The 55,814-nt window shown below is 70.0% G+C and carries 58 protein-coding genes and 1 pseudogene; 36 read left to right on the plus strand and 23 right to left on the minus strand.

Features of this window, described 5'->3' with window-relative positions; genetic code table 11:
* A partial coding sequence (locus QMK34_RS19440; RefSeq protein WP_326415514.1) for an LCP family protein occupies positions 1 to 590 on the plus strand: 590 nt, incomplete at its 5' end.
* A gap of 134 nt (positions 591 to 724) precedes the next feature.
* Positions 725 to 874, plus strand: coding sequence for a hypothetical protein (locus QMK34_RS19445; RefSeq protein WP_326415515.1), 150 nt, complete (start codon positions 725 to 727; stop codon positions 872 to 874).
* 533 nt (positions 875 to 1,407) lie between these two features.
* Here QMK34_RS19445 and QMK34_RS19450 read toward each other — a convergent pair.
* From QMK34_RS19450 to QMK34_RS19505, 12 genes are all read right to left on the minus strand, one after another.
* Positions 1,408 to 2,616 (minus strand): acyl-CoA dehydrogenase family protein, encoded by a 1,209-nt coding sequence (locus tag QMK34_RS19450; protein ID WP_326415516.1) that lies wholly within the window; start codon positions 2,614 to 2,616, stop codon positions 1,408 to 1,410.
* Position 2,617: 1 nt separating this feature from the next.
* Complete coding sequence (locus QMK34_RS19455) at positions 2,618 to 3,598, minus strand: 3-hydroxyacyl-CoA dehydrogenase NAD-binding domain-containing protein (protein WP_326415518.1); 981 nt, start codon at positions 3,596 to 3,598, stop codon at positions 2,618 to 2,620.
* Positions 3,595 to 4,341, minus strand: coding sequence for an acetoacetate decarboxylase (locus QMK34_RS19460; protein ID WP_326415519.1), 747 nt, complete (start codon positions 4,339 to 4,341; stop codon positions 3,595 to 3,597). The genes QMK34_RS19455 and QMK34_RS19460 overlap by 4 nt, the downstream gene beginning before the upstream one ends.
* 4 nt (positions 4,342 to 4,345) lie before the next feature.
* Complete coding sequence (locus QMK34_RS19465; protein WP_326415520.1) at positions 4,346 to 5,113, minus strand: crotonase/enoyl-CoA hydratase family protein; 768 nt, start codon at positions 5,111 to 5,113, stop codon at positions 4,346 to 4,348.
* 93 nt (positions 5,114 to 5,206) lie between these two features.
* A complete protein-coding gene (locus tag QMK34_RS19470) occupies positions 5,207 to 6,364 on the minus strand; it encodes a CaiB/BaiF CoA transferase family protein (protein WP_326415521.1) in 1,158 nt (385 codons plus the stop codon).
* A gap of 149 nt (positions 6,365 to 6,513) precedes the next feature.
* Complete coding sequence (locus QMK34_RS19475) at positions 6,514 to 7,425, minus strand: LysR family transcriptional regulator (RefSeq protein WP_326415522.1); 912 nt, start codon at positions 7,423 to 7,425, stop codon at positions 6,514 to 6,516.
* A 136-nt stretch (positions 7,426 to 7,561) separates the two neighbouring features.
* Positions 7,562 to 8,932, minus strand: coding sequence for a sensor histidine kinase (locus QMK34_RS19480; protein ID WP_326415523.1), 1,371 nt, complete (start codon positions 8,930 to 8,932; stop codon positions 7,562 to 7,564).
* Positions 8,929 to 9,609 carry a response regulator transcription factor gene (locus QMK34_RS19485; protein WP_326415524.1) on the minus strand — a complete coding sequence of 227 codons (681 nt, stop codon included), beginning with the start codon at positions 9,607 to 9,609 and terminating at the stop codon, positions 8,929 to 8,931. Before QMK34_RS19485 ends, QMK34_RS19480 begins: the two co-directional genes overlap by 4 nt.
* A 90-nt stretch (positions 9,610 to 9,699) precedes the next feature.
* Positions 9,700 to 9,873 (minus strand): hypothetical protein, encoded by a 174-nt coding sequence (locus QMK34_RS19490; RefSeq protein WP_326415525.1) that lies wholly within the window; start codon positions 9,871 to 9,873, stop codon positions 9,700 to 9,702.
* Complete coding sequence (locus QMK34_RS19495; protein ID WP_326415526.1) at positions 9,870 to 10,289, minus strand: hypothetical protein; 420 nt, start codon at positions 10,287 to 10,289, stop codon at positions 9,870 to 9,872. Before QMK34_RS19495 ends, QMK34_RS19490 begins: the two co-directional genes overlap by 4 nt.
* A gap of 350 nt (positions 10,290 to 10,639) precedes the next feature.
* Positions 10,640 to 12,469, minus strand: a complete 1,830-nt coding sequence (locus QMK34_RS19500) for a CocE/NonD family hydrolase (protein ID WP_326415528.1) — start codon at positions 12,467 to 12,469, stop codon at positions 10,640 to 10,642.
* A gap of 41 nt (positions 12,470 to 12,510) precedes the next feature.
* Positions 12,511 to 13,080, minus strand: coding sequence for a TetR/AcrR family transcriptional regulator (locus QMK34_RS19505; RefSeq protein WP_326415529.1), 570 nt, complete (start codon positions 13,078 to 13,080; stop codon positions 12,511 to 12,513).
* 51 nt (positions 13,081 to 13,131) lie between these two features.
* Here QMK34_RS19505 and QMK34_RS19510 point away from each other — a divergent pair, with 51 nt between their 5' ends.
* Entirely contained in the window at positions 13,132 to 13,587 is a 456-nt protein-coding gene (locus tag QMK34_RS19510) for an SRPBCC family protein (RefSeq protein ID WP_326415530.1), read from the plus strand.
* 66 nt (positions 13,588 to 13,653) lie between these two features.
* Complete coding sequence (locus QMK34_RS19515) at positions 13,654 to 14,235, plus strand: TetR/AcrR family transcriptional regulator (protein WP_326415577.1); 582 nt, start codon at positions 13,654 to 13,656, stop codon at positions 14,233 to 14,235.
* 47 nt (positions 14,236 to 14,282) lie between these two features.
* On the opposite strand, the gene QMK34_RS19520 is transcribed toward QMK34_RS19515, so the two are convergent.
* The 3 genes from QMK34_RS19520 to QMK34_RS19530 all read right to left on the minus strand — a co-directional run bounded on the left by QMK34_RS19520 (position 14,283) and on the right by QMK34_RS19530 (position 17,902).
* Positions 14,283 to 15,548 (minus strand): MFS transporter, encoded by a 1,266-nt coding sequence (locus QMK34_RS19520; RefSeq protein ID WP_326415531.1) that lies wholly within the window; start codon positions 15,546 to 15,548, stop codon positions 14,283 to 14,285.
* A 493-nt stretch (positions 15,549 to 16,041) separates the two neighbouring features.
* Positions 16,042 to 16,692 carry a response regulator transcription factor gene (locus QMK34_RS19525; RefSeq protein ID WP_326415532.1) on the minus strand — a complete coding sequence of 217 codons (651 nt, stop codon included), beginning with the start codon at positions 16,690 to 16,692 and terminating at the stop codon, positions 16,042 to 16,044.
* Positions 16,667 to 17,902, minus strand: coding sequence for a sensor histidine kinase (locus QMK34_RS19530; RefSeq protein WP_326415578.1), 1,236 nt, complete (start codon positions 17,900 to 17,902; stop codon positions 16,667 to 16,669). The genes QMK34_RS19525 and QMK34_RS19530 overlap by 26 nt, the downstream gene beginning before the upstream one ends.
* Positions 17,903 to 18,100: 198 nt before the next feature.
* Between QMK34_RS19530 and QMK34_RS19535 the strand changes: the two genes are divergently transcribed.
* Both QMK34_RS19535 and QMK34_RS19540 read left to right on the plus strand, forming a co-directional pair.
* The gene (locus QMK34_RS19535) at positions 18,101 to 19,573 is read left to right on the plus strand and encodes an ArnT family glycosyltransferase (RefSeq protein ID WP_326415533.1); all 1,473 of its coding nucleotides are present in this window, start codon (positions 18,101 to 18,103) and stop codon (positions 19,571 to 19,573) included.
* Positions 19,574 to 19,587: 14 nt separating this feature from the next.
* Positions 19,588 to 20,244, plus strand: coding sequence for a GOLPH3/VPS74 family protein (locus QMK34_RS19540; RefSeq protein WP_326415534.1), 657 nt, complete (start codon positions 19,588 to 19,590; stop codon positions 20,242 to 20,244).
* A gap of 293 nt (positions 20,245 to 20,537) precedes the next feature.
* Here the strand turns inward: QMK34_RS19540 and QMK34_RS19545 are convergent, their stop codons facing one another.
* Positions 20,538 to 21,515 carry a hypothetical protein gene (locus QMK34_RS19545; RefSeq protein ID WP_326415535.1) on the minus strand — a complete coding sequence of 326 codons (978 nt, stop codon included), beginning with the start codon at positions 21,513 to 21,515 and terminating at the stop codon, positions 20,538 to 20,540.
* A gap of 182 nt (positions 21,516 to 21,697) precedes the next feature.
* On the opposite strand from QMK34_RS19545, the gene QMK34_RS19550 reads away from it, so the two are divergent.
* The 3 genes from QMK34_RS19550 to QMK34_RS19560 all read left to right on the plus strand — a co-directional run bounded on the left by QMK34_RS19550 (position 21,698) and on the right by QMK34_RS19560 (position 24,283).
* The gene (locus QMK34_RS19550) at positions 21,698 to 22,477 is read left to right on the plus strand and encodes an isocitrate lyase/PEP mutase family protein (RefSeq protein WP_326415536.1); all 780 of its coding nucleotides are present in this window, start codon (positions 21,698 to 21,700) and stop codon (positions 22,475 to 22,477) included.
* 80 nt (positions 22,478 to 22,557) lie between these two features.
* Complete coding sequence (locus QMK34_RS19555; protein ID WP_326415538.1) at positions 22,558 to 23,577, plus strand: aminotransferase class V-fold PLP-dependent enzyme; 1,020 nt, start codon at positions 22,558 to 22,560, stop codon at positions 23,575 to 23,577.
* A 109-nt stretch (positions 23,578 to 23,686) separates the two neighbouring features.
* Positions 23,687 to 24,283 (plus strand): hypothetical protein, encoded by a 597-nt coding sequence (locus tag QMK34_RS19560; RefSeq protein WP_326415539.1) that lies wholly within the window; start codon positions 23,687 to 23,689, stop codon positions 24,281 to 24,283.
* Positions 24,284 to 24,292: 9 nt separating this feature from the next.
* Here QMK34_RS19560 and QMK34_RS19565 read toward each other — a convergent pair whose 3' ends face one another.
* Positions 24,293 to 25,228, minus strand: coding sequence for a ferritin-like domain-containing protein (locus QMK34_RS19565; protein WP_326415540.1), 936 nt, complete (start codon positions 25,226 to 25,228; stop codon positions 24,293 to 24,295).
* Between the two features lie 136 nt (positions 25,229 to 25,364).
* On the opposite strand from QMK34_RS19565, the gene rimP reads away from it, so the two are divergent.
* From rimP to QMK34_RS19615, 10 genes are all read left to right on the plus strand, one after another.
* A complete protein-coding gene (gene rimP / locus QMK34_RS19570) occupies positions 25,365 to 25,889 on the plus strand; it encodes a ribosome maturation factor RimP (RefSeq protein ID WP_326415580.1) in 525 nt (174 codons plus the stop codon).
* Positions 25,886 to 26,947: a transcription termination factor NusA gene (nusA, locus tag QMK34_RS19575; protein ID WP_326415541.1), complete on the plus strand. Its 1,062-nt coding sequence runs from the start codon at positions 25,886 to 25,888 to the stop codon at positions 26,945 to 26,947. The genes rimP and nusA overlap by 4 nt, the downstream gene beginning before the upstream one ends.
* A 140-nt stretch (positions 26,948 to 27,087) precedes the next feature.
* Positions 27,088 to 27,363 (plus strand): YlxR family protein, encoded by a 276-nt coding sequence (locus QMK34_RS19580; RefSeq protein WP_326415581.1) that lies wholly within the window; start codon positions 27,088 to 27,090, stop codon positions 27,361 to 27,363.
* 75 nt (positions 27,364 to 27,438) lie between these two features.
* Positions 27,439 to 30,504 carry a translation initiation factor IF-2 gene (infB, locus tag QMK34_RS19585; RefSeq protein WP_326415542.1) on the plus strand — a complete coding sequence of 1,022 codons (3,066 nt, stop codon included), beginning with the start codon at positions 27,439 to 27,441 and terminating at the stop codon, positions 30,502 to 30,504.
* Positions 30,505 to 30,583: 79 nt separating this feature from the next.
* Positions 30,584 to 30,877: a DUF503 domain-containing protein gene (locus QMK34_RS19590; protein WP_326415543.1), complete on the plus strand. Its 294-nt coding sequence runs from the start codon at positions 30,584 to 30,586 to the stop codon at positions 30,875 to 30,877.
* A gap of 25 nt (positions 30,878 to 30,902) precedes the next feature.
* Positions 30,903 to 31,379, plus strand: a complete 477-nt coding sequence (rbfA, locus tag QMK34_RS19595) for a 30S ribosome-binding factor RbfA (RefSeq protein WP_326415544.1) — start codon at positions 30,903 to 30,905, stop codon at positions 31,377 to 31,379.
* A 3-nt stretch (positions 31,380 to 31,382) separates the two neighbouring features.
* Positions 31,383 to 32,222 (plus strand): alpha/beta hydrolase, encoded by an 840-nt coding sequence (locus QMK34_RS19600; RefSeq protein WP_326415545.1) that lies wholly within the window; start codon positions 31,383 to 31,385, stop codon positions 32,220 to 32,222.
* Between the two features lie 98 nt (positions 32,223 to 32,320).
* Positions 32,321 to 32,560: a hypothetical protein gene (locus QMK34_RS19605; protein WP_326415547.1), complete on the plus strand. Its 240-nt coding sequence runs from the start codon at positions 32,321 to 32,323 to the stop codon at positions 32,558 to 32,560.
* Positions 32,561 to 32,570: 10 nt separating this feature from the next.
* Positions 32,571 to 33,737, plus strand: coding sequence for an SPFH domain-containing protein (locus QMK34_RS19610; protein ID WP_326415548.1), 1,167 nt, complete (start codon positions 32,571 to 32,573; stop codon positions 33,735 to 33,737).
* A 270-nt stretch (positions 33,738 to 34,007) separates the two neighbouring features.
* Positions 34,008 to 35,144, plus strand: coding sequence for a hypothetical protein (locus QMK34_RS19615; RefSeq protein ID WP_326415550.1), 1,137 nt, complete (start codon positions 34,008 to 34,010; stop codon positions 35,142 to 35,144).
* Positions 35,145 to 35,303: 159 nt separating this feature from the next.
* On the opposite strand, the gene QMK34_RS19620 is transcribed toward QMK34_RS19615, so the two are convergent.
* Entirely contained in the window at positions 35,304 to 36,347 is a 1,044-nt protein-coding gene (locus tag QMK34_RS19620) for a TRM11 family SAM-dependent methyltransferase (protein WP_326415552.1), read from the minus strand.
* Positions 36,348 to 36,372: 25 nt separating this feature from the next.
* Here QMK34_RS19620 and QMK34_RS19625 point away from each other — a divergent pair, with 25 nt between their 5' ends.
* From QMK34_RS19625 to QMK34_RS19635, 3 genes are all read left to right on the plus strand, one after another.
* Positions 36,373 to 37,383: a DHH family phosphoesterase gene (locus tag QMK34_RS19625; RefSeq protein ID WP_326415553.1), complete on the plus strand. Its 1,011-nt coding sequence runs from the start codon at positions 36,373 to 36,375 to the stop codon at positions 37,381 to 37,383.
* A gap of 25 nt (positions 37,384 to 37,408) precedes the next feature.
* Positions 37,409 to 38,032 carry a GNAT family N-acetyltransferase gene (locus tag QMK34_RS19630; protein ID WP_326415554.1) on the plus strand — a complete coding sequence of 208 codons (624 nt, stop codon included), beginning with the start codon at positions 37,409 to 37,411 and terminating at the stop codon, positions 38,030 to 38,032.
* Between the two features lie 123 nt (positions 38,033 to 38,155).
* Positions 38,156 to 39,493, plus strand: coding sequence for an MATE family efflux transporter (locus tag QMK34_RS19635; protein ID WP_326415555.1), 1,338 nt, complete (start codon positions 38,156 to 38,158; stop codon positions 39,491 to 39,493).
* Between the two features lie 235 nt (positions 39,494 to 39,728).
* On the opposite strand, the gene QMK34_RS19640 is transcribed toward QMK34_RS19635, so the two are convergent.
* Entirely contained in the window at positions 39,729 to 39,902 is a 174-nt protein-coding gene (locus QMK34_RS19640; protein WP_326415556.1) for an SDR family NAD(P)-dependent oxidoreductase, read from the minus strand.
* 156 nt (positions 39,903 to 40,058) lie between these two features.
* Between QMK34_RS19640 and QMK34_RS19645 the strand changes: the two genes are divergently transcribed.
* The 10 genes from QMK34_RS19645 to QMK34_RS19690 all read left to right on the plus strand — a co-directional run bounded on the left by QMK34_RS19645 (position 40,059) and on the right by QMK34_RS19690 (position 50,019).
* Positions 40,059 to 41,387 (plus strand): MFS transporter, encoded by a 1,329-nt coding sequence (locus tag QMK34_RS19645; RefSeq protein ID WP_326415557.1) that lies wholly within the window; start codon positions 40,059 to 40,061, stop codon positions 41,385 to 41,387.
* A 42-nt stretch (positions 41,388 to 41,429) separates the two neighbouring features.
* A complete protein-coding gene (gene truB / locus QMK34_RS19650; RefSeq protein ID WP_326415558.1) occupies positions 41,430 to 42,356 on the plus strand; it encodes a tRNA pseudouridine(55) synthase TruB in 927 nt (308 codons plus the stop codon).
* Positions 42,357 to 42,393: 37 nt separating this feature from the next.
* Positions 42,394 to 43,362 (plus strand): bifunctional riboflavin kinase/FAD synthetase, encoded by a 969-nt coding sequence (locus QMK34_RS19655; protein ID WP_326415559.1) that lies wholly within the window; start codon positions 42,394 to 42,396, stop codon positions 43,360 to 43,362.
* A gap of 116 nt (positions 43,363 to 43,478) precedes the next feature.
* Complete coding sequence (locus QMK34_RS19660) at positions 43,479 to 43,958, plus strand: helix-turn-helix transcriptional regulator (protein WP_326415560.1); 480 nt, start codon at positions 43,479 to 43,481, stop codon at positions 43,956 to 43,958.
* A gap of 3 nt (positions 43,959 to 43,961) precedes the next feature.
* On the plus strand, positions 43,962 to 44,492 hold the full coding sequence (locus QMK34_RS19665; protein WP_326415561.1) for a 2'-5' RNA ligase family protein: 531 nt from the start codon (positions 43,962 to 43,964) through the stop codon (positions 44,490 to 44,492).
* Between the two features lie 118 nt (positions 44,493 to 44,610).
* Positions 44,611 to 44,880: a 30S ribosomal protein S15 gene (gene rpsO / locus QMK34_RS19670; protein WP_326415562.1), complete on the plus strand. Its 270-nt coding sequence runs from the start codon at positions 44,611 to 44,613 to the stop codon at positions 44,878 to 44,880.
* Between the two features lie 233 nt (positions 44,881 to 45,113).
* On the plus strand, positions 45,114 to 47,351 hold the full coding sequence (locus tag QMK34_RS19675) for a polyribonucleotide nucleotidyltransferase (RefSeq protein WP_326415563.1): 2,238 nt from the start codon (positions 45,114 to 45,116) through the stop codon (positions 47,349 to 47,351).
* A 98-nt stretch (positions 47,352 to 47,449) separates the two neighbouring features.
* A complete protein-coding gene (locus tag QMK34_RS19680) occupies positions 47,450 to 48,814 on the plus strand; it encodes a M16 family metallopeptidase (RefSeq protein WP_326415582.1) in 1,365 nt (454 codons plus the stop codon).
* Positions 48,811 to 49,566: a 4-hydroxy-tetrahydrodipicolinate reductase gene (gene dapB / locus QMK34_RS19685; protein ID WP_326415565.1), complete on the plus strand. Its 756-nt coding sequence runs from the start codon at positions 48,811 to 48,813 to the stop codon at positions 49,564 to 49,566. The genes QMK34_RS19680 and dapB overlap by 4 nt, the downstream gene beginning before the upstream one ends.
* A 6-nt stretch (positions 49,567 to 49,572) precedes the next feature.
* A complete protein-coding gene (locus tag QMK34_RS19690) occupies positions 49,573 to 50,019 on the plus strand; it encodes a hypothetical protein (RefSeq protein WP_326415566.1) in 447 nt (148 codons plus the stop codon).
* 125 nt (positions 50,020 to 50,144) lie between these two features.
* Here the strand turns inward: QMK34_RS19690 and QMK34_RS19695 are convergent, their stop codons facing one another.
* Positions 50,145 to 50,666, minus strand: a complete 522-nt coding sequence (locus QMK34_RS19695; RefSeq protein WP_326415568.1) for a hypothetical protein — start codon at positions 50,664 to 50,666, stop codon at positions 50,145 to 50,147.
* A 147-nt stretch (positions 50,667 to 50,813) separates the two neighbouring features.
* Here QMK34_RS19695 and QMK34_RS19700 point away from each other — a divergent pair, with 147 nt between their 5' ends.
* Entirely contained in the window at positions 50,814 to 51,308 is a 495-nt protein-coding gene (locus tag QMK34_RS19700) for a GtrA family protein (RefSeq protein WP_326415569.1), read from the plus strand.
* Here QMK34_RS19700 and QMK34_RS19705 read toward each other — a convergent pair.
* The gene (locus QMK34_RS19705; RefSeq protein WP_326415570.1) at positions 51,298 to 51,858 is read right to left on the minus strand and encodes a GNAT family N-acetyltransferase; all 561 of its coding nucleotides are present in this window, start codon (positions 51,856 to 51,858) and stop codon (positions 51,298 to 51,300) included. The two genes, QMK34_RS19700 and QMK34_RS19705, sit on opposite strands and share 11 nt — an antisense overlap.
* Positions 51,859 to 51,918: 60 nt before the next feature.
* On the opposite strand from QMK34_RS19705, the gene QMK34_RS19710 reads away from it, so the two are divergent.
* On the plus strand, positions 51,919 to 53,133 hold the full coding sequence (locus tag QMK34_RS19710; protein WP_326415572.1) for a winged helix-turn-helix domain-containing protein: 1,215 nt from the start codon (positions 51,919 to 51,921) through the stop codon (positions 53,131 to 53,133).
* A gap of 57 nt (positions 53,134 to 53,190) precedes the next feature.
* Here QMK34_RS19710 and QMK34_RS19715 read toward each other — a convergent pair whose 3' ends face one another.
* On the minus strand, positions 53,191 to 54,150 hold the full coding sequence (locus QMK34_RS19715) for a DUF4097 family beta strand repeat-containing protein (protein WP_326415573.1): 960 nt from the start codon (positions 54,148 to 54,150) through the stop codon (positions 53,191 to 53,193).
* Between the two features lie 10 nt (positions 54,151 to 54,160).
* Entirely contained in the window at positions 54,161 to 54,685 is a 525-nt protein-coding gene (locus QMK34_RS19720; protein ID WP_326415574.1) for a toxin-antitoxin system HicB family antitoxin, read from the minus strand.
* A gap of 133 nt (positions 54,686 to 54,818) precedes the next feature.
* On the opposite strand from QMK34_RS19720, the gene thyX reads away from it, so the two are divergent.
* Both thyX and QMK34_RS19730 read left to right on the plus strand, forming a co-directional pair.
* Positions 54,819 to 55,571: an FAD-dependent thymidylate synthase gene (thyX, locus tag QMK34_RS19725; protein WP_326415575.1), complete on the plus strand. Its 753-nt coding sequence runs from the start codon at positions 54,819 to 54,821 to the stop codon at positions 55,569 to 55,571.
* Positions 55,571 to 55,814: pseudogene (locus QMK34_RS19730) on the plus strand (ACT domain-containing protein); the annotation flags it as partial. The gene thyX and the pseudogene QMK34_RS19730, both read left to right, overlap by 1 nt.

Raw genomic sequence — 55,814 nt, forward strand, 5'->3', positions numbered from 1 at the left:
GCGGCGTGTCGGTCTGCCTCAAGGCACCGGTGCACGACACCTACTCGGGTGCGGACTTCGCGGCGGGCACGCAGACGCTTTCCGGCACGCAGGCCCTCGCGTTCGTGCGGCAGCGGCACGGCCTCCCGAACGGCGACCTCGACCGCATCGCCCGGCAGCAGGCGTTCATCTCCAGCATGGCGAAGACCGTGCTCGGCGCGGGCACGCTGACCGACCCGTCGAAGCTGTCGAACCTGGTCACCGCGGTGCAGGGCGCCGTGGTGCTCGACAAGGGCTGGGACATCCTGAGCTTCGCCGAGCAGGTCCGCGGCCTCAGCTCGGGCACGTTCGGCTTCGTCACCATCCCGATCCAGGCCCTTTCACTGAAGACGCCTTCGGACGGCGACGCCGTGAAGGTCGACCCGGCCCAGGTGCGCGACTTCGTGCGGAACGCGCTGGGCTCGTCGGTGTCCGCGGCCTCGTCGGGGACACCGAAGGGCAAGATCCGCCCGGTGGCGGAGACTTCGACCCCGGCTTCCGGCACTGCCACCCCGCCGCCGCCCACCTCGCCGGACCAGCCGGTCACCACCGCGTCGGGTTGCGTGAACTGAAAGCGGTTCCGGCCGGACCAGACTGGCTGTGGGGGCAAGATCATTGATCTTTCGCGACCGGCTTCGGAGTTCGTACTGGACTTTCCCGAGGAGCCTGACGAACGACTGTTTTGCGCAAGGCCGGTGTGGTTGGTTTGCTGGCCGCCACTTCCGCCGTCATCGCGGTGTCGGCGGCCGCGCTGGCACAGCAGGGGAAGCTGTACCGCTACGAATGCCTTCCGGTGGGTGCGGCCCCCGTTGGCACGCCACCCAACGACTACCAGCCGGTCTACTGGAGTTACTGAGTCCCCTTGTTTCCGGAGCGGAAACAAGGGGACTTCCCGACCTTGGACGTCGGGAAGTCCCCTTCAGCGCATTTCAGCGACTCAGAAGGCGTCCGGAAACTGATGTCATGTCGTCCAGTTTGGCGCCTAGGAGACTGCTGAATAACAGCGTTCGGATGATTGATCAAATATGAAAGCGCTGGTCAGGCGACTTCAATTGATCTTCAGATCGACTTATTCAGCGGTCTCCTAGGGCCGCGTGACTGACGGGGACTTTCATGCGGTCTGTTCTGGTGAAAGGGGACTTTTGCAAGGTTGAGTCGAGGGAAGGTCCCCTTCGGTCGCGACCCCAGGTTTGCCGTGTGCCCTGATGGGAGCCTTCACGGCGTTTAACGCTGTCATGGTGGCCTTCAGGGGCACGCATGAAACGGTCGTGGCGGTATGAAACGGGCGAATGGGTGGACTTTTCGTCCTTTGTGGAGGGTAGGCGGCTTCGAAGGCCAGGCGCCCGAGGCTTCGAGCGGCGGCTGCTGCGACAGTTCTCAGACGCGTTCTCAGACGAACGCGCTCTCGCCGGTGATCGCCTTGCCGACGATCAGGGTGTTCATCTCGCGGGTGCCTTCGAAGCTGTAGATCGCTTCGGCGTCGGCGAAGAACCGCGCGATGTCGTAGTCGAGGACGATCCCGTTGCCGCCGAAGATCTCGCGGCTCCAGGCCACGACCTCGCGCATCCGCGAAGTGACAAACGCCTTGGCCAGCGACGAGTGCTCGTCCTTGAAGATCCCGGCGTCCTGCAGCTTCGCCAGCTGGACCAGCATGCCCCACGACGCGGTGATGTTGCCGAGGCTCTTCACCAGCATGTCCTGCACCATCTGGAATCGCGCGATCGGGCGGCCGAACTGCTTGCGCTCCTTGGCGTAGTCCAGTGCGAGCTCGTAGGCGCCGATCATCACGCCCAGCGCCTGCCAGGCGACCCCGCCGCGGGTGGCGCGCAGGATCTCCGCGACGTCGCGGAAGGAGTTGATGTTCTGCAGGCGGTTGGCCTCCGGCACGCGGACGTCGGTCAGCGTGATCTCGGCGTTCTCCACGATCCGGAACGCGATCTTGTTCTCGATCTTGACCGGTGAGAAGCCCGCGGTGTCCTTCTCGACGACGAAACCCTTGACGTTGTTGTCATCGAGGTCCCGCGCCCACACCACGACGTAGTCGGCGAAGGTCGCGTTGCCGATCCAGCGCTTGGCACCGTTGAGGATCCAGGTGTCGCCGCCCCGCTCAGTAGATACACGCTGCGCGGTGGTGCGCATTCCGCCCGCCACGTCCGAACCGCCGAGCGGCTCGGTCATCGCGAAGGCGCCGATCTTGTCCATCGCGGCCATCGCCGGGAGCCAGCGGTCACGCTGCTCCTGGTTGCCACCGGTGTAGATGCTGTACATCGCGAGTCCGTTGTGGACACCGAAGAACGTTGCCACGGAAGCGTCCGTGCGGCTCATCTCCATGGCCATCATCCCGCTGAGCAGGTTGCTGGTCGCGGCGGTGTGCTCGCCGTAGCCCTCATACGGGAGACCGGCGAGGCCGCTCTCGCGGAACTTGCCGATGAGCTCCTTCGGGAACTCGCCCTTGGCCCAGTTCTCGTTCACCAGCGGCTTGACCTCGGTACGCATGAACGTCCGCGCCTGTACGAGCAGTTTGCGCTCTTCGTCAGTCAGCAGGGTCTCGTAGTCGTAGAAGTCGGCGACAAGCTGGTCTTCGAGTGTGGTGGTCATCTTAGTTCTCCTCCTTGGTGGCACTGTCCAAAGCGGACAGAACCGCGAGCTGCTTGCGGTCGCGCGTATCGGAAAGTTCCGTGTACGTGGAGGAGCCGTAAGCCTTTTCGACGGCTTGGATCAGCCGTTCTTGTTCTTCGGGGCCCTGCGAGGGCTGGCCGAGGCCCGCCCACATCTGCTTCATGCCCTTGCCGATGTGCTCGGCCATGTGCCGGTAGCCGCCGGGGCCACCACCCAGGTGCGAACCCAGGAACGGGCCGACCGTGGCCCAGCGCAGGCCCAGCGAATTCGTGATCACGGCGTCGAGGTCCTCCGGTGTGACGACGCCCTGCTCGACGAGGTAGATCGCCTCGCGGCTCAGCGCGTTCTGCAGCCGGTTGCCCACGAACCCTGGCATTTCCTTGCGCTCCACCACCGGGGTGCGGCCCACGAAGCGGTAGAACTCGACCGCGCGCTGCACGCTGTCCTCGCTGGTCCGCTCGCCGGGGACGACCTCGACCAGTGGCATCAGGTGCGGCGGGTTGAACGGGTGTCCGATAAGGACTCGGCTCGCGTCATCCAAATCGCCGGTGAAGGCGGTCGACGGGATGGCGGACGAGGAGCTCAGCAGCAGCGCGTGAGCCGGGGCTTCCTCCAGCAGCGTGGCGAACAGGTCCTTTTTGAACTCGACGCTCTCAGGACCGTTCTCCTGCACGATGTCCGCGTTACGGACGGCCTCGGTGACGTCACCGGCGAGGTGCACGCGGTCCGCCAGGCCGTCGACGTCCAGGCCCTGCTGGGCCAGGTGCGGTCCGAACTGTGTTGATGAGTTCTCGGCGGAGAAGAGTGCCTCGAACTTGGTGAGTGCGGTTTCGACGGCCTCGGCGAGGTCCGGACGAGGGTCCGAGACCCAGACGTCCATGCCGTGCCCGGCGAACAGGGCTGTCCAGGACAGTCCGATGGTGCCCGCGCCGATCACCGCTGCGGTGGTGAACTTGGTCATTTCTGGGCTCCCTTCAGGTAGTCGTAGACCGGCTTGACCGGAGCGAGCGTCAGGTCGGTGAGAATGTGGCTGGCGGAAACGACTTCCAGCACCGGCAGGTCGGCGAGCGGCGCCAGCACGTGCTGGAACAACTGGAGCCGGGCGGGGCCGGTCCAGGCCTCCTTGACCACCACGTCGGTGATCTCCGTGCGGACCAGTTCGGACACCCGGGGGCTGCCGTCGTAGTCCGGGATGATCTTCAGCATGAACGTCGGCACGGTGATCTGCGCCTCGGCCTCACGCTTGTCCAGCTGGTTGTGTTTGTAGCCCATGGTCGCGGTGGCGACCCGCAGCGTGCCGTAGTCCAGTGTCCCGACGAGCGCGCCGTGGTCGGCGTAGAGGCTCGGGGAGCCGATGGTCTTGGGGTACGCGCTGATCTCGCGGCCGGACGCGGTGGCGGGGAAGTTGTCCAGGTACATCGCGTGCAGGTACTCGCCGCGCTCGCCGTCGAAGCTGACCTGGATCGCCTGGCCGGACTCGACATAGGGCCCGTAGCCGCTGACGTCGCCCATCTTCATGACCTCGAAGCGCACGAGCGGTTCGTCGATCCGCAGCGGCTCCGGCACGACGGCGCGCAGGGCGGCGGCGTCGGTGCGGTAGACGATGTTGAGGTACTCGCGGTTGGTGAAGCGGGGCACGACCGGGGCGTAGGCGGGGTTCGCCAGCGGAGTGGTCACGTGCTGCAGGACTTCTTGCTCTTTCATGCTCTTACTTCCCTTGCCACACGGGGTCGCGGCGTTCGGCGAAGGCTTGCATGCCCTCGCGGACGTCCTGCGAACCCATCAGGTGGGCCAGTTCACGCTTCTGAGCGGTGAAGGCCTCGGCATCCGGCACGCCGTCGGCGGCCCGGACGATCTTCTTGACCGCGGCCAGCGCGAGAGGCGCGTTCGCCGCGATCTGCTCGGCGAGCTGGAGCGCCACCGCGGTGGTCTCGCCAGCGGGAACGACCCGGTTGACCAGGCCGAGCTCCCCGGCGCGACGGCCGTCGACCGGCTCGCCGGTCAGCAGCAACTCCATCGCCAGGTGGTGCGGGATCCGCTTCGGCAGCCGGATCACTCCGCCGCCCGCCGCGACCAGCCCGCGCTTGACCTCGGGAAGGCCGAAGCGCGCGTCTTCCGCGGCGACGATCAGGTCGCAGCCCAGCGCGAGTTCGAACCCGCCGCCCATGGCCCAGCCCTCGACCGCCGCGATCAGCGGCTTGGTCAGCTCGGCCTCGGTCAGCCCGCCGAACCCGCGTCCCTCTATCGAGGGAGATTCGCCGGTCAGGGCAGCCTTGAGGTCCATTCCGGCGCTGAACGTGCCGTCCGCTCCGGTGAGGATTCCGGCGCGCAGTTCGGGATCGGTCTCGAGCCGGTCGAGTGCTTCGGCGAGTCCAGCGGCGACTGCGGCGTTGACGGCGTTGCGGGCCTTCGGGCGGTCGATGGTGATGAGCAGCGACGAGCCGATCTTCTCGGTCCGCACTTCGGTGGTGCTCATGATGTGCGTCCTTCCTGTATTTTTCGCAACTCGTCGACGAGTTGTGGTCTCTTGGTTGCTGAGACACCACGATTCGTCGACGAATCGCGCTGCTTAGCGTGCGGCCAGTTCGCGGAGGACTTCTTCGGTGTCCTGGCCGGGCAGGGGGGCGAGGCGGCGGATCGCGCCGGGCGTCGCGGAGAACCTCACCGGGATGCCGACCGTGCGGATGCTGCCCTCGCTGGGGTGTTCGACGACGTCGAGCAGGTGACCGTCGCGGACGTACTCGTCGTCCTGGGCGTTGTCGAGTTCGAGCACCGGCGCCATCGGGATGCTGTACTTCGCGCAGACCTCGGCCCACTCCTCGGTGGTCAGCGTCGGGGCGCACTCGTCGATCAGCGCGGACAGCGCGTCGGTGTCGGCGTTGTCGATCGCGTCGCCGTTGACCCGCGGGTCCTCAGCGAGGTCGGCGCGGCCCGCCGCGGCGAAGAAGTCGCGGAAATTCTGCGGGTTGTAAGGGATCACGCAGGCCAGGCCGTCCTTGGTGTGCACGGCGTGGTGGCCCTTGGACATCGACAGCGGGAAACCGGTGGAACCCTCGGCGGGCTCGAACACGTGGCCGGACAGGTGCTCGACCAGGTTGAACGCGATCAGCGTGTCGGTCATCGGGATCTCGATCCGCTGGCCCTCGCCGGTCTTGTCGCGGTGCAGCAGCGCCGCGAGCACGGTGTAGGCGATGGTCAGCGACGAAACCTTGTCGCCGAGGATCGTCGGCAGGTAGACCGGGGTGCCCAGCGCGCGGTTGGCGATGTCGACCAGCCCGGACGCGGCCTGCACGGTCTCGTCGTAGGCGGCGTTGCCCGCGCGGTCCGAGTCGCTGCGGAAGCCCTGCGCGTGGGCGTAGACCAGGCGCGGGTTGCGGGCGGCGAGGTCGGCGTAGGTCATCCCGAGGCGGGCGAGCGCGCCCGGCCGCATGTTCGTGATCAGCACGTCCGCGGTGTCGATCAGGGCCAGTGCCTGGTCGCGCTGCGTCTCGTCCTTGAGGTTGAGGGCGACGCTGCGCTTGTTGCGGTTGACGTTCAGGTTGAGCGGCGTCATGCCGGGCGTGGTGCGGTACTTGCCGACGCGCACGGTGTCGGCGGGGGACTCGATCTTGATCACGTCGGCGCCGAGGTCGCCCATGATCTGCGCCGCGTACGGACCCATCACCACGGTCGAGAGGTCGATCACCCGCACGCCCTCGAGGGGACCGGTGCTGGTCGTGTCCGTCATCTCTTGTCCTTTCGCCACTTCTTTTTCGCTCTGTCACCAAAGCTAGTCGCGCGGACTGGATAACGGAATGTTCGAATAAAGCACAATGGTATGACCACAGTAGTCCTACCATTGTGCCCCCGATTGCCGGGTGAATTACCGCAGTGGTATCAGGCGGTGAGCGGGTCGCCGAAGACCTCGCGGGCCAGCTTCACCAGTTCGGCCAGGTCCCCGCCTTCGACCACGCGATCCTTGCGCCAGAGCAGGCCGGTTTCGAGTTCGGGCGTGAAGTCGCGGAAGGGCAGAATCGCCACATTGTCCAGTTTGTACAGCTGCATCGGGCTTTTCTCGTCCAGCATCGAAATAGAGAACGCCAATCCGCTCGACACGACTTCGGCAACGCCACCGTAACCGGCGTTCGTGAGCCGAATTCTTTTCTTGATGCCCGCCGCGGTCAGCCGGTGGTCCAGCTGTTCGAAATAGGTGGGTGTCGTTTCCGCCGGTGAGGGAATGTAGGACAGCGCGGCCAGGTCCGCCAGTTCGACGGAGTCCCGGCCGTCGAACTGGTCGGCGGGCACGACGGCGCCCAGTGTCTCCGACATCACCCCGAGGATCTCCAGCGCCGGATCGGTGACCGGCAGGCGGGCCAGCGCGAGTGCGAGTTTGCCCTCGTGGACCCCGGCGATCAGGTCCGTCGACGTGCCGGGCCAGCGTTTGAGCTCGAACCGGTCGCGGCAGCGGTCCTCCAGCTCCTTCACCCGGTCGCGCAGACCCGGGTGCACGCCCGCGGGCATGCCGATGAACACCGTGCTCCGCTGCGGCCGGGTCGCCTCCCGCAGCCGCCACGGGATCGAGTTCACCTGGTCGAGGATGTCGTTCGCGATCGGCACCAGCGCCGCGCCCGCCTCGGTGAGCGTCACGTGGTGGGTGCTGCGGTCGAACAGCTGCTGCCCGAGCTCGTGCTCGAGGTCCTTGATCCGCTGGCTCAGCGGCGAGGCCGCCATGTGCAGCTTGCGGGCGGCCTGGGAGAAGTTGAGTTCCTCGGCCACGGCCGCGAAGTAGCGCAGATGCAACATCTCCACGCCGTCAGCCTAACCGCCGATGCCGGTGCCCCGCCTGATCAGGTCGAGCAGCCGCGCCGCTTGCCCGGTGCCGTGCCCCCGTGCGTACTGGCCGATGGTGGTCTTCAGACGCCTTCGGACCACGTTTTCGGCGCCTTCAGGGGGAGACGAGGTTGAAGGACATGGTGAACGCCGCGCCGCCTTCGGGTGCTGGGCCCGCGGTGATCGAACCACCCATCCGGGTGACCAGTCCGTGGGCGAGCGCCAGGCCGATCCCGGAACCGACCGGACGGCGGTCGCGGTAGCGCGCGTTGAGCACGCCGCGGTCGAACGCCACCGGGTAGTCCTCGGCGGCGAGGCCGGGGCCGCCGTCCCGGACGGACAGGCGGGCGTAGCCGTCGGTCGTCAGCGCGAACACCATCGGCGCACCCGCCGTGGTCACCCGCAGGGCGTTCTCGGCCAGCCCGTCGATCACCTGCCGTAACCGCCGGGGATCCGCGGTCACCCGGACCGGCGCATCGGGCAGGTGAACGCGCAGCTCGACGTTCTCGCGGGCGCAGCGCAGCTGCCACACCTCGGCGCAGTCCCGCGCCAACGCGGTGAGATCCAGCTCGACGAGGTCGAGGCGGAACTCGTCCGCGCCCAGACGAGCGAGGTCGAGCAGGTCGCTGACCAGGCGCTCGAGCCGCTGGGCCTCGCGATGGATCGTCTGCCCGGCGCGGCGTGCGTCCTCGCCCTCGGCCACCCCGTCCGCCACCGCCTCGGCGAACCCGGTCACCGCGGTGAGCGGGGTGCGCAGCTCGTGCGACACCGAGAGCAGGAACTCCCGCTGCCGGCCTTCGCTGTGCTGGAGCGCGTCCGCCAGCTCGTTGACCGAAGTGGCGACCTCCGCGACCTCGGCCGGGCCCTCCACCGGGACTCGCAGGTCACGACGTCCCGCACGCATGCTCCCGGCCACCGACGCGGCGTGCCGCAGTGGCCGGGCCAGCAGCCTGCCCAGCACCAGCCCGGCGAGGGCGGCGACCAGCAGCCCGATGCCCAGTGCGAGCAGGACGTTGCGGATCAGCGACCGCTGGGTCCCCTCGGCCGTCTTGATGGGCTGGACCAGTGCGAACGCCGCGCCACGGGTGCCGATGGGCCGGACCTCGACCAGGAAGTCCACCGCCCCGATGGTGACCTTGGCGGACCGTGCGACCGGCTCGCCGAGGCCGCCCTTGACCGCCACGCGCACCGAAGCCGCGTCCCCGGTCTGCTCACCGCCCGGCCGCCGGACCACCACCGCGACGCCCTGGCCGCGGACCACTTCGGTGACCTTGCCGACGCCGAGCCGGTTGCCGATGCCGGTGTCGTCGAGCTGGCTGGCCAGCACGTTCGCCTGCGCGCTCAGCGACTGCTGCAGGACGTCGGTCGCCGTCCGGCTGACCAGCCGCGACCCGACCAGCCCGGCGACGACCACCGCCACTGCGGCCACCACCAGGCACACGCCCGTGATCCGGGCGGCCAGCGAGGTCCGCCTGGCCCCGCTCATCCGGCCTCCGCCGCGTACCCGGTGCCGCGGACCGTCCTGATCGGACTGTGCTCGCCCAGTTTCGCGCGCAGCTGCGCGACATGGACGTCGACAGTGCGTGTTCCCGCCGAAGCCGCGTAGCCCCAGACCGCGCTGAGCAGCTGTTCGCGGGCGAAGACCTGGCCCGGATGCCGCAGCAGGTAGGTGAGCAGGTCGAACTCCGTCGAGGTCAGCGCCACCTCGGCGTCGCCGGCCCAGGCGCGGCGGCGGGTGACGTCGACGCGCGTGGCACCGGCCGAGTAGGTTTCCGCGGCCGGTGCCTGCCCGGCCGCGCGCCGCAGCACCGTTCGCACCCTGGCAGCGAGCTCGCGGGGGCTGAACGGTTTGGTCAGGTAGTCATCGGCGCCTATTTCGAGGCCCAGCAAGCGATCCAGCTCGTCGTCGCGCGCGGTCACGAACAGCACCGGCGTCCAGTCGCCCGCTCCCCGCAGCGACCGGCAGATCTCGATACCGTCCATTCCGGACAGTCCGATGTCGAGCACGATGGCGACCGGCTTCACCCGCCGGATGGTCTCCAGTGCGGCTCCGCCGTCGGCTTCGACGTGCACCCCGAACCCGTCCCGCCGCAGGTACAGCGAGGCGAGTTCGGCGATCGCCGCGTCGTCCTCGACGACCAGCACCAGCCCGCGCTTGTCCACTTCACTCCCAGCCGATCCGGGGAAGAGCCCCCGACAGTGCCCTTCCCCGGATGCCCTTCCCCGGATGCTCTCCCCGGATCCTGCCACCCGCTACGGGTTCCCGTCGCCCGCCATGTCCGAGTCGATACCGTCCAGTGTCGACTGGATGCCGCTGAGCTCGGTCGAGACCTGCGCGGACCCGCCGGATGCCGAGTCGTCGTTGCAGGCCGCGCAGGACAGCGTCACCAGCCCCGCCGCCAGCACGGCCGTGACCGCCCGCCTCATTTGGTCGGCGCCGGGGCGGCGGGCTTGCAGTGCGCGCCGGTGAAGGCGTCGAGCTTCTGCTTCGCCGTCGCGAGGTCGGCCAGGCGGCCGGAACGCTTTTCGGCGCGTTTGGTGAGCCTGTCCGCGGCGTCGGCGTGGCCCTTCTTCTTCTGGTCCTCGGCCCTGGCCTTGAGGTTGGCCACCGAACCGGCCACCTCGGGACCGCCGTTGATCCGGTCGGTCAGCTTCGTCGCGCGGGTGGTGAGTTTGGGAACCCAGTCGCCGCAGACCTGCTGCGACTCCTCCGGGCTGAGAGTGATCGGGGCGACGGGGGTGCCGCTCGTCTCCGCTGCGGCCAAGGGCGCGGCGGCCAGCAGGATGACCGCGGTGCCGCAGCCGGCCAGCGCCAGGCGCCGGCGCCAGGTGGACAGTTCCATGGTTTCTCCCTGAGCTCGATCGGACCCGGCTCGACCGCCGGGTGCGTCAGCCACTTTCGCGTGACGCTGTTCGAGTGGTGTGGGCGCAGTGTTCGGGTTGTGTAAGAAGGCGTCCGGAAACTGATGTCATGTCGTCCAGTTTGGCGCCCAGGACCACCCCAGGCTTGCCGTATGCCCTGATGGGAGCCTTCACGGCGTTTAACGCTGTCATGGTGGCCTTCAGGGGCACGCATGAAACGGTCATGGCGGTATGAAACGGTCGAATGGGTAGACTTTTCGTCCTTTGTGGAGGGAGAGCGGCTTCGAGCGGCGGCTGCTGCGGCAGTTCTCAGACGCGTTCCAAGGGCTTCTCACCAGTGGACTACGGGGAGGGACACTGCCGTCCCTGCCAGGTCGAACGTGAGCCGGGGCCGGGTGTTCGGCAGCGCGGGATCGAAGCTGGGGACGTCCGTGCCGCCGAGGACGAGCGCGATCCGGTGCCCCGCGGGCACGACGTGGTCGAGTGTGCTGAGCCGCAGGGTCAGCGTGTATGGCTTGCCGGGGGTGAGGGGTTCGCCTCGCCACAGGGAGCGGTGGTGGCCGATATCGGCCCAGCCCGCCGCGAGGATCTGGTGGTCGACGTCGACCAGATCGGCTGCGGTGTCGAGGAAACAGGCGCTGTCGGCGGCGCCGCTCGCTCCCCAGCAGGAGCGGGTAGTGAGGTTCTTGACGCCCAGCGCGGGGAACGTGGTGTCGCGGACGGTCGCCGGTCCGTAGTCGACGAGAACGGCGCTGACGGTGGCCTTCGGCTGGTCCGACCGGACGGTCACGGTGACCGAGCCGGTCCCGGCGATCCGGGTGTCGGCGGGTGTCGGCGCGGTGCGGAACAGCACCCGTTCGGGGGACGGGAGCTCGGGATTCAGCACCCAGGTGTCTTCGCCGCTGCCGGGGGTGTCCGTCAGCGAGGCGGAGCCACGGCCTGGGCCGGTGGCCAGGGCGCCGAGGCCGGGCGTGGGCCCCGCGGCAGGACGGAAGGTCTCCTGGCGCGTCCCGGCGGGCGGCCAGCTCGGCTCGTCGGCCCACCGGTCCGGCGTGTGCTCGACGTGGATGGCGGGCTCGCGCTCGATGCCGTTGCGCACGCCGAGCAGCCAGCGGTCGAACCAGCGGTGCAGCGCCGAGACGAACTCGGGACGCTGCAGGTCGAACGGATCGAGGTGCGCGCCCTGGTGCAGCCATGCCTTGCGCGCCACGGCGGTGCGGTTCAGCGCGTCCCACCACTGGCCGAACTGGAGCGGGTTCACGTTGACGTCGTGGAAACCCTGCACGTCGAACACGCTCGCCCGCACGTTCGCGACCTTGTCGACGTAGTTTTGGCTCTGCCAATAGGGGTTGTAGTTCCCGTCGGTGCCGGCGCGGCGGGCATTGCCGTCCTCGAACGGCTGGCAGAGGACCTGTGCGCGCTCGTTGTACAGCCCGGGGCCGCCGCCTCCGTAGCCGAAGTACGCGCCGCCGGAGTTGTGGACCTCGTAGTACGAGCTGACCCCGGCGATCGGCACCACGGTCCGGAGGCCGTCGACCCCGGTCGACGCCATGCCGATCGCGGCGGCGCCGTCCTGGGACTTCCCGATCGCCCCGACGGCTCCGCTGGCCCATCGCGCCTTGACCTCGCCAGTGCCTTCCGGCGTGGTGAAGCCCTTGGCGCGGCCGTTGAGCCAATTCACGACGCCGACCCCGGACGCCACGTCGTCGAAACAGCCCGACGAGCGGTTGGTGCCGCCGACGTCCACGAGCACGACGGCGTAGCCACGCGGGACGAAGTAGTTGTCGTAAAACAGCGGGAACTGTGCGGGCGTCCCGTCGGGGGCGTACGTCTTCTTCTGCTGCTCGTTGCCGCGGCCGCAGCAGGCGAAGTACGGGCTCGTGTCCATGATCACCGGGATCCGCTGCCCGCGGGCGGCGGGCTCGGCGGGCCGGATGATGTCGGCCGCGACCCGGTCGACCCGGCCGTCCCGGTCGAGGTCCTGGCCGGTTTCCACCCAGGTCGTCTCCCGGAGGGCGTGCTCATAGGAGTACACCGGCTGGGTGACGCCGTCGCGCAGGGTGAACGCCGGGGGAGCCGCTCCGGCCGCGGGCGCCAGCACCGCGCTCGCGATCAGCGCGCCGGACAGGATTCGGGAAAAGAGTTGCCTGCGTCCACCCATCGGGTGAGTATCGCCGGTGCGGACGGCTGCCGGAATACCCATCAGACGGGTCGACTCTCGCGCTGTGCGTAGCCGGAGAGGAACTGCTCCATCGCGCTGTCGACCGCTTCGAGGTCGCCGGTGGTGAGCAGGTCCAGCAGCAGGCCCCTGGCGACGGCGAGGGCGAGCCGCGCGTGTGCCGGCCGCTCGGGCTCGGGGATGCCGAACCGAGCCAGTAGTTCGCCGACCGGGGCGAGCCAGGATTCGACGATCCCGTCGAGCAGGCCGGTGGTGCCCGGCCTGCCGAGCAGGGCCTGGCCGTACAGCTCGAAGAACAGCTTTTCGTTGTTGCGCAAGGATTCGTCGGTCAGCCTGCGCCAGAACAGCCGCGCCAGCTCCAGCGGGGACAGGTCTTCGCCGGTGCCCAGGCCGGTGAAGGCCGCGCGCTGCCGGGCCTCGACCTCCCGCACCACTTCGCTGAGCAGCCCTTCCTTCGAATCGAAGTGGTAGATGAGCATCCGGTGGCTGCTGCCCACCGCGCCCGCCAGCGCGCGCAGGCTCACGTCGACCGTGCCGTACTGGGCGACGTGCTCGATCACGGCTTCGAGCAGCTTTTCTCTTGCCTCACTCACGTACCACATGGTACATGTACCAGGTGGTACGTATTCAGGGGAGGTTCACCCATGGGCATTCAGCACATCTCGGCGAAGGGCTGGTCACCGGCCGCGCCCGCCGTCGTCTACGCGCTGCTGCGTGACGGCGCGTCCTGGCCGCACTGGTCGTCGTTCAGCACGTTCGAGCTGCTCGAAGAGGGGGAAGGCGGCGGGGAGGGGATGGGCGCGCTGCGCCGGTTCCGCACCGGGCCGACGCGCAGTTGCGAGGAGATCATCGCGCTCGAGCCGGACCGCCGGTTCGGCTACGCGTTGCGCAAGGGCCTGCCGTTGCGGGACTACGTGGGGTACGTCGACCTCGCGCCCGAACGGCACGGCACCGCGATCCACTGGCATTCCTCGTTCCGGGCGAGGATCCCGGGTACCGGCTGGTTCTACCGGCGGCTGCTCGGGTCGTTCATCAGGAGACTGGTCAAGGCGCTCGCCGCGGCGGCGGCCGTGAGCCAGCTGAAGGGGGCCGCCGCCTAGAGTGAGCACATGGCAGCACCACGACGAGGGCCGACCGGCCGCACCCAGGAAGAGCGCAGCGCGGCCATGCGCGTGCGCCTCCTCGACGCCACGATCGACTGTCTCGTCGAGTACGGCTACGCGGGCACGACCACGACCAGGGTCGCCGACCGGGCGGGGGTGACGCGCGGGGCGCAGGTGCACCACTTCCCCGCCAAGGCCGACCTGGTCACCTCGGCCATCCGGCACCTCGCGGCGAAACGCACCGAGGTGGCGATGGCCGAGCTCGACCGGCTGAAGGCCTCGGCCGATCCGGTGGGTGACGCGCTGCAGCTGATGTGGGAGATGCACCAGGGCCCGGTCTTCTCCGCGACCGTCGAGCTGTGGGTCGCCTCCCGGACCGATCCCGAGCTGCGCCGTCAGATGGCGCTGGTCGAGCCGATCGCCACCAGCAGTCTGGTCGAGTTCGGCAAGGCCCTGATGCCCGAGCACGCGCCGCATCCGGAGTTCCTGCACGCGGTGTACACGGCGATGGACGTCGTACGCGGCATCCTCATCGCCAGCTGGGCCACCCGCGACCAGGCAGAGCTGGAGGCCCGCTGGGAACGCGGCCGTGGTCACCTGCGGGTGCTGTTCGCCGCGCTGATGGAGTCCGCCCCGACTCGCTGACGTGCGTAACCTGCCCAGACCTCGTGGCCTCGTTCAGCTTGTGTCTGTCAGCGGACGGCTTTGATGGGCATGACGAAAGCGGCCGCGGCAAGACCGGTGACGACCATCGACAAGTACAGCGTGGTGAACCCGCCGAAGGAGTTGATCAGCAGTCCGCCCAGTGCCGAGCCGACTATGTAGGGCAGCACGTTCGCCAGCTGGATGACCCCCAAGTCCTTGCCGCGGTCCTCGGCGCGTGGCAGGACCTGGGTGATCAGGGCCTGATCGACCGAGAGGTAGCAGCTGAACCCGGTGCCGAGGATCGCCGCGGCGATCATCGCCGAGGGCAAGGTATGCCAGAACGCCATCGTGATGCCGGCGGCACCGCACAGGATCGAAGAGATGACGACCATGCGTTTGCGTTTGAGGGTGCGGTCGGAGATACGGCCACAGGGCACCGAGACCGCGCACGTCGCGGTGGTGTAGATCAGCGAAAGGATCAGCGTTCCGGTTTCCGGGTTCGTGCCGACCGCGTCGCGCAGGTACTGGTAGAGGAACAGCACGCCGAACGCGTTGGACAGCCCGATCATGCAGCGCTGTCCGAACGCCCAGGCGAAGTCGGCGTGCCGCAACGGAGCGATGATGCCGATCAGCGCCGTTTTGATCCGCAGCGGAGAGCGTTGTTCCCGGTCTAGCGGCACACCGCGGGTGCCCAAGGCGAACGGGATGGTCAGCAGGACCATGAAGATCGCCAACCCGACGTAGGCGTTGACGATCCCGGTCAGCACGAAACCGATCAGCGCCATCCCGGCCAGCGGGCCGATCGACTGGCCGAGTACGAGAAATCCCGACACGGTGGCGCGTTCGTTGACCGGCACTTCGTCCGGGATCGCGGCCAGCAGCGCGGTGAAAGCCGCGTTGTAGCCGACCTGGAAAACCATCCACATCCCCACCAGCCCCACCGCGCTGGTTTGGAGGCCCTGCAGGAGGAACGCCACCGCCGCCAGCCCGGCCCCGCCGATCACCCAGATCTGCCGCCGCCCACGGCTGTGCAGGGTCCGGTCGGACAGGGTCCCGACCAGTATCGACACGATGATCGCGACCACGGCGGCGGCCACTCCGGCGTAGCTGGTGATCGCGATCGCGACCGCGCTGTCACCTCCCGCGATGGCGTTGGCGTGGCGGGGCAGCAGGATCTGCTGGGTGGAGAAATACGCCAGGGAAATGCCGAACAGCGCGAAAGTCCATTTGGTGACCCAGCGCCTGCTGACCGGCCGGACGGGTTCGCTGAGCGCCGAGCTTCGCCGGCCGGGGGTGGTATCCATGGTCGCCATGGCGGGCTCCTCGCTGCCGGCGTCGCGAATCTTGGCGTACATGTCCGGCGAATGTCCAGAGTGTCCGTCAAGTGTGGACACCTGTCCAGGGGTGTCCGGGCCGAACGAGATACCTGCCCCGGTTGGCAATTCGCTAGCAGGCCGCGGCAATCAGAACGCCTCCCGGGCAACCGCTTCTGGCACCCGTCCACAGAAGACACGGGGCTTGGCGCAGCCGAGACTTCAGGCGTAGAGGTCCGTCAGAAGCGGGCGAAGCGCTTCGGGCTGCTGGAGCACGTTGTGGTCCTGGCCGTCGAGGGTGGCGCACCGGGCGTCCGGAATGGACTCGGCGACGGCCGTCACCGGTCCGCTCGAACGCGATCGTGGTGCCGTCGGCCGGGGTCACGGTTTCGAGGGGGCGGTCATCGGGTCCGCCAAGCCTCGGGAGTCGCCGCCGGACGCCCCCCGGTCGGAGCCGTTGCCCGGTTCTCGGCCCGGCCCCGCCGGGAATTTTCTAGTGGGTGACGAGCCCGGCTTCGTGGGCGAGCAGCCCGGCCTGGGTGCGGTTCGCGCACGCCAGCTTCACCAGCATCCGCGAGACGTAGCTCTTCACCGTCGCCTCGGCCAGGTGCAGCCGCGCCGCGATGTCCGCATTGGACAGTCCTTCGCCGAGACAGGCCAGCACGTCGGTCTCGCGCTCGGTGAGCCCGGAGGTGCGCTTGCGCGCGTCCTCACCCCGTTGCCGCCCGTCGGAGGACAGCGCCACCAGCCGTCGCGCGGCGTCCGGCGACAGCACCGTGTGCCCGTCGGCGGCGACCCGCACCAGGCCGATCAGGTCCTCCGGCGGGGTCGACTTGACCAGGAACCCGGCGGCGCCCGCGCGCAGCGCGCGGATGACGTAGGTGTCGGCGTCGAACGTCGTCAGCGCGACCACGTGCGGCGGGTCGGGCAGCGCGGCGATGCGCTCGATCGCGGTCAGCCCGTCGACCCCCGGCATCCGCAGGTCCATCAGCACCACGCCCGGCCGGTACCGGATCACCGCCTCGACCGCTTCGGCGCCGTCCTGGGCCTGGCCCACCACCTCGATGTCGTCGGCCGAGCCGAGGATCGTGCGCAGGTGCGCGCACACCATCGGCTCGTCATCGACGACGACCACCCGGATCACTGTGCGTGCCTTCCGTCGTCGGAACGTAGGCGGGCAGTATCGCATTGACCCGGTATCCGCCGCCGCTCAGCGGCGCCGCCTCGAGCCGCCCGCCGATGAGCTCCACCCGCTGCCGCAGCCCGGCCAGTCCCGCGCCGGAACCGCTGCCGGTCAGCGCCGGATCGCCCGGCCCGGTGGGCGCGGTGTTGCGCACTTCGACGTCGAGCCCGCCGGGGTGATAGCGCAACTCGACCGTCGCCGACGAGCCCGGCGCGTGCTTGCGCACGTTGGTCAGCGACTCCTGCACCACCCGGTACGCCGTGCGCGCGATCGTGGGGGAGATCAACGCCGGGTCCCCGCTCGCCGCCAGCTCGGTCGGGACGCCCACCGAAGCGGACTCCGCCACGAGCGTCGCCGGATCGCCCGCTTCTCCGGCCAGTAGCGTGCGCGTTTCGTTGTGCGCGCCGTTGCGCAGCACACCGACGAGGTCGCGCAGCTCGTCCAGCGCCAGTGCGCCCTCACGCCGGATGTCCTCGGCCGACGCGCGGACGGCCTCGTCGCGGGACACCACGGTGAGCGCCCCGGCGTGCAGCACCATCAGGCTCAGCCGGTGGGTGACGACGTCGTGCATCTCCCCGGCGAGCCGCCGCCGTTCCGCCGCCGTCGCCTGCTCGGCGAGCAGGTGCTGTTCCCGCTCCGCGCGCTCGGCGCGGTCCCGCAGCGAGCTCAGCAGCTGACGGCGGGCCTCGAAGTACAGCGCGATGGCCACCGGGAGCGCGGTGGCCAGCAGTCCGAACGGTGTGGTGCTCCAGCTCGCGTTCCACGGCCGGGTGGCGATCACCGCCAGCACCCCGGCCAGCGTCAGCAGGCGCCGTCGGTCGAGCACCCTGGCCAGCTGGCTCAGCAGCACGGGGGTGATCGTCGGCACGGTCATCAGGGTCAGCGGCCGGACGGGCACGAGCAGGCCGGGGGCGAGCAGGTCGGAGGCGAGCATCAGCACGGCCCCCGCGAGCACCAGGCTCGTCACGGTCCCGGGCAAGCGGAACAGCAGGATCAGCGTGAGGTCGAGCAGTACCTGCAGCACCGTCCCGGCCCACGGGCCCGCCCAGCCGGTGGTGCGGTTGCCAGCCAAGTCGATCGTGATGTTTCCCGCCGAGAAGACCAGCGCGACACCGATGAGCCAGGCGGCGTCGGTGCGGTTCGGCCACAGCCCCCAGCGGATTTCGGTCACGCTCACCGCTGCCACGGTAGTCAGCGCGCGCCGGGTCCGCGCGGGACCGGGCCTTTCGCCGGTGCCGGTACCGACGAAAGTTGCGGGCCGCCGGGATCCCGTCCACTTTCGTCGCCCGGATCGCCTCCCTTGCCCGCTTACCCCGCCACGCGGGTTCGCGGTGGACTGGGCGCACAGCGAAGAGAAGGGGGCCAACGGATGCACACCGTCCACACCGGACAGGAACGGCTCGCGGGGACCACCGGGGTACCGGCGTTCGCCCGGGTCCCGGTCCTGGTGATCGCGGGCCTCGTCCTGCTCGTGCTGCTGCTCACCAGTGGGCGGTACGCACACGGCTTCGACGAGCTCTACTTCCTGGTGGCCGGTCGAGATCATCTGGACTGGGGGTATTTCGACCAGCCACCGCTCATCCCGCTGCTGGCCGGGGGACTGGACAGCCTGTTCCCCGGCTCGCTGACGGCGCTGCGGCTGCCGATGACGCTGGCCGCCGCGGCCGGGGTCGTCGTCACCGCGCTCATCGCCAGGGAGTTCGGCGGCGGGTGCGGCGCGCAGGCGATGGCCGCGGGCGCCTACGCGACGTCAGGAGTGGTGATCGGCAGCCACTGGATCGGGACCTACATCCTCGACCCGTTCCTCTGGACCGTGCTCGCCTGGCTGGTGGTGCGGTGGGTCCGGACCCGGCGTGACGGCCTGCTGCTGTGGGCGGGCCTGGTCACCGCGATCTCGCTGGAGACCAAGTTCCTCGTCCCGGCGTTCTGGGCGCTGCTGCTGCTCAGCGCGCTCGTACTCGGTCCGCGTGACCTGCTCCGGCGGCCGAAACTGTGGCTGGGCGCGGCGATCGCGGTTCTGGTGACCGTGCCGACGCTGCTCTGGCAGGCCTGCAACGGCTGGCCGTACACCCACATGAGCGACGTCGTCAGCGCCGAATCACCAGGGGCGTGGGGGTTCCTGCGTGACGGGCTGCTCGGGGCGGGCATCGGCGCCGGGGTCCTGGCGTTCCTTTACGGCCTCTGGCGGCTGTTCCGCTCGCCTGAGCTCCGGCCGTACCGGTTCCTCGGCTTGGCGATCGTGGCGCTGATCGCCGCTTTCCTGCTCGCGCAGGGCCGGTCCTACTACCTGATGAGCGTGTACGCCGTGCCGTTCGCGGCGGCCGCCGTCGAGCTGCAACGCCGTGACCTGGCGCGCTGGTGGAAGGCCGTGGTGTGGCCGGTGTTCGTGCTGTCCGCCGCGGTCACCCTCGCGGCGTTGCCGATCTATCCCCGCTCGATGACCCAGGCGAACTTCGGGTTCCTGACGCTGGGTTCGGTGTTCAGCGCCGGTGAACTGCCGACGGAGGAACTCGGCAGGCAGATCGGCGCGACCTTCGCGGCCCTGCCCGCGGATCGCAAACCGCACACCGCGGTGTTCGCGGAGATCTACCCGTTCGCCGCGGCGGCGGAGTACTACGGCCGGGCCGACGGCGTCCCGGCTGTCTACAGTGGCCACCGTGGCTACTGGTACTTCGACCGTCCCCCGGAGTCCGCCGACAGCGTGCTGTTCGCCGGGTTCGACCCCGGGTTGCTGCGGCCGTACTTCACGAACGTGACCACGGTGGTGGACGGGCTGATCTGGCGGTACGACGGCAGGCGCGTGCCGTGGAACCAGCTCTGGCCCGCGCTGAAGAGCCAGTGAGACGAAAGGCCGACATGACCGAGATGTCCCTTCCCGACAAGGCGTACCTGCTGGCCTGCGACGTGGAGAACAACCGGCTCCGCGACCGCCAGCGGGCCGGGCTGCTGATCCGCGCGGCCGCGCTGACCGACCTGCTGCTGCGCGGCCGGATCGCCGACGAGAACGGCCGCGTCGTGGCCACCGGTGGCACCACCGGGGACCTCGTGCTCGACGAGCTGCTCGCCGAGATCGCCGCGGACCGGCACCGCAAGTGGAAGGCACTGGTGCGCCGCGACGCCCGCAGCACGCTGCAGTCGGTCGAGGCACAGCTGGAGGCCGCGCGCGTGATCGAACTGGACACGTCGCGGATCCTCGGCCTGTTCCCGCGACGGCGGCCCGCCGTGCTCGACGTCGGCGCGGCGAAGCGCCTGCACGCGCTCGTCGAAGCCTCGCTGGACGAGACGCGCCCGGTGTCCGAAGTGGACCCCGTGGACGCTTCGCTCACCGCGCTGGTGGCCGCCATCGAACTGAACGGGGCGATTCCGCGCGGTGAGCGGCGTCGGCACAAGGACCGGATCAAGCACCTGGAAGAACGCGGGGGAGCCGCCGTTCCGGCGCTGCGCAGGGTGTTCAAGGAGCTGCGGGGCAGCCGGGCCGCGATCGCCGCCACGCAGTCCGGCGGCGGTGGCTAGGCGGCTAGGAAGGCGTCCGGAAACTGATGTCATGTCGTCCAGTTTGGCGCCTAGGGCCGCGTCCCTTCAGTCGCCACCCCAGGCTTGCCGTGTGCCCTGATGGGAGCCTTCACGGCGTTTAACGCTGTCATGGTGGCCTTCAGGGGCACGCATGAAACGGTCGTGGCGGTGTAAAGCGGGCGAGTGGGCCGACTTTCCGTCCTTTGTGGAGGGTAAGCGGCTTCGAAGGACAGGCGCCCGAGGCTTCGAGCGGCGGCTGCTACGTCAGTTCTCAGACGCGTTCTAGGAGCTGCCTACTCCCTTCCCGGAGCGAGCCGGGTGCGGAGCAGATTCGGGTCCGTACCGATGAAATACGCGCTGTCGGCGATGTAGGCGGTGTCGCCGCGGACGGCGACCGAGGTCGGGTTGTCGAGGCCGTCGGCCGCGGTGAGGATCGTCCGCGAGGAGCCGTCACGCGCCACGACGCTGACCCGGTTCTCCTGGTTGATCGCGGCCACGACCTCGTCGCCGTGGAACGCGAAGTCGTCGATCGGGCCGAGCCCGGACGCCTTGACCTCGCCGGGCCCGGCGGTGCCGTCGCGCGTGATCGGGAAGCGGACCAGCTGCTGGGTCCCGATGTTCGACACCCAGACCGCGTCGTCGTGCAGTTTGACGCCGTTGGCCCCGAAGCCGTCCCGCGGCGCCAGCAGGTCGCCGGTCGCCCACGTGACCACCCGGCCGGTGCGCGGGGTGACCCGCCGGACCACCGAGCCGAACGAGTCGGCGACGTACAGCTCACCCGTGCGCGGGTCGAGCGCCATACCGTTGTGGAAGCCGGACGGCGGCAGGGCGGCGACGCGTACCGCGGGGCGCCCCGGCCGGAGCCGGTAGACGCCCGTGGCGCTCGCCGTCCCGGTCGACACGGCGACATACAGGTCGCCGCCGGGCGCGCGGACGATGCCGCCGAGGAAGATCTTGCGGTGTACCACGGGGATGTCCCCGTCCGCGGGCACCGGGATCCGGCCGATGATCTCGACGCGGCCGCTCGGGCTGACGCGCCCGACCTCGCCGGTGTAGGCGAAGGTGAGGTCGGCGGAGCCGTCGGGTTCCAGCGTGATGTTCTCCGGCTGCTGCCCGCTCGCCAGGTCGAGGTGGGCGACGATCCGGGTTCGCGGGGACGTATTTTGCTGGGCTGTGGTTTGCGGGGACGCGGCCTGCGCCGGGCCCGCCGCGGCGACCAGCCCGGTGAAGGTCATCATCGCCAGTGCGATCTTGAAACCGTTGGTGGACAAGGGAATACTCCAGGAGTTCGGGAGAACACGGGAACGGCGGCGTGACACCCCAGGCCGTCGACACTTTCGAGCATAGGTCCGCCGGACCGGCCGGTGCCACCGGTTCGGCAGCCGGTGCCATCAGAAATCTGATCGCTGACGTGTCGGCCCCGGCCGAACGGTCCGGCGGCTAGATTCGCGGGATGACCGCCTTCCACGCCCTGCACGTGCCCGGTACCCCGCTGCTCCTGCCCAACGCCTGGGAGTTCGGCTTCGCTGCTTTCCTTGCCGCGCAGGGCTTTCCCGCCATCGGAACCACTTCACTCGGGGTGTCCGCCGTGGTCGGGCTGCCCGACGGCGCGCCGTCCACCCGCGACGCCACGGTGGCGCTGGCCCGATGTCTCCGCCCGGTGGACGCGCTGGTCAGCGTCGACATCGCCGACGGCTTCAGCGCCGATCCCGGCGAGGTGGCCGCGCTCGCGGTGGAGCTGGCCGAGGCGGGCGCCGCCGGGGTCAACCTGGAGGACGGCCGGCCGGGCGGCGGGCTCGCCGAGGTCCGCGCCCAGTCCGTGCTGATCGCGGCGATCAAGGCCGCGGTACCCGGCCTGTTCGTCAACGCCCGCACCGACACCCACTGGCTCGCCGCCGACCCGCCGCCCGTCGCGGCCGCCGTCGACCGGGCCAGGGCGTACGCCGACGCGGGGGCCGACGGGGTGTTCGTCCCCGGCCTCGCCGAGCCCGCCGCGGTCGAGGAGCTGGTCGCGGCCGTGGACCTGCCGGTGAACCTGCTGTTCCTGCCGGGGCGGACCACGTTCGCCGGGCTCGCCGAGCTCGGCGTCGCCAGGGTGAGCCTCGGTTCCCTGCCGTATCGGATGGCGCTCGGCGCGGCGCTGGACACCGTGCACGCCGTCGTCGCGGGGAAGCCGCTGCCGCTCACCCCGCCGTCCTACGGCGACGTGGTGAAGCTGCTCCCCGAAGCCTGATCGGCGATGGGGTTTTCCGCAGGGAAGCCTTGCGGAAAACCCCAGGCATTCGGTGTCCGATGCTGGCTACTGTCGGTCGTATGCACGCCTTCGGAGCAGAATTCGACGTCCAGCCCGGCTACCTCAACACCGCGAGCATCGGCGTCCCGCCGGTGCGGGTGGCCGACGCCGTCACCGAGGCGGTCGGGCGCTGGCGGCGTGGTGAGGACATGCCGTCCGCCTTCGACGACTCGGTCGCCGCCGCCCGTGCCGCTTTCGCCACGCTCGCCGGGGTCCCCGTGGATCGGGTCGCGATCGGCACGACGGTTTCGCAGCTGGTCTCCACTGTCGCCGCCGGGCTGCCGGACGGCGCCAAGGTGCTCGTCGCGGCGGGTGAGTTCACCAGCGTCTCGTTCCCGTTCGCCGCGCAGGCCCACCGCGGGGTGACCGTCACCGAGGCGGACCTCACCGACCTGCCCGCGCGTGCCGGGGACCACGACGTCGTGGCGGTCAGTGTCGTCCAGTCCGCGAACGGCGCCCAGGTGGACCTCGGCGCCCTGCGCGCGGCCGCGGAGGCCGGTGGCACCGCCGTCCTGCTCGACACCTCCCAGGCCGCGGGCTGGCTGCCCCTCGCGCTCGACTGGGCCGATTGGGTGGTCGGCGCCGGGTACAAATGGCTGCTGTGCCCTCGCGGGTCTTCGTGGCTGGCCGTGCACCCCCGCGCACTGGAGCGCACCCGGCCGATCGCCGCCGGCTGGTACGCCGGTGACGTGCCGATGGAAACCACCTACGGGTTGCCGCTCCGGCTGGCCGAGGGCGCCCGTTCGCTGGACCTCTCCCCGGTCTGGTTCGCCCAGACCGGCGCCGCGGTGGCGCTGCCCTACCTGGCGTCGCTGGACCTCGCCGAGGTCCGTGACCACTGCGTCGGCCTCGCGGACTCGTTCCTCAAGGCGCTCGGGCGCGAGCCGCTGGGCAGCGCGATCGTGGCCGTGGCCGCGGATCCCGGACGGCTCGCCGCCGCCGGGATCAGCTCCGGGATCCGGGCGGGGAAGGTGCGGGTCGCCTTCCACCTCTACAACACCGCTGACGATGTCGAACGGCTGCTTACCGCGTTCGGGTGAAACGCTCAGGACGGGTGAACTACCGTATGTGCCCGTGGTTGGTGCGCAATTTACTCCGAGACCTGGCGACACTGCTCCGCTGAGCCGGGTCGGCCCTGCTCAGTCTCCAGTGCCGTCGAAGACGACTCCGGATCGGAACCCGGCCGGCCTGGCGGTGAAGGGCGCCGGGCTGGTCGCCATCGCGGTGGTCTCCGGGCTCCTCTGGTGGCTGATCCGGCACGAGGACGCCCCGGCGCCGGTGGCCCAGCCGCCCGCGCCTGCCGGGCAGTTCGAGTTCAAGATCGCGGAGGGCCCGGTCGTGGCGACCGACTGCGAGGGGAACTCGTACGGCAAGACCAAGGACTTCTTCGGCCAGAACCAGTGCTCGCGGGTGTCCCGCGCGCTCTACACGACCGGTTCGGGCGCCGGGAAGGCGCTGGTCTCGGTGGTGCTCGTGACCATGCCCGATCCGGCGGGCGCCGCCGCGCTCAAGGCGCTGACCGACCGTGACGGCACGGGCAACGTCAGTGACCTGGTCAGGGACGGCGCGTACAAGGCCGCCGGGGCGCCGAAGGTCAGCGCGAGCCGGGCTGCCTACCAATCCCGGGTCAACGGCGCCGAGGTGGCCGTCGTGCTGGCCGACTTCTTCGACCAGCACATCGACAAGGCCCAGCTCAAGCGGATCACCGCCGAAGCGCTCGACCTTTCAGGGAAGCTCCGGGGCTGAGCGCCGGTTTCAGCCCGCCTGCCCCGGCATGGCGGGCGTGGGCGGCTTCTCGCCCGACTCCTGCCGCCACGGGGTGGCGCGCCGGGCCGAGGCGATGAGCGCCCGCAGTGCCATGGTGCGCAGCTCCGCGTCGTCGGTGTGGTCGACCACGCCGAGCCAGGCCGCGGCCGTGTCCGACTCCGCCGACGCGATCACGGCGGCGGCCGAAGCCTGATCCGTCACCGGCTTCGGCGGCACGTACGCCGCCTCGGGGGCGGCCGGGGTGGCCCCGGAAGCGCTCAGCACCTTGACGGACAGCTCCCGGCGCTTGACGTGCTCGGCCGCGCCATCGGCGACGGCCTTGTCGAAGTTGGCCGGCAGGAACGCGCTCACCAGGCCATAGACCCAGATCGCCGCGTGCTCGGCGGCCAGTGCCTGCTGCAGCGCGTCCACCGCCTCGGCAGGCAGCTGCTTCGTGGTGGGCTCGGTGAGCGTCGCGGCGGCCTCGCCGGGGCCGAGCTTGTCGATCCGCTGCAGGCCCGCGCAGCCGGCCGCGATCGAGGCGAGCAGCCCCGCGCGGTATCTGGGCAGCGTCGGTACCAGCTGTTCGGCCTGCTTGCGGGCTTCGGCGAGGCGTTTCTTGAGCCCGTCCAGCCCGGGCTCGGCCGCCGCTACGGGCGCCGGGGCGGTCGGCTTCGGCCGGTTCAGCCTGTCCACTTCGGACTTCAGCGCGGTGGCGTGCGCGGCGCGCGCGTCGGCCACCTGCACGGCCACCTCGCCGTCGTTGCCGCCGGCCAGTGCCTTGGCCGCGCTCACGTCGGCTTGCGCGGCCGCGAGCAGCGGGGCCAGCGGATCCGGGCTTTCGTCGTAGCCGGGCGAGCAGGCGGCGAGGGGGACGGCCAGTACGGCCAGCACGCCCGCTCGCAGGGCGCCGCGTCGGCTGAGGTCGGTCGGTCTTCCGGTCACGTCGGCCCATCCTGCCAGGCCCCGGGGTGCCACCGCCGCTCGCGCGTCGCGGAAGGGTCACCAGATAAGCTGAACCACTACCGACCTCAGTACTGACCAGGTTGTGGTCAGCACAGCCGAACAGGAGAGCTCCAAGGTGCCCAACGAACTCGCCAGCCGGCTGGAGCCGATAGTGGCCGAAGCCGTCACGGCCGCGGGTTTCGACCTCGACGCGTTCGAGGTGCAGCAGGCCGGCCGGCGTCAGCTGGTCAAGGTCGTCGTCGACGGAGACGACGGCGTGGGGCTGGACGAGGTGGCGCAGCTCAGCCGCGTGGTGGCCGCCGTGCTCGACGAGAACGAGCACATCCTGGTCAGCGCGTACACCCTCGAGGTCACTTCGCCGGGGCTCGACCGCCCGCTCGCGCTGCCGCGCCACTGGCGCCGCGCCAGATTCCGCCTGGTCAAGGTCACCCCGCACGAGGGGGCCGCGTTCGTCGGGCGAGTCGGCCATGCCGGTGAGCAGAGCGCGCGCGTGCTCGTCGACGGCGTGCTCTCGGACGTCAGGTACGCCTCGGTGGCCAAGGCCGTCATCGAGATCGAATTCAAGCAACCACCGGCTGAGGACCTGAAACTGTTGGAAACCGATGCCGCTGTGAACGAACCGAAGGAGGGGTCGAAGTGAACGTCGACATCGCCGCCCTGCGCGCGATCGAACGGGACAAGGACATCCCCTTCGAGACGGTGATCGACGCGATCGAGACCGCGCTGCTCACCGCCTACAAGCACACCGAGGGCCACCAGAACCACGCCAGGATCGACATCGACCGCAAGTCCGGGCTGGTGCGCGTCCTCGCGACCACCCCGGGCACCGACGGCGAGCCGGACGAGGAGTGGGACGACACCCCCGAGGGGTTCGGCCGGATCGCCGCGACCACGGCCCGGCAGGTCATCCTGCAGCGCCTGCGCGACGCCGAGCACGAGAAGACCTACGGCGAGTTCGCGGCCAAGGAGGGCGAGATCGTCGCCGGGGTGGTGCAGCGCGACGCGCGGGCCAACGCCCGCGGGATGGTCATCATCCAGGTCGGCGACACCGAGGGCGTGCTGCCCTCGGCCGAGCAGGTGCCCGGCGAGTCCTACGAGCACGGCAGCCGCATCAAGGCCTACGTCGTCGGCGTCTCCCGTGGCAACCGCGGCCCGCAGATCACCCTGTCGCGCACGCACCCGAACCTGGTCCGCAAGCTGTTCGCGCTCGAGGTGCCCGAGATCGCCGACGGCGCGGTCGAGATCGCCGCGGTGGCGCGCGAGGCGGGCCACCGGACCAAGATCGCGGTCAAGTCGACCATCAACGGCGTGAACGCCAAGGGCGCCTGCATCGGCCCGGTCGGCTCGCGAGTACGCAACGTGATGAGCGAACTGGCCGGCGAGAAGATCGACATCATCGACTACGCCGAGGACCCGGCGCGGTTCGTCGGGAACGCGCTGTCGCCCGCGAAGGTTGTTTCCGTGACGGTCGTCGACGAGCGCACCAAGACCGCCCGTGTCGTGGTACCGGACTTCCAGCTCTCGCTCGCGATCGGCAAGGAAGGGCAGAACGCCCGGCTCGCCGCCCGCCTGACGGGCTGGCGGATCGACATCCGCAGTGACGCCGCCGTGCCGGATCCCCAGCCCGATCCCGAGCCGGGTGACGAAGCACACGCAGGGGACTCGCGGCCCGCCGCGACAACCGGTTCGGCTGAGTGAAGGGCGAAGCGGTAGACTCTGGAGTGGTTCAAAGCCCGCGGCTGGGAACCGACACCCGGCAAGCCCCGGAACACCCGGTGCGAACCTGTGTCGGATGCCGGCGGCGGGACTTGAACGGTGAGTTGCTGCGAGTGGTCGCGGTGGAGGGGCACGTGGTCGTCGACGAACGTCGGCGGCTGCCGGGCCGGGGAGCGTGGTTGCACCCCGAACCCGGGTGTCTCACCAAGGCCGAGCGGCGGCGAGCCTTCCCCCGAGCACTTCGTGTTCCCGGGTCGCTCGACGTCCAGGGTCTTCGCGAACACCCGCGGTTACGTGCTGAAGCTCAGCGCACCGCCACGAACGCAAGTGGAGCCGGGAGTACCCCGGCGCCGGATAGAAACCAGGAAGCAGGTCGACCCGTCATGAGTCAGCCGTGAAGCTGAATCAATGAACGCGCGACAATAGGACGAGGTCTGCGGGTCTGCCGCCGGCCTCCCCAGAATAGGAGAGCTGTGCCAGGCAAGGCCCGCGTACACGAGCTCGCGAAAGAGCTCGGTATCACCAGCAAGGAAGTTCTCGCCAAACTGAAGGACCAGGGCGAGTTCGTCAAGTCCGCTTCGTCGACCGTCGAAGCACCCGTGGCCCGTCGCCTCCGCGACGCGTACCCGGGTAAGGGCGGCGCCAAGAAGCCCGTCCCCAGCCCCGGCCCGCCGGCGCGTCCCGCGCCCCCGGCGCCCCAGCAGCAGGCTCCGGCCGCCGCCGCTTCGCAGGCTCCCGCCGCCCAGTCCGCTCCGGCGGCCTCGGCCCCGGCCCCGCAGCAGGCGTCCAAGCCCGCGAACCCGGCGTTCCGCCCGGGTCCCGGCCCGCGTCCCGGACCGAAGGCCCCGGCTCCGGTCCAGGCGCCCGCTCCCGTCCAGGAGCAGGCTCCCGCGGCGCAGGCCCCGGCCGCTCAGGCGGCCCCGGCCGCGGCGCAGCAGGAGACCCCGGCGGCCCCGCCGTCGGCTCCGAAGACCCCGGCCACGCCGAACTCCGGTTCGGTCGTGCCCCCGAAGCCGCAGGGCCCCAAGCCCCTCGGCCCCAAGCCCGGCCCGCGCACCCCGCGTGTCGGCAACAACCCGTTCGGTGTGGGTTCCGGTGCCCCGGCCCCGCAGCGTCCGTCGTCCCCGCGTCCCGGTGGCGGCCAGCAGTCCGGTGGCGGCAACGACCGTCCGCCGCGTCCCGGTGGTGACCGTCCGGGCGGTGAGCGTCCCGCTCCCCGTCCCGGTGGCGGCGCGCCCGGTGGCGGCGGCAACCGGCCGACTCCCGGCAACATGCCCCCGCGGCCGAACCCGGGCATGATGCCCGGACGGCCCGCCCCGCGTCCCGGTGGCGGTCCCGCCGGTCGTGGCGGCCCTGGTGGCGGTCCCGCCGGTCGTGGCGGTCCCGGTGGCGGCGCCCGTGGCGGTCCCGGTGGTGGCGGCGGCGGTTTCCGTGGCGGTCCCGGTGGCGGTGGCGGCGCTGGTGGCGGTTTCCGTCCCGGTGGCGGCGGCGCTGGTGGCGGTGCCGGTGGCGGCTTCCGTCCCGGCGGTGGCGGTCCCGGTGGGGCCCCGGCCGGTGGCGGCGGTTTCCGTGGCGGCGGCGGTGGCCGTGGCGGCCCCGGTGGCCGTGGTGGCACGGCGGGTGCCTTCGGGCGTCCCGGCGGTCCCGCGCGCAAGGGTCGCAAGTCCAAGCGCCAGAAGCGCATGGAGTACATGGACAACATGCAGGCGCCCAGCGTCGGTGGCGTTCGCCTGCCCAAGGGCAGCGGCGAAACGATCCGCCTGCCGCGTGGCGCTTCGCTGACCGACTTCGCCGAGAAGATCGACGCCAACCCGGCTTCGCTGGTGCAGGTGCTCTTCCACCTCGGCGAGATGGTCACCGCGACGCAGTCCGTGTCGGACGACATCCTCGAGCTGCTCGGCGGCGAGATGAACTACGTCGTCCAGGTCGTCAGCCCGGAGGAAGAAGACCGCGAGCTGCTCGGCACCTTCGACATCACCTATGGCGACGACGCCGGTGGCGAGGAGGACCTCCGGGTCCGGCCGCCGGTCGTCACCATCATGGGTCACGTCGACCACGGTAAGACCCGCCTGCTCGACACGATCCGCAAGACGAAGGTGCGTGAGGGCGAAGCCGGTGGCATCACCCAGCACATCGGCGCCTACCAGATCGAGACCGAGCTCGAGGGCAACCCGCGTCTGGTGACGTTCATCGACACGCCGGGTCACGAGGCGTTCACCGCCATGCGTGCCCGTGGTGCGAACGCCACGGACATCGCGGTCATCGTGGTTGCGGCCGACGACGGCGTCATGCCGCAGACGGTCGAGGCGATCAACCACGCGCAGGCCGCCAAGGCCCCGATCGTGGTCGCGATCAACAAGATCGACAAGGAAGGCGCGAACCCGGACAAGATCCGGCAGCAGCTGACCGAGTACAACCTCGTGGCCGAGGAGTACGGCGGCGACACGATGTTCGTCGAGATCTCGGCGCGGGAGAACATCAACATCGATGGTCTCCTCGAGGCGATCCTGCTGACCGCCGACGCCGCGCTGGACCTCCGGGCCAACCCGGACATGGAGGCACAGGGCGTCGCGATCGAGGCACACCTCGACCGCGGTCGCGGTCCGGTCGCCACGGTCCTGGTGCAGCGAGGCACGCTGCGTGTCGGTGACTCCGTTGTCGCCGGTGACGCGTACGGCCGCGTGCGGAAGATGGTCGACGAGCACAACGTCAACGTCACCGAGGCGACTCCGTCGCGTCCGGTGCAGGTCATCGGGTTCACCTCGGTGCCCGGCGCCGGTGACACCTTCCTCGTCGTCGACGAGGACAGGGTCGCGCGGCAGATCGCCGAGCGGCGTTCGGCCCGTACTCGCAACGCGCTCAACGCTTCGCGGCGTAAGCGCGTCAGCCTTGAAGACCTCGACGAGGCCTTGAAGGAGACGAGCACCCTTAACCTGATCATCAAGGGTGACAACTCGGGTACGGTCGAGGCCCTCGAAGCCTCGCTCATGCAGCTCGACGTCGGCGAGGAAGAGGTCGAGCTCAACGTGGTCCACCGCGGTGTCGGTGGCGTCACGGAGTCCGACATCGACCTCGCGACCGCGTCCAACGCGATCGTGCTGGGCTTCAACGTGCGGGCACAGGGCAAGGCGACCGAGCGGGCCACCCGCGAGGGCGTCGACGTCCGGTACTACACGGTGATCTACCAGGCCATCGACGAGATCGAGGCCGCGCTCAAGGGCATGCTCAAGCCGATCTACGAAGAGGTCGAGCTGGGCAAGGCCGAGATCCGCGGCATCTTCAAGTCGTCGAAGGTCGGCACGATCGCGGGTTGCATGGTCATCTCGGGCGAGATCAAGCGCAACGCCAAGGCGCGCCTGCTCCGCGACGGCAACGTCATCATCGAGAACCTGCCGATCAACTCGCTGAAGCGCGAAAAGGACGACGTCACCGAGGTCCGCGAGGGCTTCGAGTGTGGTCTGACCTTGGGCAGCTACAGCGACCTGAAGCTCGGCGACGTGATCGAGACCTACGAGCAGCGCGAGAAGCCCCGCTCGTAAGGCGTAACGACCCGAGGGTGTGTGTCCGTTTCGGCGGGCACACACCCTCGGGTCTCCCACCTACCCCACCCTGATGCCCATGTACGTCGGAGCCCTGGAGCTCGACATCCTGCTCGGCGATGTCCATTCGCTGAAGCAGAAGCGGTCAGTGGTCAAGCCGGTCGTGTCCGAGGTGCGTAAGCGCTTCGACGTCTCGGTGGCCGAAGCGGGTCACCTGGACCTGCACCGGCGGACCCTGATCGGCGTATCCGTGGTAGCCGCGAGTGGCGAACACATTCGCGACGTGCTCGACTCGTGCGAACGGTTCGTGGCCTCGAGACCGGAGTTCGAACTGATCTCCGCGCACCGCAGGCTCTACGGCCCCGAAGACTGATTTGTGAAGAAAGAAGGGGAATCCCATGGCTGATCCGGCTCGCGCGCGCAAGCTCGCCAAGCGGATCTCGCAGATCGTCGCGTCCGCGATCGAGCACGAGATCAAGGACCCGCGGCTGAACTACGTGACGATCACCGACACGAAGATCACCGCCGACCTGCACGACGCCACGATCTTCTACACCGTCCTCGGCGACAAGCTCGACTCGCCGCCGGACTTCACCGCTGCCGCGCTGGCACTGGAGTCCGCTCGCGGGGTCCTGCGGTCGAAGGTCGGTGCGGGCACCGGGGTGCGGTACACGCCGACGATCATGTTCGTGGCCGACAAGATCCCCGAGGACGCCAAGCGCATCGAGGATCTGCTGGCCAAGGCCCGCGAGTCCGACGCGGAGGTCGCGCGCCGGTCCGCCGGGGCGCAGCACGCGGGCGAGGTGGACCCGTACAAGGCGCCTCGCGAAGAGGTCGCCGAGGACGAACTCGCGGAAGAGGAAAGCAAGGGCTGAGCCGTGGCAGCGGTCTCGCGGCGCGGTGTCCTGCTCGGGGGCGCCGGTGTGCTGCTCGCGGCGTGTTCGGCGCCGGGGCGGTCACCGATCGTGTCCGGGCCGTCGGCGGTGGTGCCGCCCTCGGCGGCCGCCCCGCTCGACAAACCGGTCACCGTGCAGCGGATGCGCTCGGCGGCCAGGGGCACCGACGTCGACCTCCTGCTGGTCGCGCCCACGGGGGTGCCCGCGAAAGGGCTGCCGGTCTGCCTCGCCCTGCACGGCCGCGGCGCGAACGCGCGGACGTTCCTCGACCTGGGGCTGCCCGCGGCGCTGGACGAGGCCGTGGCCTCGGGGGTGCCCCCGTTCGCGGTGGCCGCCGTCGACGGTGACCACTACTGGTCCGACGTCGGCACCGGTGACGATCCCCAGCGGATGCTGTCGCAGGAGGTTCCCGGCTGGCTCCAGCAGCGTCAGCTCCGGCCGGCCGCGGCGGTGCTGGGCATCTCGATGGGCGGGTTCGGCGCGCTGCGTTTCGCCAGGGACCACCACGAGCTCAAAGCCGTCGCCGTCTGCAGCGCGGCCCTGTTCGTCAGCTGGAGCGACGCGAAGTCCCGGAAGGTGTTCGCCGACCGCGAGCAGTGGGAGGCCAACGAGCCCTTGCTGCACACGGACGAGCTCCGCGGCCTTTCCACCGGGGTGTGGTGCGGCACGGAGGACCCGTTCGCCGGCGCCGACCGCAAGCTCATCAAGGCCGTCCAGCCCGAGGTCGCGAAGCTGTCCGAAGGCGGGCACAACGACCAGTTCTGGCGGGGCGTGCTCCCCGACGTGCTGAAGTTCGTCGGCGAGAACCTCGCCGCGACCTGATCCCGGCCCGCGGATCTGCCGTGAGGCCCCGCGCGGGAGCACAATGGGAGGTGCGGGTGATCCCGCACCGAGACGGCCACCCAGGGAGGTCGGTGCTGATGCTGCATTCCGACCTTTCCCCTTCCGGGTGTACGGGAGTCCTCGTCGTCGCCACCAGGGGGACCGGTGGCCCCGGCGAGGTGCTGATCAAGATCAGGGGAGGCCTGGAAACCTTCCTCGCTTGGTCCGACACGACACTGCCGAAGGGGACGACCGTGCTGGTCGTCGATTCCCGCGGCGGGCGCACGGTCGACGTCGTGCCCTGGGTCGTCCCGGACCAACCGAGTAGTCCCTCCTAGGAGCACAGCGATGTTCGGCTACCGCGTTCCGGCGCCCAATGAGGCGATGCTGATCTCCGGCGGCAAGAGCAGCCAGGGCTCATCCCCTTTTCGGGTCGTCACCGGGCATGGCACCTTCGTCATGCCCGTTTTTCGCAAGGTGCGCTTCCTGACCCTCGCCATGTGCGAGGCCGAGGTGACCGAGGTCTGCGTCACCAAGCAGGCCATCGCGCTCAACGTCCGCGCGGTGATCGCGTTCAAGGTCGGCAACGACACCGAGAGCATCGTCAACGCCGGGCAGCGGTTCCTGTCCGACCAGGACCAGATGTCCATCCTGACCGGCCGGATCTTCGCCGGGCACCTGCGCTCCATCATCGGCTCGATGACGGTCGAGGAGATCATCACCGAGCGGCAGAAGCTGGCGACCGAGGTGCTCGACGGCTCGGCGGTGGAGATGGCGAAGATCGGTCTCACTGTCGACGCGCTGCAGATCCAGTCGATCGACGACATGAAACTGGGGTACATCGCGGCCATGGCCGCCCCGCACAACGCCGCCATCCAGCGGGACGCGCAGATCGCGCAAGCGGTGGCGAACCAGAAGGCCGCGGAGGCCGAGCAGCAGTCGCAGCGCACGCAGGCGGAGTACGGGCGCCAGACGTCCATCGTGCAGGCGCATTACCGCGCCGAAGTGGACAAAGCCCAGGCCGAGGCGGCCCAGGCTGGGCCGCTCGCGCAGGCACAGGCGCAGCGTGAGGTCATCAACGCGCGGACCGAGCTGGCCCAGCGTGAGGCCGAGCTGCGTCAGCAACAGCTGGTGGCCGAGGTGATCAAGCCCGCCAACGCGGAGGCCGAGCGGATCCGCATCCTGGCACTGGCCGACGCGGAGAAGATGCGCGTCCAGGCCGCCGCGGCGGCGTCGAACAACCGCGTCGCGCTCGACCGGATGCTGATCGACCAGCTGCCGCAGATCGTCCGCGAGGCGGCGCTGGGCCTGAAGGGCGCCAACGTCAACATCCTCAACGGCGCGGACGGCATGGGGGAGATGGCGGCCGGGCTCGTCGGACAGGGGCTGGCGATCCTGGACTCGGTGAAACGGGGGCTCGGCGAACCCGCGTCCACCACCGAGCCGGTTTCCGAGCCCACGTCACCGGAGAAGGTCGAGGAGAAGAAGCCTCGCGGGGAAATCACGGCGGCGTAGGGGAGCGGACCGTGTCGCCAGTGGCGGCGCGGTCCGCTTCAGTCTTCGGGCAGCACGGTCGACCGGCCGCGTCCGAAAACCGATGCCTTTCGACTGGAAAGCCGGCACAGGCCAGTGAGGAAAGACAAGGAGAAGAGCAACGGGGGCGGGGGTGCCTTTTCGGGCATCCCGCCCTGCACCGCGCACGACCCCGATGCTCTTCTTTCCGATATCCGCACAAGCTAGTTTTCCCAGCACGAAGACTCGGCATTCGGGCGCTTGGAGCTAACCGTGGAATCTCCCTATGTAAGCACCGTCCAGAGTCGGATCGACGACTTCATCCGACTGCTTGCACGCCACTGGGACGACAATGATCAATTCACCTGGGGAAAGCTTCAGATGAGTGCGTGGGGTGGCGGATTCGGCATTTCTGACCAGGACGAACTTGATCGAATCTTCGGCTCGTTGTCGCTACCGGCACCGCCGCGGTCCGCAGCCGACATTCGCCTTCGCCGGACCGCCACGATCCGGGCCGAACTAGCCTTCCACGGCCTGCCGGTGGGCCGACCGGATCCACAACCCAGGGATCTCCACGAATTCCAGGCCGAATCCGATGACGACTACGATGGTCCCCGCCGCGTGACCAGACACGACGACTTCGACAGCGAGGAAGGCGAAACGGACGGCGAATCCGACTCGGACTCCGGCGGGGATTTCGACAGGGATTTCGACAACGAGGAAGGCGAAACGGACGACGAGGTGTGGTTCGCTGTGAAGAATTCGCCGTCAGACACCCGGCCGGCGGCATCGCCGGCCGAAACCTTCACCGAGCTGCACCAGTCGGCGATCACGATCGCCTTGGACGGGCCTCACAAGTTCACCATTGAAGGCCCCGGCGGACCCGCCGGGATCACGCGTGCCACCGGTGTCTGGATGCGTGCCGAGCCCGCGGGAGACGGCGACCGCCGGTTCATCGAGGCGGTCGCCGCCCGGCACGACGCACAGTCGCATGATGTGGTGCTCCCGTTCAGACTGTCCATGCTGGTGGGGACGGGCCAGGTTGGGCTGCTGCTGGCCGAACTGCTGGTCAAGTACACAACGCGAGGATTCGTCAACCAGGCGACCGGCCAGTGCGTGACCGTGGGCGGCCGCGATCTGCAGCTGGTCCGGTCCGTGGCCCTCACCTGCCCGAACCCGATCATCTGTCGTTCACAGCTCGTTCAGGGGGCCATCCTCAAACTGGACGTGCGACTGCTGGGGGACAGCAGCGACGCTGGCGACGACCTGGCCATCAGCTGGAGGATTGACTGCACCCTGATCGATCCGGTCCGGACACCTGGTGGCAGCGCGCGAATCACCAGGAAGGGCACGGTCCGGCTCGCGGACGGCAAGGTGGCCGGCTATTCGGGCAATCGGATGCTCGGGTGACGCGGCCGGCAAGCCGCCTGCTGCCGTACCACTCGCGCACCACGATGCCCGCGACTTCGGCCGCAACCACGTCAGCGTTGGCCGAGCGCCTGTTCGGCGCGGTGGGCGGCTTCGGGACATCGCGTTGCGAATGTTCATCCACGTAAGCCGGAGAGGCAGTCAGACAGGTTTGGCGGCGACCACGAGATCGCGCACGATGGCCTGGTCCACCCGGTGGGTGAACTCCGCGAACGGGCCGTCGTCGCGGACGGTCAGGCCCGCGCTGTCCAGGATCGCGACCAGCTCTTCGCGGGGCGCGACGTTGGTGTTCCAGGCGATGCCGATCGCGCCGCCGGGGCGCAGGACGCGGGACCACACCGGCACGGCCGCGGCCAGGAGGTCGCGCGGGCTGCGGGCCAGCGTCATGTCCTCGGTGCGGTGGCTGCCGTGCTGGACGCCGTACGGGGCGTCGGTGACGATCACGTCGACCGAGTTCGGGCGCAGCAGCTCGTCGGCGGTGAGGGTGTCGCAGTTGAGGTAGCTCAGTTTGCGGGTGTCGCCCGCTTTGTACTGCTCCTTGCTCAGCCCGAACTCGATGTCGAGCCGTCGGCCGAGCCGGACCTTGTTGCGCCGGACCTGGCCGGTCTCGGCGGTGTGCTTGACACGTTTGGTGCGCAGCCAGGTCTTGATGAACTGCTCGTAGGCCTCGAAGTCGCGGCCGTCGAGGTCGAGCCCGGTCGCGTGGAAGCCGTACATCATCGCCTGGTTCAGCGTGGTCCCGCGCCCGCACAGCGGGTCGAGCACGTGCAGGCCGCCGTCCAGCATCGCGGCCGGGGTCGCGGTGGCGAGCAGGGTGACGTTGAACAGGAGCTTGGTGAACAGCTCGTTCGTCTTGCCGGGGTACTTCTGGATGGTCAGCAGATCCGAGTCGAACCGCGCCAGCGGGTGCACCGTGATCGGCCGCAGCTGTTCGCCCTCGCGTTCGAACAGCGCGTAGAGCGACGACAGGTTCGAAAGCAACGCCAGGTCGCGCTCGCTCAGCGGGGTGGCGGCGGTGAACGTCACATACGGCACACCGCCGATCGAGTCCTCGCCGATGTCGGTGAGCTCGGTCTCCACGGCGAGGTCGCCGAAGACCGCCAGCTCCGCGCGCAGCAACGTCGGCGAGGAGTCGGTGTACACCCGGTTGGCTGACGGGTAGACCAGGATCGCGTACTCAGGCATCGCGCAGAGCGTAGCGTGACGCACTGTGACCTCGACTTTGGCGCAGGACATCAAGGCCGCGGCCGCGCTGCTGGCCGACGCCCACGACGTGACGCTCCTGGGCCACGTCCGCCCCGACGCCGACGCGCTCGGCAGCGCGCTGGCGCTGGGCCGGGTGCTTCACCAGCGGGGCGCCACCGTGCGGGTGTCCTTCTCGGAACCCGCCGAAGCGCCGGAAACGTTGCGTGGCCTCGACGTCGGCGGCCTGCTCGTGCCGCCGGGGCGGTTGCCGGAGACCGAGCCGCTGCTGATCGCACTGGACACGCCGACGCTCGGCAGGCTGGGCGCGCTCGGCGCCCGCGTCGCGACCGGCAAGGCCGCTGGCGGGTCGGTGCTGGTCATCGACCACCACGCGACCAACGCCCGTTATGGCACCCACCACGTGGTCGACGAGACCGCCGAAGCCACCGCGGTGCTGGTGTTCCGGCTGCTGGAGGAGCTGGGTGCCGAGCTCGACGAGCCGACGGCGCGCTGTCTCTACGCCGGGCTGGTGACCGACACGAGTGGCTTCCGCCGCGCCAGCCCTGGCGCGCACCTGATGGCCGCGCGGCTGCTGGAGGCCGGGGTGAACCCGGACGAGGTCGTCCGGACCGTGATGGAGGATCACCCGTTCGCGTGGCTGCCGATGCTCTCCGCGGTGCTGGCAGGGGCGCGGCTCGAGCCCGAGGCGGCTCAGGGGTTCGGGCTGGCCCACGCCGTCGTGCGCGCCGAGGTCGCCGCGAGCGTGCGGGTGGAGGAGGTCGAGTCGGTGATCGACGTCGTCCGGTCCACTCGCGACGCCGGGGTGGCGGTGGTGCTCAAGGAGGCCGGGCCGCTGGCCCACGGTTCCCGCTGGCAGGTTTCGCTGCGCTCGACCGGGCGGGTCGACGTCTCGGCGGCGGCCGCGGAGCTCGGTGGCGGCGGGCACCGGCTGGCGGCGGGCTGCACCACCGAGGGGACGTCGGACGAGGTGCTGGACCGGCTGCGGGCCGCACTCGGCCGGGCCCCGCTGCTCTGAACCATCCACAAGAGACAGATCCACAATGGACATACCAGACCTGCTGGCGCGCACGGAACGCAACCTCGCCGAGCACGCGTGCCACCTGCATCGCGGCCTGAGCGGCGCCTCGGTCACCGAGACCGCGGACCTGCTCGTCGCGGACAGCGGGCTCGACGACGACACCAGTACCGCCCGGATCGCCGGGACGATCAGGTCCGTCAAGGCCACCGGACGGCCGTCCTCCTGGTGGGTCGGCCCGGCGACGACGCCGTCCGACCTGCCAGGACGCCTCGAAGCGGCCGGGCTTCAGGCAGGCGAATCCGAGCAGGCGAATCCGAAGCCGCCAGGTGGGCCGAGCCGCACCACCTGCCGCCCGTGCCGGAGCTCGGCGGCCTCGAGATCCGGACCGTCGTCACCCCGGACGACCTGGCCGGGTTCGCGACCGTGCTCGCCACCAACTGGGAGCCACCGGCGGACACCGTGCAGCTACTTCGCGTCCGTCGAGGCGTCGGCGCTCGATCCGGCCTGTGCCGCGCGGTACCTGGTCGGGCGGCACGAGGGTGTCGTGGTGTGCACGGCCGAGGTGTTCTCCGTGGCGGAGTGGCCGGGATCTACAACCTCTGCACGCTCGCCTCGCACCGGCGGCGGGGCTTCGGCGGCGCGATGACGCTCGCCGCGCGGGAGCCGATCGCCGTCTTGCAAGCGTCGGCGGAGGGGGAGGCCGTCTACCGGCGGCTCGGCTTCCAGGCCTGTGGACGGTTCACGGAGTACGCGCTTTAGGCTCGTGCCCGTGGCGAACAGCGAGGAAGTCGGAGAAGCCGGTGACGAGCGGATCCCGGCGAAACGGGTGCTCGGGCTCGCCGTCCCGGCGCTCGGGGTGCTGGCCGCCGAACCGCTGTACGTGCTGGTCGACACCGCCGTCGCCGGGCACCTCGGCGCGGTGCCGCTGGCCGGGCTCGCGCTCGGCGGCGTGGTGCTTTCCCAGGTGTCGAGCCAGCTGACCTTCCTGTCCTACGGCACCACCTCCCGCACCGCGCGGCTGCACGGCGCCGGCCGCCGCGCCGACGCCGTGCGCGAGGGCGTGCAGGCCACCTGGCTCGCCCTCGCCGTCGGGCTGGTGGTCCTGGTCGCCGGGCAGTTGCTGGCCTGGCCGATCACGCGGGTGCTGTCCGGGAGCGACGAGATCGCCGCCACGGCCGTGTCCTGGGCCCGCATCGCGCTGTTCGGCGCTCCGATGATCCTCGTCACGATGGCGGGCAACGGCTGGATGCGCGGGGTCCAGGACTCCGCCAAACCGCTGCGATACGTCCTGGCGGGCAACGGGATCTCCGCCGTGCTGTGCCCGGTGCTCGTCTACGCCGCGGGCTGGGGCCTGGAAGGCTCGGCCATCGCCAACGTCGTCGCGCAGGTGATCTCCGCGGCGCTGTTCCTCCGCGCGCTCGTCCGCGAAAGGGTGCCGCTGCGGCCAGAGCCCAAGGTCATGCGCGCGCAGCTTGGACTCGGCCGGGACCTCGTGCTGCGCAGTCTCGCCTTCCAAGCCTGCTTCGTCTCCGCCGCCGCGGTGGCCGCGCGGACGTCCACCGAAGCCGTCGGCGCACACCAGGTGGTCCTGCAGCTCTGGACGTTCCTGGCGCTCGTGCTCGACTCCGTCGCGATCGCCGCGCAGTCGCTCGTCGGTGCCGCACTCGGTGCCGGGGCGAGCCGTCAGGCCAGGGGAGTGGCCGGTCAGATCACGAAGTACGGGCTCCTGCTCGGATGCGTGCTGTGTGTGGTGTTCGCGGCCGTGGCCGGGGTGCTGCCGCACGTGTTCACCTCGGACCCCGGCGTGCTCGCCGAGATCCCGCACGCGTGGCGGTTCTTCGTGGCGCTGCAACCGATAGCCGGGGTGGTGTTCGCGCTCGACGGCGTGCTGCTCGGCGCCGGGGACGCGGCTTTCCTGCGCACCGCGACGCTCGCCAGCGCCGCACTCGGGTTCCTGCCGCTGATCTGGGCGTCGCTCGCCTTCGACTGGGGCCTGACCGGCATCTGGACCGGCCTGTCGCTGTTCATGGTGCTGCGGCTGGTGGCAGTGGTCTTCCGCTGGCGCTCCGGGCAGTGGGCCGTCGTCGGCGCCGTCCGCACCGCTTAGAACGGGGCTGAGAACTGTCGCAGCAGCCGCCGCTCGAAGCCTCGGGCGCCTGTCCTTCGAAGCCGCCTACCCTGCACAAAGGACGAAAAGTCGGCCCATTCGCCCGTTTCATACCGCCACGACCGTTTCATGTGTGCCCCTGAAGGCCACCATGACAGCGTTAAACGCCGTGAAGGCTCCCATCAGGGCACACGGCAAACCTGCGGGTAGCGACCGAAGGGGACCTTCCCTCGACTCAACCTCGCAAAAGCCCCGCGCGCAGCCACTCGGCCACGGCGTCGAGCCTGCCGGGATTCCTGGCTACCAGGGAGACCGACGCCCCGCGCCGGGCGAGCGCGGCCGCCGTCGCCAGGCCGATCCCGCTCGAACCGCCGGTGATCACCGCGTGGGCACCGCGCACCAAGGTCATCGCGCCTCCTGAAATATGAATAATATTCAGGTTGTCAAGCCTGTGGTGAAACCCACCCGGATAACGGCTATGTTTCGGGGTTGTTTAGGCGATACAACTGTCAGGGCGGCAGCGTGGACGTCTCCTGTCCGCCACCCCTGCCACCAGGAGGAAACCGTGTCGCCCGCCATCGGCCGCGCAACCCGCCGGTCCTGGATCATCTGGCTGACCGCCGCCACCGTCTACCTGCTCGCCGTGTTCCACCGCACCTCGTTCGGCGTCGCCGGACTGCAGGCCGCCGACCGCTTCGGCGTCGGCGCGGCCGCGCTCGGCACGTTCACCGTGCTGCAGGTCGGCGTCTACGCGGCCATGCAGATCCCCACCGGCGTGCTCGTCGACCGCTACGGCCCGCGCCGGGTGCTCACCGCCGCCGTGCTGATCCTCGGGCTCGGCCAGGTTCTCCTGGCGGTGGCCCATTCCTACCCGCTGGGGCTGCTCGCCCGCGGTGTCCTCGGCTTCGGTGACGCCCTCACGTTCGTCAGCGTCCTGCGCCTCATCGCCGCGCACTTCCCCGGCCGCCAGTACGCCTTGCTCACGTCCTTGACCGCCACGATCGGGTACGTCGGCAACCTCGCCGCGACCGTCCCGCTCACGCTGCTGCTCGACGGACCCGGCTGGACGCCCACGTTCCTCGCCGTCGGCCTGCTGACCGCGCTCTACACCGTGGTCGTCGTCCTGCGCGTCAAGGACACCCCCTCCGGCGAGCCGGAGCCCCCGCGCGGCCGGATCGACCCGCGCGCGCTCGGCCGTCAGGTCGCGGACACCTGGCGGGTGCCGGGGACCCGGCTCGGGTTCTGGGTGCACTTCAGCACGATGTTCGCGCCGAACGTGCTGACCATGTTGTGGGGCGTGCCTTTCCTGGTGCAGGGCCAGGGGCAGCCGAAGGCCACCGCCAGCGCGCTGCTGACGGTGTTCGTGTTCGGCTCGATGGTCGGCGGCCCGACCACGGGCACCCTCATCGGACGTCGCCCGTCGCTGCGCATGCCGCTCGTGATCGGCTATCTCACCGGCGCCGCGCTGGTGTGGACGGTCATGCTCAGCTGGAGCGGGCCGGTCCCCTTGGCGCTGCTGGTGCCGTTCTTCGCCTTCCTGTCGCTCGGCGGGGCCGCTTCGATGATCGGCTTCGCGCTCGCGAGGGACTACAACCCGCTGTCGCGCGTGGGGACCGCGACGGGCGTGGTCAACGTCGGCGGCTTCGTCGCCACGACGATCGGAGCGCTTTCCGTCGGTGTGCTTCTGCAGTGGACGGGCGGAAACTTCCGGCTGTCGCTGCTCGCGATCGTGGTGATCCTCGCGCTGGGCGCGTCCCGCATGCTCGTCTGGTGGCGCAGGACACGCGCGCACCTGTTCGCGGCACAGGCCCGCGGTGAGGAGCTCCCCGTCCGGATCCGCCGCCGGCGCTGGGACGCGGCCAGTCCTGAGGACGCGGCGGTCGCCGCCGCATAGGGGTCGCGGTGTCGCGGGGGAGCGGTCGCTAAGGTTCGGCGCGTGTCTCGCCCGCAGCAGCCCCCCAAGCCCCGCCGTCCCGCCCCGCCGCCCGGGCTCGTCATCGTCGACAAACCCGCCGGGATGACCTCGCACGACGTCGTCGCGCGCGCCCGCCGGATCATGGGCACCCGCAAGGTCGGGCACGCCGGCACGCTCGACCCGATGGCCACCGGCGTCCTGGTGCTCGGCATCGAACGGGCGACCAAGCTGCTCGGCCACCTCGCGCTGGACCGCAAGACCTACCTCGCCACGCTGTCGCTCGGGACGAGCACGACCACCGACGACGCCGAGGGTGAGCCGCTCGGCGAGCGCGCCACGCCCGAAGCCGTCGCCGCCGTCACCGACGCGGCGATCGCCGCCGGGATCGCCCGGCTGTCCGGGCCGATCCAGCAGGTGCCGAGCGCGGTCAGCGCGGTCAAGATCGACGGCAAACGGGCCTACGCCCGCGTCCGCGCGGGCGAAGAGGTCGTGCTGCCGCCGCGCCCGGTCACCGTGCACCGGTTCGACCTGCTGGCCGCGCGGCGTGAAGAAGACCACCTCGAGCTCGACGCCGTCGTCGAATGCTCGTCGGGGACCTACGTCCGCGCGCTCGCCAGGGATCTGGGCGCGGATCTCGGCGTCGGCGGGCACCTGCTCGCCCTGCGCCGCACCACCGTCGGCCCGTTCACCCTCGCCAAGGCGCGCACCCTCGACCAGCTCGAGGACACCCCGGAACTCTCGCTGGACCTGGACGCCGCGGTCGCCGCCGCGTTCCCCCGCCACGACCTGGACGCCGCCACCGCGAAGGCCGTCCGATATGGACAGAAGGTCCCCGCGGCCGGCATCGAGGGCACCTACGGGATGTTCGCGCCGGACGGCCGGGTGCTCGCGCTCGGCACCGACACCGACGGGATGGCCAAGTCGGTGGTCGTCCTGCTCCCGGCCTAGGCTGGCCGCAACGGGTTTCGTCGAGGGAGAGCGCACAGTGCAGCGTTGGCGTGGTTTGGGAGACCTGCCCAGTGGCTGGGGTCGGTGCGTGGTGACGATCGGGGTGTTCGACGGCGTCCACCGCGGGCATCAGCTGCTGATTTCGAGGACCGTCGAGGCCGCCGCCGAGCGCGGGGTGCCGAGTGTGGTGCTGACCTTCGACCCGCATCCCTCCGAGGTGGTCCGGCCGGGCAGCCACCCGGCGCAGCTGACCACGTTGCGGCGTAAGGCCGAACTGATGGAGGGCCTCGGCGTCGACGTGTTCGCCGTGCTGCCGTTCACCCTCGAGCTGTCCCGCGTGCCCGCGCACGACTTCGTGCACGAGATCCTGGTCGACCGGCTGCACGCGGCGGCGGTGATCGTCGGCGAGAATTTCACCTTCGGTGCCAAGGCCGCCGGCGACGTCGCGCTGCTGCGCACGCTCGGCAAGCGGTTCGGGTTCGTCGCGTACGGGGCCGAGCTGCAGGGCCGGTCGCTGTCCGAACAGGACCGATCCGAGAGCGAGATCACCTTCTCCTCGACCTACGTCCGGTCGTGCATCGACGCCGGGGACGTGCAGGCGGCCGCGGAGGCGCTCGGCAGGCCACACCGGCTGGAGGGCATCGTCGTGCGCGGCGACGGCCGCGGCCACGACCTGGGCTACCCCACGGCCAACCTGTCCACCCCGCGGTTCGCGGCGGTGCCCGCGGACGGCGTCTACAGCTGCTGGTTCACCCGATCGTCTGATTCCGGCCGCCGGCAGCGGGCCGCGGTTTCGGTCGGCACGAATCCGACTTTCTCCGGCCGCGAGCGGACCGTCGAGGCATTCGTGCTCGACGTCGACGAGGACTTCTACGGCCAGCACGTGTCCTTGGACTTCGTCGCCAAGCTGCGGGACCAGGTCCGCTTCTCCACCTCCGAGGAGCTGGTGAAGCAGATCGACGACGACGTGGCGCGGACCAGGCGGGTTCTCGGGGCCGAGGCGTAGCCAGCCCGGCGCGGCCGGGGGAGAAACGACGAAATCACCCATGCCAGGGCGGTCCGGGTGGCAAGATACTCACGGACGGTGCAGAGCCGACGGCGTTCAGGGGAGCGGAAATCAAGGTGGAGGACCACAAGATCGTCCAGCGGAACATCGCGCTGCAGAAGCAGTGGTATGGGGAGCCGCTCGGTGATCGGGTGCGCAGGTTGGTGGTCGCCTTCGACATCTCCCAGGCTTTCCTCGCCGAGGTGCTGGGGATCAGTGCGCCGATGCTCAGCCAGGTGATGAGCGGGCGGCGGGCGAAGATCGGCAATCCGGTCGTGCTCGCCAAGATGATCATGCTGGAACGCAAGATCCTGGTCCCGGCCGTCGCCGCGGGCAACCGGGAGGCCATGCAGGCCGCTCTCGAGGACGTCCGCGACTCGAAGCCGACCGTGGGCCGCGACAACATCCCGGTCGGGGCCGTCGCCGACGACCGGGCCGTGCTCGCGGCGCTGCGTGACATCGCCGAGGACGAGGATCTCGGGGAGGCGGCCAAGCGGCTGGACGAGGACTTCCCCGCGCTCGCCGACCTGCTGCGCCGCGCGAAAGCGGCCCACTGAGCCGTGTCGTCGCTGTTCAGCGCACTGCTGCCGCCCGCTGACGTTGCCGCAGACCTAGCCGCAGACCTAGCCGCCGCGCTCGGTGCGCCCGAGCCGAGCCCGCTGCGCTGGTCCGCGCCGGAGAACTGGCACGTCACGCTCGGTTTCTATGGTCACAGCCACGGCGCGGACGACCCCGTGTCCCGGTCGGCCTGGCTCGCCGAGCGGCTTGCCGGACGGCCCGCGATCGACGTCCGGCTGGAAAAGGCGGGAACGTTTCCGGGTGTTCTGTGGTTGAGTGTGGGTGGGACAGGACTGACCGACCTGGCGCACGCCGCCGGGGCCGGTCAGGAGGACCGGCCGTACCGGGCGCACCTGACGCTCGCCTACTTCCCCACTGAAGAGCCGGAGGCGGCTCACGAGTGGGTGAAACGGCTCGCGGGGTTCAGCAGCCGGACGTGGACGGTCACCGAAGCCGTGCTCATGCGCGGTGAAGGTGGATCACACTATCGAGTGATCGACCGCTACCCGCTGAACCGCGCCTCCGAGCGCTGATCACCAGGCTGGTAGCCTCGCCCATTGGGTCCGGCTGCAGTCCGTGGCGGCCGCGACCGTCTCCCCCGCACGGAGTGTGTCCGGGGCCTCACGGCACTGATTATCTAGGAGAACAAAAGTGGCTCTGTCCACCGATGAGAAGAAGACGATCCTCACCGAGTACGGCGTGCACGACTCGGACACCGGATCCCCCGAGGCCCAGGTCGCGCTGCTCACCAAGCGCATCGTCGGCCTCACCGAACACCTCAAGGAACACAAGCACGACCACCACTCTCGTCGCGGGCTCCTGCTGCTGGTCGGCCGTCGCCGCCGGCTGCTGAACTACGTGATGAAGGCGGACATCGAGCGGTACCGCGCGCTGATCCAGCGCCTCGGCCTCCGCCGCTAGCTTGAACCCGAGGGGGAGCGACCACACCGGTCGCTCCCCCTCGGCTTAAGAACAGAACAACCGGCGCGAGCGCGCATGAGGAGTACCCCGCCGGTCCTCGGTAGTGGTTTCCGGGCACACGGCCCGGAGGCTTCGATCGAAGACCGGCCTCGTTCCTCGAGCGTCCCCGGCGACCCGGGTCCCAGGGTGGGAGACTCGCGCCGTACAGAGGAACAAAAGAGGAGACACAGCGTATGACCGACTCCAACGGAGTCACGGAGACCGAAGCCGTTATCGACAACGGCCGTTTCGGCACCCGTACGGTTCGCTTCGAGACCGGCAGGCTGGCCAAGCAGGCCGCTGGCGCCGTCGTCGCGTACCTGGATGAAGAGACCATGCTTCTCTCGGCCACCACGGCCTCGAAGCACCCGAAGGAGCACTTCGACTTCTTCCCGCTCACCGTGGACGTCGAAGAGCGTATGTACGCCGCCGGCCGCATCCCGGGCGCGTTCTTCCGCCGCGAGGGTCGTCCGTCGACCGACGCGGTCCTGACCTGCCGCCTGATCGACCGGCCGCTGCGCCCGTCGTTCACCGACGGTCTCCGCAACGAGATCCAGGTCGTCATCACCGTCCAGAGCCTGAACCCGGACGACCCGTACGACGTGCTGGCCATCAACGCCGCCTCCGCGTCGACCCAGATCGCGGGCCTGCCGTTCTCCGGCCCGATCGGCGGCGTCCGCGTCGCGCTGATCGAGGACACCTGGGTGGCGTTCCCGACCTGGAGCCAGCTGCAGAAGGCGACCTTCAACATGGTCGTCGCCGGTCGCATCGTCGGTGAAGACGTCGCGATCATGATGGTCGAGGCCGAGGGCACCGAGAACACGCTCGACCTGATCGCCGCCGGTGCCAAGGCGCCGAACGAGCAGTCCGTCTCCGAGGGCCTCGAGGCCTCGAAGCCGTTCATCCGCGCGCTGTGCGTCGCGCAGCAGGAGCTCGCCGACGTGGCCGCCAAGCCGACCGGCGACTTCCCGGTCTTCCTGGCCTACCAGGCCGACGCCTTCGACGCCGTCGCGGCGATCGCGACGGACGACCTGGCCAAGGCGCTCACCATCGCCGGCAAGCAGGACCGTGACGGCGCTGTCGACGAGGTCAAGGCCGCTGTGCTGGCCAAGGTCGGCGTCGGTGCGGGCGAGGCCTTCGAGGGCCGCGACAAGGAAATCGGCGCGGCCTTCAAGGCGCTGTCGAAGAAGATCATGCGCAAGCGCGTCCTCACGGACAAGATCCGCATGGACGGCCGCGGCCTGACCGACATCCGCCAGCTCTCGGCCGAGGTCGCCGTGATCCCGCGGGCGCACGGCTCGGCCCTGTTCGAGCGCGGCGAGACCCAGATCCTGGGCGTCACCACGCTGAACATGCTTCGCCTCGAGCAGCAGATCGACTCGCTGTCCCCGGAGAAGCACAAGCGCTACATGCACCACTACAACTTCCCGCCGTTCTCCACCGGCGAGACCGGCCGCGTCGGCACCCCGAAGCGGCGGGAGATCGGCCACGGCATGCTCGCCGAGCGCGCCCTGGTCCCGGTGCTGCCGAAGCGGGACGAGTTCCCGTACGCCATCCGCCAGGTCTCCGAGGCGCTGGGCTCCAACGGCTCGACCTCGATGGGCTCGGTCTGCGCGTCCACCCTGGGCCTGTACAACGCCGGTGTCCCGCTGAAGGCGCCGGTCGCCGGTATCGCGATGGGCCTCATCTCCGACGAGGTCGACGGTGAGACCCGCTACGTCGCGCTGACCGACATCCTCGGTGCCGAAGACGCCATGGGCGACATGGACTTCAAGGTCGCCGGCACCAAGGACATCATCACCGCGCTGCAGCTGGACACCAAGCTCGACGGCATCCCGTCGGAGGTCCTCGCGGCCGCGCTGAACCAGGCCAAGGACGCCCGGCACACGATCCTCGAGGTCATCGCCGAAGCGATCGACGCCCCGGACGAGATGAGCCCGTTCGCTCCTCGCGTCACCAGCGTCAAGGTCCCCGTGGACAAGATCGGCGAGGTCATCGGCCCGAAGGGCAAGATGATCAACTCGATCACCGAGCAGACCGGCGCCGACATCTCCATCGAGGACGACGGCACGATCTACGTGGGCGCGGCCGACGGCCCGTCGGCGGAAGCGGCGATCGACATGATCAACGCGATCGCCAACCCGCAGCTGCCCAAGGTCGGCGAGCGTTTCCTCGGCACCGTGGTGAAGACGGCCGCGTTCGGCGCGTTCGTCTCGCTGCTGCCGGGTCGCGACGGCCTGGTGCACATCTCCAAGCTGGGTAACGGCAAGCGCATCAACAAGGTCGAGGACGTCGTCAACGTCGGTGACAAGCTCCGCGTGGAGATCGCCGACATCGACAACCGCGGCAAGATCAGCCTGATCGTCGTCCAGGAAGAGGACGCGGCCGCCGCCGCTGCCGCTCCCGAGGCCGAGAAGGTCGACGCCCAGTAAGTCGGTCGTCCAGTTCCACTGAATGTCATGAAAGGGTCGTTCAGGACAATTTTTGTCCTGAACGACCCTTTCATGACATGGTCTTGAGTAAGGGATCCATGGCGTCGTTGGTTTCCGGGCACGAGCAGCCCGTCGGCAGTACCCGCACCCTCGAGTCCACCGCGGACGGTGCGATCGTCAAACGCAGCGTCCTGCCGGGTGGTCTCCGGGTGATCACCGAGCACGTGCCCGCGTCGCGATCGGCGACCGTCGGGCTGTGGGTCGGGGTCGGCTCGCGTGACGAGCCGTTGAACGTCGCCGGGGCCGCGCACTACCTGGAACACCTGCTGTTCAAGGGCACGAGCAACCGGGACGCCACGCAGCTCGCCGAGGAGATCGACGCGGTCGGCGGTGAGTTCAACGCGTTCACGTCCAAAGAGCACACCTGCTACTACGCGCAGGTGCTCGACGAGGACCTGCCGCTGGCGATGGACCTCGTCACCGACGTCGTGTTCGAGGCGCTGTGCGCTCCGTCCGATGTGGACACCGAGCGCAGTGTCGTGCTCGAAGAGATCTCCATGCGCGATGACGACCCCGAGGACCTGCTGCACGAGACCTTCGTCGGCGCGATCCTCGGCGACCACGCGCTCGGCCGCCCGGTGCTCGGCACCGAAGAGTCCATCACCGGCATGTCGGCGACAGCGCTGCGCGGGTTCTACAAGCGTCGCTACGCCATGCCGCGCATGGTGCTCGCGGTCGCCGGGAACGTCGAGCACAACCAGGTGCTTCGCTTGGTGCGTAAGGCTTTGAAGGGCAAGCTGACCGGTCCGGGCACGCCGGTCGCGCCGCGTGCGGGACGCGCGCGCATCCAGCCGGTGAACAAGCTCGCGCTGCACACCGACGACACCGAGCAGGCACACGTGATGCTCGGCCTGCGCTCGATTTCGCGGCACGACGAGCGGCGTTTCGCGCTGTCCGTGCTCAACGCGGCGCTGGGCGGCGGCATGAGTTCGCGGCTGTTCCAGGAGATCCGCGAGCGTCGCGGGCTGGCGTACCAGGTGTACTCCTCGGTCGCGAGCTACGCCGACATCGGGCACATGTCCGTCTACGCCGGTTGCCAGCCCGAAAAGCTGGGCGAGGTCGCCGGGGTGATCCGCGAGGTGCTCGACGAGGTCGGCCGCACCGGGCTGACCGACGCGGAAGTGTTGCGCGCCAAGGGTCAGCTGCGTGGCGGGCTGGTGCTCGGCTTGGAGGACACGTCCTCGCGCATGTCGCGCATCGGCAAGAACGAACTGAACTACAGCCAGTATCTCGGCGTGGACGACACGGTCGCCCGCATCGACGCGGTGACCTCCGAAGAGGTGTGTGCGCTCGCTCGCACTCTGCTGCGCCGCCCCGGCGGGGTCACGGCCGCGGCGGTGGTCGGCCCGTACGCTCACGCCGACGACCTGCCGGACGACCTGCACGAGGTGATCGCGTCATGACCGAAGAGAACGCCCCGATCCGCGTCGGCGTGCTGGGCGCGCGCGGCCGGATGGGCATGCAGGTGGTCGACGCGGTGACCGCCGCGCCCGGGATGACCGTGGTGGCGGCGATCGACACCGGCGACGACCGTGACGTGCTCACCGGCGCCGAGGTGGTCGTCGACTTCACCCATCCCGACGCCGTGATGGACAACCTGCGCTTCGCCGTCGAGAACGGTCTCCACGCGGTCGTCGGCACCACCGGCTTCAGCGAGGAAAGACTGGCGCAGCTGAGCGGCTGGCTCGAGGCCAAGCCGGAGCTGGGTGTGCTGATCGCGCCGAACTTCGCGCTGGGCGCGGTGCTGGCCATGCGCTTCGCGCAGCAGGCGGCCCGGTTCTACGAGTCGGCCGAGATCATCGAACTGCACCACAACCGCAAGGCCGACGCGCCTTCGGGCACGGCCGCGCACACCGCCCGCCTCATCGGCGAGGCCCGTGCCGAGGCCGGTCTGAAGCCGGGCGACGACGCCACGACGTCCGAACTGGACGGTGCCCGTGGCGCGCTCGTCTCGGACGTCCGCGTGCACTCGGTCCGGCTGCCGGGCCTGGTCGCGCACGAGGAGATCCTGTTCGGCGCCGAGGGCGAGACCCTGACCATCAGGCACGACTCGATGGACCGCTCGTCGTTCATGCCGGGCGTGCTGCTCGGCGTGCGTTCGGTGGTCACCAAACCCGGCCTCGTCGTGGGCCTGGAGAACGTGCTGGAGCTCTGACGAACCGTGCGTGCCCGTAACGTCGCGCTGCTGATGACCGCCGCGCTGATCGTCTACCTCGTTCTGCTCGCCGGCCGCGCGGTGGCGCTGTTCCAGGCCGGGGGAGCGGCCGGGATCCTGCTCGGTATCGGCGTGCTCCTGTTGCCGCTGCTGGGGATCTGGATCGTCGTCACCACCTGGCGCTCCGGCATCCGCATCCAGCAGCTCTCGCGCAGGCTCGACGCCGAGGGTGCCCTCCCCGACGTCTCCGACCTGCCGCGGCGCCCGTCCGGCCGCGTCGACCGGGAAGCCGCCGACGGCTGGTTCGACGCCCGCCGCGCCGAGGTCGAAGCGGCGCCGGAGGACTGGCGCGGCTGGTACAAGCTGGCGTACGCCTACGACATCGCCGGTGACCGCCGCCGGGCCCGTGAAACCATGCGCAAGGCCGTCGACCTGGAATCCCAGGACCACTGACCCTGCCGGTCCCGGTACCCCCGCCACCTCGCCGTGATGGTCCCTGAAGGCCACCATCACAGCGTCTAACGCCGTCATGGTGGCCTTCAGGGGCCGCGGACCAGGGGTGCGAACGGCCGGTTGGTTCAGTGGTGGAAGAACCCGGCGAACATCGCCGGGGACGCCGCGAGGGCGCTGAAGCGGATCCAGCGGCCCAGCAGGCCCGCGGTGAGGAACGTCGACAGGCGCATCCGCACCAGGCCCGCCAGTACGCTGGTGGCCATGAACGGCGGCAGCCCGAGCAGGGAGCTGACCCCGTAGGTGCCGGACATCCAATGCGGGTGACGGTGGCAGCGCTCGCGAAGGGCGTCCAGCTTGCCGCGGATCTTCTTGGTGCGCAGGTGCCATCGCTCGCGGCGCGCGGACGGCGGGCGCTCGCGATGCAGGCGGTCGTGCAGGAATTTGGGCAGCCTGATGGTGCCGCGCGCGGCGAGGAAGTACAGCAGTTTCCCGGCGATCTGGCCGATCGCGACGACCGCGCCGAGCACGAACCAGTGCATGCCCGGTTCGTTGGCCACCAAGCCGATCACGAACACCTCGACACTGATGAGCGGCACGATGGCGGAGCCGAACGCGACGCCGAGCGTCACGAGCAACCAGCCGAACATGACGCCTCCAGACGAACCTCGTCTTCCCAAGCTATCAGTCGAGAGTTCCCGCACACTGGGGTTTACCCCACTCTTCGTGGTCGGGCGGGCACCAGAAGATCACCCGCCCGTCGGCTCCCGGACACTTTCCGCTGGCAGGCTGGCCAGGTGGCCGAAGAGCAAGAAACCCTCGGCCGTACCCCCGCGGACAGGTTCTCCGGATTCTGCGCGGCCGTGGTGCGGCGGCTGCCGTTCGGCATGGACGGCGTCGTGGCGCCCAGTTTTCTCGGCTTCGCGCTGATCAACGGTTTCACCTTCGGGGTGGACTTGCTGCTGCTCACAGCGTTCCACGGCTGGCTGGGGCTGCCGCTGTGGCTCTCCATCACGCTGAGCTACCTCGGCGCGTTCGGGCTGAGTTTCGTGCTCAACCGAGGCCTGAACTTCCGCTCGCACGCACCGGTGGGCAAGCAGGCGGCGTTGTACGCGCTGGCCATCGCCGTCAACTATTTCGTCTTCCTGCTCGGCGTCGGCGGCGGGCTCGCGGTGCTCGGCGTGCAATATCACCTTTCGCGCATCGCGGCGGGCGCCTGCGAAGGGGTTTTCATGTACTCCGCGCTGCGCTGGGTGGTGTTCGCCCGGCCGCGTGAGCGGGTCAGTCCTTGAGTTCCAGCTCCAATGTGCCGGTCAGCCGGACTTCGCGGACCGTGGTCTCGCCGGTGTCGAGGGTGCGGACGGTGCCCTCGGGGGTCCAGCCCGCCCGGCGGAAGAAGCCCAGCGAGGCGTGATCGGACTGGGCGACCCAGCTGATCCCGCGGCTCGCACCTTCCCCGCGCAGCCCGGTGGCCGCGGTGCCCAGCAGGCGTCCCGCGTGGCCGCGACGTCCCCAGCGCGGCTCGACCAGTAGCGAAGCGATGAGCCCGGTGGCCTCGGCGTCTTCGGGCAGTGACCCGTCGGCGGCGGCCATCTCGCTCTCCGGGGCCCTACCCGCGACGCAGAAGCCGACCGTGAAGCTGCCTTCGGTCGCCACGTAGACCTGGGTGCCAGGGAACTCGATCGCGGTGGCCCACTGCTGCTCGGCGTCGGTCTGCTCCAGCAGGCTCAGCGCGTGTGCGCCGATCAGATCGGCATACGCCGTCTGCCAGGTCTCGCGCTGGATGCGGGCGATCTCAGCGGCGTCGGACACGGTTGCTGGGCGGACTTCGGCGGCGGCCATTCCGGCAATGTAGCGCGGTGTTCGGAAACTGTCGGTGGTGGCTGGCACGATGGGCGCACCATGCAGACGATGAGCATTCCGGTGGCCCGGCGGATCGCACTGGCCGCGCAGGGTTTCGCCGATCCCCGTCCCGAGTCCGCGCCGACCAGGCGGCATCTGCGGCGCGTGCTTTCCCGAGTCCAGCTGCTCCAGCTGGACTCGGTGAACGTCGCGGTCCGCGCGCACTACATGCCGCTGTTCTCGCGCCTCGGCGCCTACGAGTCCTCGCTGGTCGACGACGCGGCCTGGTCGCACAGCACGAAGCGGCCGCGCTTGCTGGTCGAGGCGTGGGCGCACGAGGCGAGCCTGCTGCCGATGGAGGACTGGCCGCTGCTGCGGTCCGGCGCGAAGCGCATGGGCTGGTGGACGAACTACGCCCACATCCTCGAGAAGACCCCGGCGCTGGTCGACGACATCGTCGCGGTGGTCAAGGAACAGGGCCCCATCGGCGCCGGTGGCATCGAGCGTGCGCTCGCGAGTGACTCGGTGACGCGCGCGCCCGGCTCGTGGTGGGAGCGCTCGGAGGTCAAGAAGGCTTGTGAATGGCTGTTCGGCATGGGCCAGCTGACGACTGGCACCCGCCGGTCGTTCGAGCGGCTCTACGACCTGACCGAGCGGGTGGTCCCGCCGGAGATCCTCGCCAAGCGGGTCTCGGCCGAGGAGGGCGCCCGCGAGCTGATCACCCGCTCCGCGCTCGCGCTGGGCGTCGCGACCGAGACCGATCTGCGTGACTACTACCGTCTCGGCCCCCAGGTGAGCCACCAGGCCGTCGCGGAGCTGGTCGAAGCCGGGGTGCTGGAGCCGGTCGGCGTGGACGGCTGGCGCAACCAGGCGTACCGCCATGTCGACGCCCGCACCCCGCGCGCGATCACCGGCCGCGCGTTGCTGTGCCCGTTCGACCCGCTGATCTGGGAGCGCGCCCGCACGGAGCGGCTGTTCGACTTCTTCTACCGCATCGAGATCTACGTTCCCGAGCCCAAACGCGTGCACGGCTACTACGTCTTCCCGTTCCTGCTGGACGGCGAGCTGGTCGCCAGGGTCGACCTGAAGGCCGACCGGGCCGCCGGAGTCCTCCGGGTGCAGGGTGCGTTCGCCGAACCGGAGGCCGACCACGCGCGAGTCGCGTCCGAGCTGGCCGCGGAGCTGCGCGTGATGGCCGGGTGGCTCGGGCTCGACGGCGTCGCCGTGGGAAAGCGGGGCGATCTCGCCGGAACCCTCGTCCGCCTGGTGCTATGAACGGACCGGTTATGGCGAAAAACGCCATGACCGGTCCGTTCATCTCGGTTGAGAGGCCTACTGGACCGCCGCGGTCAGCACCGCGTTGCCGGAGCCCGTCCGCCCGCGCACCCGCAGCGGCACATCGCCCTCGGGCGGGGTGTCGCCGAAGTCGAGTTCGCTGGACACGGTGCCGGAGCTCGAGGTCAGGTCGACCTCGGCCGCGACGCCCGCGCGGATCCCGATCCGGACCTCGCCGGAGCCGGTGATCAGTTCCAGTGAACCCGAGGCGGCTTCGGCCACCGCGAGGTCGCCGCTGCCGCTGCGGACCAGCACGTCACCGGCCACCTCGCCGAGCCAGATGTCGCCGGTGCCGGTGGCCACCGTGGCGGAGCCCGCCAGCGAAGCCGCTTCGACGTCGCCGCTGCCAGTGCGCAGCTGCAGCCCGGAAAGCACCGGGCCGAGCTTGATCGCGCCGGAACCGGTGCGCACGACGGTCGCGCCGTCGGCGCGTTCGAGGGTGATCTCGCCGGAGCCGGTCGCGAGGTTGGTGCGGCCGGCCGTTCCGGTCACCTTCACGTCGGCCGCGCCCGCCCGCACGTCGAGGTGGGAGCCCGCCGGCGCCTCGACGAGGACGGACAGGGGCGTCTTGCGCAGCGGGAGCGCCTTGGCCGCCTGGATCACCAGCCGGTTGCCCACCTTCTCGACCCTGGCTTCGCGCAGCGCGTCGCCCGGCCCGGAGTCCTGGCCGCCGCCGAACGGCGCGCCGAACTGGCTGCCGAACTGGCTGCCGAACCGCTCGCCGACCCAGTCCAGCATGCCGGACAGGCCGTCCACCCACGGTGGCTTCGCCGACTCGTCCGGCCGGACCTCGACCCGGGCCCCGCCCTCGCTGCCTTCGGCCGCCAGGCGGATCTCCACGCGCCCCACGATCAGGCTGATGTCGATCTCCAGCGGCCCCTCGGCCGCGAAGGTCTCCACGCGGACGTCGTTGTCGCCGGTCGTCGTCTCGCTGTTGCTCGTCTCGTTGTCGCTCATCGTCGCCCTCTCAGCCCTGGACCCAGCCGTGCAGACGGCTGCCGGTCCGGCTTCCCTTGTCGCGGTCGTGTTCCTGCTTGGTGTGGTGTGCCGAGGCGCTGCCCAGCGCGCCCTGGACCGCCTGCGAAACGAACGTGTTCAGCGACACGCCCTGCGCGGCGGCGGCCTGTTCGGCCTGTCCCTTGATCTGCTCGACGATCCGGAGCGTGATCCGGCTGATGTCGCCGCCGTCCATCAGCGGCATCGACGGCGTCTCACGGGGGCTTTCCCGTGGCTCGGGCTCGGTCCCGGCGGAGCCACCGGTCACGACCACCCGCACGTCGCGCCCGTCGAGGCGGACGTCGACCACGTGGCCGGGCAGGCTGGCGGTGACCTCGGCGGCGAGGTCGGCCAGCGCGTTCATCAGGTTGAGGCGGACGGCGGGCTCGAGCGCCGCGGACAGCAGGGCGGCCGCACGCCGCGTCTGCTCGTCCCCGGCCGAGGCAGTGGTCGCGAGGTCCTCGCGAAGGTTGGCGATATACGGCGTCAGGTCCATGACACCACTATGGCGTCACATCTGACGTCAGTCAAGGAACCAGTGACATCGTCTGACGGCACGGTGATGTCATCGTGGGCTGAGGTTACGCTGCCCGTGTCGTGGAGCCTGGGGCGAAAAGAGGAGTGCGAACGTGCCCGAAACCGTGTCACCGAAGGTGCAGTTGATCGCGAAGACCGAGTTCTTCCCGCCGGAGGAGGTCCCGTGGTCGACCGACGCCGACGGCGGCGAGGCGCTCGCGGAGTTCGCCGGGCGGGCCTGCTACCAGTCCTGGAAGAAGCCCAACCCGAAGACGGCCACCAACGCCGGGTACATCGACCACATCATCGAGGTCGGCCACCTTTCGGTGCTGGAGCACGGCTCGGTCAGCTTCTACATCACCGGGATCTCGCGGTCGCTCACCCACGAGCTGATCCGCCACCGGCACTTCTCCTACTCGCAGCTTTCGCAGCGCTACGTCCCCGAGAAGAACGCGGCGTTCGTCGAGCCCGAGGTCATCGCCCAGGACCCCGAGCTGCACGCCAAGTTCCTCGCGGCCGCGCAGGCCAGCGTCGACGCCTACGCCGAGCTCCTGACCGGGCTCGAGGAGAAGTTCGCCGACGTCCCGAGCGCGACCCTGCGCCGCAAGCAGGCCCGTCAGGCTGCCCGCGCGGTGCTGCCCAACGCCACCGAGACCCGCATCGTGGTCACCGGCAACTACCGGGCCTGGCGCCACTTCATCGCGATGCGCGCCACCGAGCACGCCGACGTCGAGATCCGCGCCCTGGCCATCGAGTGCCTGCGCGAGCTGCACAAGGCCGCGGGCAACGTGTTCGCCGATTTCACCATCTCGACGCTGCCCGACGGCACCGAGGTCGCTTCGAGCCCGAAGGTGCTCGAAGGCTGATGCGCCGTCTCGCGATCGACGTCCGCCCTGGGGAGTACGTCGTGGCCCGCCTCGCCGCGGACGCCCCGGTGCCGGCGGGCCTGCTGGACCCGGGTGAGCCGGTGCTGATCTCGGTGACCAGGACCCCGGAAGAGCTCTCGGTGATCTGCCCGGCCGCGCTGGCCCCGGCCGGTGCGTCGCTGGAGGAGGGCTGGCGGCTGCTGACCGTGCGCGGGCCGCTCGCGTTCACGCTGACGGGGATCA

It is taken from the genome of Amycolatopsis sp. H20-H5 (assembly GCF_035828755.1).
Lineage (GTDB): Bacteria > Actinomycetota > Actinomycetes > Mycobacteriales > Pseudonocardiaceae > Amycolatopsis.

What these genes read in the sequence shown, in the direction of transcription:
- QMK34_RS19495 (WP_326415526.1), bottom strand. Translation starts at nt 10,289, where the DNA reads ATGGAACTGTCCACCTGGCGCCGGCGCCTGGCGCTGGCCGGCTGCGGC.
- QMK34_RS19535 (WP_326415533.1), top strand. Translation starts at nt 18,101, where the DNA reads ATGCACACCGTCCACACCGGACAGGAACGGCTCGCGGGGACCACCGGG.
- QMK34_RS19465 (WP_326415520.1), bottom strand. Translation starts at nt 5,113, where the DNA reads ATGAGCACCACCGAAGTGCGGACCGAGAAGATCGGCTCGTCGCTGCTC.
- QMK34_RS19605 (WP_326415547.1), top strand. Translation starts at nt 32,321, where the DNA reads ATGCTGCATTCCGACCTTTCCCCTTCCGGGTGTACGGGAGTCCTCGTC.
- rbfA (WP_326415544.1), top strand. Translation starts at nt 30,903, where the DNA reads ATGGCTGATCCGGCTCGCGCGCGCAAGCTCGCCAAGCGGATCTCGCAG.
- QMK34_RS19540 (WP_326415534.1), top strand. Translation starts at nt 19,588, where the DNA reads ATGACCGAGATGTCCCTTCCCGACAAGGCGTACCTGCTGGCCTGCGAC.
- QMK34_RS19630 (WP_326415554.1), top strand. Translation starts at nt 37,409, where the DNA reads ATGGACATACCAGACCTGCTGGCGCGCACGGAACGCAACCTCGCCGAG.
- QMK34_RS19470 (WP_326415521.1), bottom strand. Translation starts at nt 6,364, where the DNA reads ATGACGGACACGACCAGCACCGGTCCCCTCGAGGGCGTGCGGGTGATC.
- QMK34_RS19510 (WP_326415530.1), top strand. Translation starts at nt 13,132, where the DNA reads ATGGGCATTCAGCACATCTCGGCGAAGGGCTGGTCACCGGCCGCGCCC.
- QMK34_RS19705 (WP_326415570.1), bottom strand. Translation starts at nt 51,858, where the DNA reads ATGGCCGCCGCCGAAGTCCGCCCAGCAACCGTGTCCGACGCCGCTGAG.
- QMK34_RS19695 (WP_326415568.1), bottom strand. Translation starts at nt 50,666, where the DNA reads ATGTTCGGCTGGTTGCTCGTGACGCTCGGCGTCGCGTTCGGCTCCGCC.
- QMK34_RS19555 (WP_326415538.1), top strand. Translation starts at nt 22,558, where the DNA reads ATGCACGCCTTCGGAGCAGAATTCGACGTCCAGCCCGGCTACCTCAAC.
- QMK34_RS19550 (WP_326415536.1), top strand. Translation starts at nt 21,698, where the DNA reads ATGACCGCCTTCCACGCCCTGCACGTGCCCGGTACCCCGCTGCTCCTG.
- QMK34_RS19450 (WP_326415516.1), bottom strand. Translation starts at nt 2,616, where the DNA reads ATGACCACCACACTCGAAGACCAGCTTGTCGCCGACTTCTACGACTAC.
- QMK34_RS19715 (WP_326415573.1), bottom strand. Translation starts at nt 54,150, where the DNA reads ATGAGCGACAACGAGACGAGCAACAGCGAGACGACGACCGGCGACAAC.
- QMK34_RS19680 (WP_326415582.1), top strand. Translation starts at nt 47,450, where the DNA reads ATGGCGTCGTTGGTTTCCGGGCACGAGCAGCCCGTCGGCAGTACCCGC.
- QMK34_RS19515 (WP_326415577.1), top strand. Translation starts at nt 13,654, where the DNA reads ATGCGCGTGCGCCTCCTCGACGCCACGATCGACTGTCTCGTCGAGTAC.
- QMK34_RS19710 (WP_326415572.1), top strand. Translation starts at nt 51,919, where the DNA reads ATGCAGACGATGAGCATTCCGGTGGCCCGGCGGATCGCACTGGCCGCG.
- QMK34_RS19675 (WP_326415563.1), top strand. Translation starts at nt 45,114, where the DNA reads ATGACCGACTCCAACGGAGTCACGGAGACCGAAGCCGTTATCGACAAC.
- QMK34_RS19720 (WP_326415574.1), bottom strand. Translation starts at nt 54,685, where the DNA reads ATGGACCTGACGCCGTATATCGCCAACCTTCGCGAGGACCTCGCGACC.
- dapB (WP_326415565.1), top strand. Translation starts at nt 48,811, where the DNA reads ATGACCGAAGAGAACGCCCCGATCCGCGTCGGCGTGCTGGGCGCGCGC.
- QMK34_RS19455 (WP_326415518.1), bottom strand. Translation starts at nt 3,598, where the DNA reads ATGACCAAGTTCACCACCGCAGCGGTGATCGGCGCGGGCACCATCGGA.
- QMK34_RS19490 (WP_326415525.1), bottom strand. Translation starts at nt 9,873, where the DNA reads ATGAGGCGGGCGGTCACGGCCGTGCTGGCGGCGGGGCTGGTGACGCTG.
- QMK34_RS19610 (WP_326415548.1), top strand. Translation starts at nt 32,571, where the DNA reads ATGTTCGGCTACCGCGTTCCGGCGCCCAATGAGGCGATGCTGATCTCC.
- QMK34_RS19500 (WP_326415528.1), bottom strand. Translation starts at nt 12,469, where the DNA reads ATGGGTGGACGCAGGCAACTCTTTTCCCGAATCCTGTCCGGCGCGCTG.
- QMK34_RS19620 (WP_326415552.1), bottom strand. Translation starts at nt 36,347, where the DNA reads ATGCCTGAGTACGCGATCCTGGTCTACCCGTCAGCCAACCGGGTGTAC.
- QMK34_RS19480 (WP_326415523.1), bottom strand. Translation starts at nt 8,932, where the DNA reads ATGAGCGGGGCCAGGCGGACCTCGCTGGCCGCCCGGATCACGGGCGTG.
- QMK34_RS19590 (WP_326415543.1), top strand. Translation starts at nt 30,584, where the DNA reads ATGTACGTCGGAGCCCTGGAGCTCGACATCCTGCTCGGCGATGTCCAT.
- QMK34_RS19460 (WP_326415519.1), bottom strand. Translation starts at nt 4,341, where the DNA reads ATGAAAGAGCAAGAAGTCCTGCAGCACGTGACCACTCCGCTGGCGAAC.
- QMK34_RS19640 (WP_326415556.1), bottom strand. Translation starts at nt 39,902, where the DNA reads ATGACCTTGGTGCGCGGTGCCCACGCGGTGATCACCGGCGGTTCGAGC.
- QMK34_RS19520 (WP_326415531.1), bottom strand. Translation starts at nt 15,548, where the DNA reads ATGGCGACCATGGATACCACCCCCGGCCGGCGAAGCTCGGCGCTCAGC.